Annotated in this window: 35 protein-coding genes and 1 pseudogene (2 of these 36 running past the window's edge); 17 read left to right on the top strand and 19 right to left on the bottom strand. The window is 57.8% G+C overall.

Annotated elements, in window-relative coordinates; all coding sequences use genetic code 11:
- Positions 1-1734, top strand: partial view of an acyltransferase family protein gene (locus LOY70_RS04365; RefSeq protein WP_265033697.1) — the 3' portion only. The gene continues 393 nt to the left of window position 1, outside the view; the window shows 1734 of its 2127 coding nt (coding positions 394-2127); the start codon falls outside the window, past its left edge; it ends in the stop codon at positions 1732-1734.
- A 503-nt stretch (positions 1735-2237) separates the two neighbouring features.
- Here LOY70_RS04365 and LOY70_RS04360 read toward each other — a convergent pair.
- From LOY70_RS04360 to LOY70_RS04340, 5 genes and pseudogenes are all read right to left on the bottom strand, one after another.
- On the bottom strand, positions 2238-2654 hold the full coding sequence (locus tag LOY70_RS04360; RefSeq protein WP_265033696.1) for a transposase: 417 nt from the start codon (positions 2652-2654) through the stop codon (positions 2238-2240).
- A gap of 497 nt (positions 2655-3151) precedes the next feature.
- Positions 3152-3475 carry a hypothetical protein gene (locus LOY70_RS04355; RefSeq protein ID WP_265033694.1) on the bottom strand — a complete coding sequence of 108 codons (324 nt, stop codon included), beginning with the start codon at positions 3473-3475 and terminating at the stop codon, positions 3152-3154.
- Positions 3472-4575 carry a hypothetical protein gene (locus tag LOY70_RS04350; RefSeq protein WP_265033692.1) on the bottom strand — a complete coding sequence of 368 codons (1104 nt, stop codon included), beginning with the start codon at positions 4573-4575 and terminating at the stop codon, positions 3472-3474. Before LOY70_RS04350 ends, LOY70_RS04355 begins: the two co-directional genes overlap by 4 nt.
- 566 nt (positions 4576-5141) lie before the next feature.
- Positions 5142-5585 carry a hypothetical protein gene (locus tag LOY70_RS04345; RefSeq protein ID WP_265033690.1) on the bottom strand — a complete coding sequence of 148 codons (444 nt, stop codon included), beginning with the start codon at positions 5583-5585 and terminating at the stop codon, positions 5142-5144.
- Positions 5585-8927, bottom strand: a pseudogene (locus tag LOY70_RS04340) (hemagglutinin repeat-containing protein); the annotation flags it as partial. The pseudogene LOY70_RS04340 and the gene LOY70_RS04345, both read right to left, overlap by 1 nt.
- 460 nt (positions 8928-9387) lie before the next feature.
- Here LOY70_RS04340 and LOY70_RS04330 point away from each other — a divergent pair.
- Positions 9388-9660, top strand: coding sequence for a hypothetical protein (locus LOY70_RS04330; RefSeq protein WP_265033685.1), 273 nt, complete (start codon positions 9388-9390; stop codon positions 9658-9660).
- Between the two features lie 285 nt (positions 9661-9945).
- Here LOY70_RS04330 and LOY70_RS04325 read toward each other — a convergent pair whose 3' ends face one another.
- Complete coding sequence (locus tag LOY70_RS04325; RefSeq protein ID WP_265033683.1) at positions 9946-10143, bottom strand: hypothetical protein; 198 nt, start codon at positions 10141-10143, stop codon at positions 9946-9948.
- Between the two features lie 52 nt (positions 10144-10195).
- On the bottom strand, positions 10196-21145 hold the full coding sequence (locus LOY70_RS04320) for a filamentous hemagglutinin N-terminal domain-containing protein (protein ID WP_265033681.1): 10950 nt from the start codon (positions 21143-21145) through the stop codon (positions 10196-10198).
- A gap of 292 nt (positions 21146-21437) precedes the next feature.
- On the opposite strand from LOY70_RS04320, the gene LOY70_RS04315 reads away from it, so the two are divergent.
- The 9 genes from LOY70_RS04315 to LOY70_RS04275 all read left to right on the top strand — a co-directional run bounded on the left by LOY70_RS04315 (position 21438) and on the right by LOY70_RS04275 (position 34059).
- Positions 21438-23039 carry an ABC transporter substrate-binding protein gene (locus LOY70_RS04315; RefSeq protein WP_265033679.1) on the top strand — a complete coding sequence of 534 codons (1602 nt, stop codon included), beginning with the start codon at positions 21438-21440 and terminating at the stop codon, positions 23037-23039.
- A 255-nt stretch (positions 23040-23294) separates the two neighbouring features.
- Positions 23295-24920, top strand: coding sequence for an ABC transporter substrate-binding protein (locus LOY70_RS04310; RefSeq protein ID WP_123342794.1), 1626 nt, complete (start codon positions 23295-23297; stop codon positions 24918-24920).
- Between the two features lie 307 nt (positions 24921-25227).
- A complete protein-coding gene (locus tag LOY70_RS04305) occupies positions 25228-26829 on the top strand; it encodes an ABC transporter substrate-binding protein (RefSeq protein WP_123342795.1) in 1602 nt (533 codons plus the stop codon).
- Positions 26830-27000: 171 nt separating this feature from the next.
- A complete protein-coding gene (locus LOY70_RS04300; protein ID WP_265033675.1) occupies positions 27001-28422 on the top strand; it encodes an OprD family porin in 1422 nt (473 codons plus the stop codon).
- 76 nt (positions 28423-28498) lie between these two features.
- Complete coding sequence (locus LOY70_RS04295; protein ID WP_265033673.1) at positions 28499-30094, top strand: ABC transporter substrate-binding protein; 1596 nt, start codon at positions 28499-28501, stop codon at positions 30092-30094.
- A gap of 73 nt (positions 30095-30167) precedes the next feature.
- Positions 30168-31178 carry an ABC transporter permease subunit gene (locus tag LOY70_RS04290; protein ID WP_123342798.1) on the top strand — a complete coding sequence of 337 codons (1011 nt, stop codon included), beginning with the start codon at positions 30168-30170 and terminating at the stop codon, positions 31176-31178.
- Between the two features lie 10 nt (positions 31179-31188).
- Positions 31189-32100 carry an ABC transporter permease subunit gene (locus tag LOY70_RS04285; protein ID WP_123416452.1) on the top strand — a complete coding sequence of 304 codons (912 nt, stop codon included), beginning with the start codon at positions 31189-31191 and terminating at the stop codon, positions 32098-32100.
- A gap of 10 nt (positions 32101-32110) precedes the next feature.
- Entirely contained in the window at positions 32111-33079 is a 969-nt protein-coding gene (locus tag LOY70_RS04280; RefSeq protein ID WP_123342799.1) for an ABC transporter ATP-binding protein, read from the top strand.
- Entirely contained in the window at positions 33079-34059 is a 981-nt protein-coding gene (locus LOY70_RS04275; RefSeq protein ID WP_265033670.1) for a peptide ABC transporter ATP-binding protein, read from the top strand. Before LOY70_RS04280 ends, LOY70_RS04275 begins: the two co-directional genes overlap by 1 nt.
- A gap of 161 nt (positions 34060-34220) precedes the next feature.
- On the opposite strand, the gene LOY70_RS04270 is transcribed toward LOY70_RS04275, so the two are convergent.
- The 6 genes from LOY70_RS04270 to LOY70_RS04245 form a co-directional block, all read right to left on the bottom strand.
- The gene (locus LOY70_RS04270; RefSeq protein ID WP_265033668.1) at positions 34221-34670 is read right to left on the bottom strand and encodes a hypothetical protein; all 450 of its coding nucleotides are present in this window, start codon (positions 34668-34670) and stop codon (positions 34221-34223) included.
- Positions 34671-35057: 387 nt separating this feature from the next.
- On the bottom strand, positions 35058-35519 hold the full coding sequence (locus tag LOY70_RS04265; protein ID WP_265033666.1) for a hypothetical protein: 462 nt from the start codon (positions 35517-35519) through the stop codon (positions 35058-35060).
- A gap of 652 nt (positions 35520-36171) precedes the next feature.
- A complete protein-coding gene (locus tag LOY70_RS04260) occupies positions 36172-37347 on the bottom strand; it encodes an integrase core domain-containing protein (RefSeq protein WP_265028313.1) in 1176 nt (391 codons plus the stop codon).
- Positions 37348-37637: 290 nt separating this feature from the next.
- Positions 37638-37874, bottom strand: a complete 237-nt coding sequence (locus tag LOY70_RS04255) for a hypothetical protein (RefSeq protein ID WP_265033664.1) — start codon at positions 37872-37874, stop codon at positions 37638-37640.
- 251 nt (positions 37875-38125) lie between these two features.
- Positions 38126-39709 (bottom strand): peptide chain release factor 3, encoded by a 1584-nt coding sequence (locus LOY70_RS04250; protein WP_123416447.1) that lies wholly within the window; start codon positions 39707-39709, stop codon positions 38126-38128.
- A gap of 165 nt (positions 39710-39874) precedes the next feature.
- A complete protein-coding gene (locus LOY70_RS04245; RefSeq protein WP_265033661.1) occupies positions 39875-40798 on the bottom strand; it encodes a hypothetical protein in 924 nt (307 codons plus the stop codon).
- A 433-nt stretch (positions 40799-41231) separates the two neighbouring features.
- On the opposite strand from LOY70_RS04245, the gene LOY70_RS04240 reads away from it, so the two are divergent.
- The 5 genes from LOY70_RS04240 to LOY70_RS04220 all read left to right on the top strand — a co-directional run bounded on the left by LOY70_RS04240 (position 41232) and on the right by LOY70_RS04220 (position 46348).
- The gene (locus LOY70_RS04240; protein ID WP_025211812.1) at positions 41232-41948 is read left to right on the top strand and encodes an ABC transporter permease; all 717 of its coding nucleotides are present in this window, start codon (positions 41232-41234) and stop codon (positions 41946-41948) included.
- A 24-nt stretch (positions 41949-41972) separates the two neighbouring features.
- Positions 41973-42875: a glycine betaine ABC transporter substrate-binding protein gene (locus LOY70_RS04235; protein WP_265033658.1), complete on the top strand. Its 903-nt coding sequence runs from the start codon at positions 41973-41975 to the stop codon at positions 42873-42875.
- A gap of 15 nt (positions 42876-42890) precedes the next feature.
- Positions 42891-43544 (top strand): ABC transporter permease, encoded by a 654-nt coding sequence (locus LOY70_RS04230; RefSeq protein WP_025211810.1) that lies wholly within the window; start codon positions 42891-42893, stop codon positions 43542-43544.
- The gene (locus LOY70_RS04225) at positions 43541-44698 is read left to right on the top strand and encodes a betaine/proline/choline family ABC transporter ATP-binding protein (RefSeq protein ID WP_123342809.1); all 1158 of its coding nucleotides are present in this window, start codon (positions 43541-43543) and stop codon (positions 44696-44698) included. The genes LOY70_RS04230 and LOY70_RS04225 overlap by 4 nt, the downstream gene beginning before the upstream one ends.
- Before the next feature lie 486 nt (positions 44699-45184).
- Positions 45185-46348: a type III PLP-dependent enzyme gene (locus LOY70_RS04220; RefSeq protein WP_025211808.1), complete on the top strand. Its 1164-nt coding sequence runs from the start codon at positions 45185-45187 to the stop codon at positions 46346-46348.
- 42 nt (positions 46349-46390) lie between these two features.
- Here the strand turns inward: LOY70_RS04220 and LOY70_RS04215 are convergent, their stop codons facing one another.
- Both LOY70_RS04215 and LOY70_RS04210 read right to left on the bottom strand, forming a co-directional pair.
- A complete protein-coding gene (locus LOY70_RS04215; protein WP_265033655.1) occupies positions 46391-47269 on the bottom strand; it encodes a hypothetical protein in 879 nt (292 codons plus the stop codon).
- A gap of 99 nt (positions 47270-47368) precedes the next feature.
- Positions 47369-49594: an alpha-xenorhabdolysin family binary toxin subunit A gene (locus LOY70_RS04210; protein ID WP_265033653.1), complete on the bottom strand. Its 2226-nt coding sequence runs from the start codon at positions 49592-49594 to the stop codon at positions 47369-47371.
- A 442-nt stretch (positions 49595-50036) separates the two neighbouring features.
- On the opposite strand from LOY70_RS04210, the gene LOY70_RS04205 reads away from it, so the two are divergent.
- Positions 50037-52562, top strand: coding sequence for a sulfite reductase flavoprotein subunit alpha (locus LOY70_RS04205; RefSeq protein WP_265033651.1), 2526 nt, complete (start codon positions 50037-50039; stop codon positions 52560-52562).
- Between the two features lie 142 nt (positions 52563-52704).
- Here LOY70_RS04205 and LOY70_RS04200 read toward each other — a convergent pair whose 3' ends face one another.
- The 4 genes from LOY70_RS04200 to ptsP form a co-directional block, all read right to left on the bottom strand.
- Positions 52705-54246 carry an alkaline phosphatase D family protein gene (locus LOY70_RS04200; protein ID WP_265033649.1) on the bottom strand — a complete coding sequence of 514 codons (1542 nt, stop codon included), beginning with the start codon at positions 54244-54246 and terminating at the stop codon, positions 52705-52707.
- Positions 54247-54449: 203 nt separating this feature from the next.
- Positions 54450-56192 (bottom strand): PTS fructose-like transporter subunit IIB, encoded by a 1743-nt coding sequence (locus LOY70_RS04195; protein ID WP_265033648.1) that lies wholly within the window; start codon positions 56190-56192, stop codon positions 54450-54452.
- Between the two features lie 13 nt (positions 56193-56205).
- The gene (gene pfkB, locus LOY70_RS04190; protein ID WP_265033646.1) at positions 56206-57147 is read right to left on the bottom strand and encodes a 1-phosphofructokinase; all 942 of its coding nucleotides are present in this window, start codon (positions 57145-57147) and stop codon (positions 56206-56208) included.
- Positions 57147-57671, bottom strand: partial view of a phosphoenolpyruvate--protein phosphotransferase gene (gene ptsP / locus LOY70_RS04185; RefSeq protein ID WP_265033644.1) — the end only. The gene runs 2340 nt beyond the window's last position; only the last 525 of its 2865 coding nucleotides appear in the window; its start codon lies beyond the right edge, outside the window — the gene reads right to left on this strand; the stop codon is at positions 57147-57149. The genes pfkB and ptsP overlap by 1 nt, the downstream gene beginning before the upstream one ends.

Genomic DNA, 57671 nt, shown 5'->3' with positions numbered 1-57671 from the left:
GTCACAACTCTACTGTACCTGCCGGAAGACTATGTCGATTTTCTCAAAAGCGAAAAGTACACATCATTAATTATATCTAATCAATATTTTTCAAAAGCTACAACCGGCTATGCCACTCCCGACGCCGCAACTATGCCACTGCTGCACACTTGGTCGTTGGCCATCGAATGGCAGTGGTATCTAGCCTTACCCTTGGGCCTCTGGCTGCTCAACCGCTATGTGGCGAAACGAGCTTTTAAGGCGGTCACCCTCGGCTTGACCATGGCAGCAATAGTTCTCGCGCTCACTTTATCGCAGGCGACCCCTGAAAAGAGTTACTATTTCTTTACCGCTCGAATTTTCGAATTAATGATTGGTTCATGTGCAGTCATTTTCAGTACAGACAAATTCAGGCTTGATCGATGGACCGCTTCCCTAGTCTGCGTGCTATCGCTTGTCACGATTTTCTATTGCGCGACCCGAGAAGACATCCTCTCCGGTTTTCCGAACTATTACACCGTGGCGGTATGTATCGCCACCGCAGTACTTATTTTCAAGGGAGTCGGCGATGTTAGCTTCACGTCAAAGTTGCTATCTTTCAAACCATTAGTTTTTATTGGCACGCTCTCATACTCCTTATACTTGTGGCACTGGCCTATCTTGGCGGTGATGAGCTACATAGGTATCGCACTTGACCCTACGTACAAGGTCGTATACTTCGTCTCCACCTTCGTGGTTGCTTATATATCTTTCCTGCTAATCGAAAATAAATTTCGAAAGACAAGGGTCAATTTTACCAAGACATTGGTATTGTTGATGATTCTTCCCGCCGTCAGTCTTACGCTGCTTCACTCATTCGCCAAGAATAACGAAGGATGGCCAAACCGTTTTGGCAATGCTTCAAGCCAACTGTTCAACAGTTTAAAAGCGGCAGTACCCGATAATCGGGAAGGGTGCCTAGGTGTTAACGGAGGTCCTGATCCACGTTGCATAATGGGTGCCGCTCAGTCGACCCCTAAGGTATTCCTTATGGGCGATTCCTATTCGAATCACTACTGGGGCTTTGTTGAAAGCCTAGCCAAAGACGCCAATCTCTCAGTGCTCGCACAAAGTTATCCAGCGTGCCTGGCATTACCAAAAATCTATCTTTATGACTGGTATAAATATAAGAAGGCGCTTTATAAAAAATGCCACGTCGCGGCTCAGCGGTACTATGAAATCATCGAAAAGGGTCAATTTGAATACGTAGTCATTGGACAAAACTGGGAGGCCTATCTCACCGATGCCATCGTCACGAAACTGGATGATCCTCGAAGCCTAGGGCTGTCGCTGCAACGTCTAGACGTGGCGATCCGCGAAGCCTTGGATATCATCGTAAAATCAGGTGCTACTCCAGTTTTTCTGAAAAGCTCTTTGCCAATGCCGCCCGGCATTAATGAATGCTTGATGAAACGGATTAAACTGAGAGGCTACATGGACAGCGCTGAGCGAAGCGCCCAGTGCGCTTCCGCCCCATGGTCTGGAGTCGAAGACCCTGTACTCGTAAAACTATTCAATGATCTGAAAACCGAATATCCGGGCTTGATCATTGTTGATCCAAAGGATGTGCAGTGCGACGGCGGTGCCTGCCTCACTTCCATTGATGGGGTGCCGGTGTACCGTGATATTGGTCACATGACCGATTATGCCTCCTACAAGTTCGGCGCAATGTACCTCGGGCGTTTCGGCAATCCGCTAAAATCCCTTAGTAAATGATTTGTCAGTAGGAGGGTACTCTCGGAGGAAAACGGGGACAGGAAAACGTGGTCTGTCCCTGAAGACTCTCTGTTTCAGTCAGTAAAAACACATCACAGAAAACGTGGTCTGCCCCTGGTTCTGCTCCTCGGTTCTGCTCTGCAGAAAACGTGGTCTGTCCCCGGTTCTGCTAGAAAATTCGGGAATCCCTCAGAGGAAAAACGGGGACAGACCACGTTTTCTAACTAAGGCAATGAGTGCTTTCCCGGACGCCCGGGGCGTCCTCGCTGAGCTCGCCGTCCGATCACAGATTCAATTTCAGCAGCAAATCGCGGGCCACCAAGTACATAGTTACCGTTGGTGGCGGTCCGAATCTGGTCAACCATCCCTACCTCCAACTCGTTTCTAAAAAGCTCCCTGTAAGCTTCTGCAGTCGATGTATTTGGTCCTCCAAGCGAGAGGTACTGAGCATGCGGGGTAATAAAATACGAAAATTCTGATTGTGCATTAGCACGATAACTCGATCAGCGATATTCCGCCGGATGCGTTACCATCTTTGCCCGAACAGGATTCATCTCTATGTAACGATAGCAGGCCAAAACATAGCCATCACTTTGAACAAGGCATGAGCGGAAGCGCCCCTCCCAGAGGGTCCCACTGCGTCCATATGTGCGATTCACATACTGCACATATCTCCGCCCTATTCCCTTCATAAGCGAACCCGCACTACTTTGCTCTTGAGGGCTAACCAATAAGTGGACATGGTTACTCATCAAGCACCACGCGTGAATCTCACATCCATTTTTGCTGGCTTGCTCAGCAAGTAGTTCCATATAAAAAAGATAATCATCATCCGTAAAAAAACACGCCGATCGATTATTCCCTCGTTGAATTAGATGCAAAGGTACGCCGGGTATCAAGACACGTGCTCTGCGTGGCATATATGGAGAGTCCTTTCATATAAGTCGAGCCAAAAGCTTAGTCAACTCAAGAAAAGACATCACCTCTTTCTATTTCCTACTGTTTCAGTCAGTAAAAACACATCACAGAAAACGTGGTCTGCCCCTGGTTCTGCTCCTCGGTTCTGCTCTGCAGAAAACGTGGTCTGTCCCCGGTTCTGCTTTCCATCTGGCAACACTCGCAGACTCACAGTGCTATTGGTCTTGGAGCTGTAGACGTGAATGAGATCATAACTTCCTCGAACACCGGAGCTAGGAATCAAATTACTGACGGCCGTTACATTTTCTAATGTTTCTTTAACTGTCAACTTAGCCTGCTCGACACCGGTGCGGCTCATCTCGTAAGGCAACCTACCTTCACCAATCTTGGTACCCAATTTCTTATTTAGGTTTGCTGCTTGAGAGCCAAGAAACTTATCAACTCCCCCAAGATCAGGGAGTTTTTGAATTCCTTTTGCACCGACTAGCCTCAGGCTTTTTTAAAGAATTTCATGCCTAAGCAATTCAAAGTCAGCACTTTGCCTCATCGATTTTTCTATATCAGAAGAGCGCTCTGTAGTATTTACATAAAGCAAAATCTTATGATCCGGATATTTTTGCTCTGCTGGATCGCCGTCAAACGGATCAACATTCAACTTTAAAATAAAATGCTCGGAATCTCTTCTGCCCCACATATAGTAAACACCGCCTTGATAAGAACTATCTCTTTCTTCGAAAATTTTCCCTAGTGCTCTTTCGACATCATCTTTCGCCGACAGGAGACTTAATTTTTTCGCACCATATAGATCATACGACATAGTCATTTCGGCAACACCATACTTGGAGCACGACTTGCGGCTGTTGCCGCAGAGTCATAAATCATGAAATTAACTTCACGTCCTGCTTGACCGCTCAGCTTACTCGACAAATCTTTTAGGCCAAGGGCTTGCAAGTCTCTCGCACTCAACGGCCCCGTACGAGTTCCACCACTCCGCAAACCTATCCCTAAGGATTGAGCACGCTGCAAAAGTTCTGGACTGGCCAGCGCTATATCAAAATCACTCACCCTGCCAATGTCAAATTCTTGCCCTGTTTTAAAGCTCTTACCTGTTACGGCACTTCCCTGAAGAATTGGCTCAACATTCCCATAGCCAGCGCGTGCCAAACCATCCCGAGTATCTGTGCCAAAACGTACAAAATCATCTGTGTTTGAAAAACCTTTTGGAATTACAGGCGCTTTTGCACCAGCAATGCTTTTCTCCGCCTCAACCAACCCACTAAGATTACCCCCGGCCTTCAGCGTCAGTCCATTGCCGGTCTCTAAATAGAGTTTGCCATCCGCCGCCAGAACCTCCGTATTACCAGTTTTAGTGTTGATGACTCGACGATAGCCGTCGGGCAAGCCGCCCGTCGTATTGAAAGCAGCCCCTACTGAACTACCTTCACGATAGCCTGCCGGCAGAGTAGCTTGTTCGCCATTCTTGCCTGTAGACGCTCCATGACGTACAGCCTTGGCTTCTTGGAATTTATCCAAAGCCGCCTGTACTCTGGGCGAAACTCCTCCTTCGCCAGCGCCAGCACCACGCGAACCGCCGGAGCCTGGTATAACCAACGCAGCCAAGCTCGTTGCGTTTTCCCACTGGTCAGTGACCTTCGCCAGATTCGTCAGGTCGTTCAACGCACGCTCAGTCAGGGTGTCCTTATATTGCGTGCAAGTCGCCGTCGTGCAGTTGAGATCCTTCAGAGCGGTCAGCCCACCCTGGATCGAAGTCAGCAAGGATTTGGCAAAAGCTCCACTGACGGCCTTCTCCGACCAATCGGTGATTTCTTTACTGATCTGTTCGTACTTCCCCCCTTCCCACGTGTTTTTCTGACAAGTCTCGTTGCTACCACAGGCATTCATATCCCCGACAAAGTCACTCATGTCGTGGTGGTTGAGGTTGTTGTATTGGGTCGTGAAATCCGGGGACAGACCATGATTAAAAGACTAGCCTGTTACCAGTCAACTCCTAATCGTGGTCTGTCCCCGTTATCCCTCTGACTCGACGCGCTGTAACAGTTCGGGAGCGGTGAGAAGATTGAAAAATGAATAGGCATCACAGTTCGAGGCGTGTCGGTGAAAACGTTGCTGTTGATGCTGAAGAATTTGCCGTCTACGATCCATTGGGGCTGTGTCCTTGGTTCACTGGTGTGTGTTCGCAACTATCACCGTAGACCAAGACCAGCCCCTCTTCATTTTTCGCTTTCAGTTCAAGCGCTTAGCCGCTAAGGAAGTGCCATTCAAATACGTCCCCTTTTTTAATTAGAAGGATCTTTAATAAATACCCTACCAACAGGAAAAGAGGACGAATATAATGACACTTACTTAACAACCAACCAGCTGACAGGGCGAGAGCTGGAAGTATGGACATTCGAAGAGGGGAAGTAAAAATGTCATTGAAGTCTAACCATTTTAGTTCTCGAAACCAAAAGAAACATAACAGCACGCATTCAAACACCCAAATCAGAATTTTTAATATTATTCACACACCCAAAAGAAACTATTGGTAGCGAGCAGAGAACACTCCGTATAATTGGCGGCAACTCAGAACAACTCCTAGCTTCTTTAGGCCTAACTACCAATCTATAAAAACCATCACCAGCATCATAGCTATACAATCCTTTTTTTGCCATATGAATAAACGACTGCAAGTATCGATTGCGCTGAGCATCATTGTTAAATAGAGGAAGATTTTCTTCAATCACTTCAAAATCAAATTTTTCATCTAACGAGGAAAAAAAGTCGTAAATCGCTTCATAATCAGCAATCGAACTTCTTACTGCCTGCGGAACAAAGCCCCGTCCTCCAGTCGCGAAATGAGCCAGATGGCCGCCTTCAAAAGATGCGAACCAATCTAAATCATTCACCTCTAAAAATTCATCATCCATTTCCATTATTCAGCCCCAAAAATATTTGTACAATTTTCGCAACGCGGAACCACTTCACCTGTTCGAGGACGAATAGCAGAAGTAAATTTAATATCACTTAACTTAAGGCCAGGATTATTCAGCAGCAGTTCATTAGCAGCCCTAAACTCAGCACAACGACCCAGTGTATTCCCACATGCAGTTTTGACCCCCAAACCACCTAGTTTTTCCGCGTAAGCCTGCAATTCAGGCGCAATCCTACTTGGAACAGCTCCGCTGGAGGTGGTAACTATTTTTCCTGTCACCGGATCCACGGCACCGATAACAGTTGGTGGCTTATATTTACCAAATGTTCCGATGAATTGCTCTAGCTGCTGGTTAGCATCCTCAAGGAGCTTAGCTACCCTTCCTGCCGTTGTACCAACATTATTTTTTTCTGCCTCAACCAGCCCACTAGGATTACCCCCGGCCTTCAGCGTCAGTCCATTGCCGGTCTCTAAATAGAGTTTGCCATCCGCCGCCAGAACCTCCGTATTACCAGTTTTAGTGTTGATGACTCGACGATAGCCGTCGGGCAAGCCGCCCGTCGTATTGAAAGCAGCCCCTACTGAACTACCTTCACGATAGCCTGCCGGCAGAGTAGCTTGTTCGCCATTCTTGCCTGTAGACGCTCCATGACGTACAGCCTTGGCTTCTTGGAATTTATCCAAAGCCGCCTGTACTCTGGGCGAAACTCCTCCTTCGCCAGCGCCAGCACCACGCGAACCGCCGGAGCCTGGTATAACCAACGCAGCCAAGCTCGTTGCGTTTTCCCACTGGTCAGTGACCTTCGCCAGATTCGTCAGGTCGTTCAACGCACGCTCAGTCAGGGTGTCCTTATATTGCGTGCAAGTCGCCGTCGTGCAGTTGAGATCCTTCAGAGCGGTCAGCCCACCCTGGATCGAAGTCAGCAAGGATTTGGCAAAAGCTCCACTGACGGCCTTCTCCGACCAATCGGTGATTTCTTTACTGATCTGTTCGTACTTCCCCCCTTCCCACGTGTTTTTCTGACAAGTCTCGTTGCTACCACAGGCATTCATATCCCCGACAAAGTCACTCATGTCGTGGTGGTTGAGGTTGTTGTATTGGGTCGCACTGCCAGCTACAAACGAGCCTGTCTGCAGGCTATTCGCGTTGCCGCCATCCACGGCAGCGGCAGCCACTATGCCGAGCAACTGAGAAGACATGAGCATCAGGTGGTCGCGATTCTCTGGGCTCATCTGGGCCGACATTCGCCGCAACTGGTTGGCAAACGTCTCGTTCACACCCGCGGCCATCGCACCCACAGCGAAATCGCTACCCGATGCTTCGGCGATCATGCCGCCTACCAACGCATGCAGAGCGATCTTCTCCGGGCTGCCAGTCTTCAGCGAGAGGTTGCCCACCTGGTCGAAAGAGTATGCCGACAAAGTGCTGTAGACCGTCGACTGGAGGATACCCGCCAACGTAACGTCCCTACCGAAAGCCTTGGCAATCGCAGCAGCGGATGCGTTGTTGATCAACTGCTGGCCTGCAAAATGACTAACGGCTTCGACCGATCCCAAGTCGATCACAGTCTTACCATTGACCTGTTTGGTCATGGTCATATCGCCCAGATAGTTCTCGGCTACACCGGCAGTGATGGCTGCGATCGCGGCGTTGGTAAGGCCATCTTTGCTCAGAACGGCTTTATAACCGGCGCCTATGTCTCCTTTGTTGTTGATGGTCGCAACCGTGCCGGTGGTTGCCAGGCTGGACGCACCTGCCAGTGCCCAGCCGCCAAGACCAGCACCCGCAGGGCCGAGCATGACGGTCATGAGAATCGCGATTATCATCTGCGCAGCCGGGCCCAGACCGGAGTTCGCGTACTTGAAGCTGGTGTGAATCTCCTGCACTTGCCGCCAGTCAACACCACCCTGTGCATCCAGCTCCTTGAGCCATGCCAGTTTTGGATCAGCCTGGACCATCGCATCGATGGACGCGCTGACCGTCTGCTTGTTCACCTGCCGCACGTCAGCGTGAATTTTGCCCACCGCGTTGATCACCAGGTCGCCCTGGGCAGTCAGTTCGCTCTGGCGAAGGGTCTCGTCAGTGCGACCTTTACCCTTCATGCTGAACCAAGCTGCGCTGGACTTGCTCTTCTCGTGACTCTCCTGATGCAGATCCTTCACGCCTTCAAAAGTGATGTCGCCACCACTGCTGACGGTCAGGTCGTTGCCGCTGTCGAGCTTAGCCGCCTGGTATCGCTGATCGCCTCCGCTCTCCAGAGTCAGGTCGCCGCCCGTGGTGATCGCGCTGCCGATATGACGCACGTCCGTCACTTCGTCACGCTTGGTCTTCTTTTTCCCCCAACTGCCCTTACTCTTTTTCTGGTAAAGCGAGTAGTCGCTGTCGGTCTCGGCGATCAGTTCGAGCTGGTCGCCGGCGTAGAGATAAGCCTCGTCACCGGCACTGACGCGACTGGAGATCAGGCGAAGATCCTCACCCGCGGTCATAGAGACGTCACCGCCAGCATTCAGGCTCGTGCCGACCTGGCGGACGTGATCTTCCTGGCGGGTGACCTTTTTACTCTTGGAGTAGAAGTGATCCTCGTTGGCTGCCGACGCCAGAGTCATGTCGTTGACCGCGTCAATGGCAATGTTGCGCTTGGCTTCGAGATTGCTACCGATGGCGGCAAAATCCCGCCCTGCCCCCATATCCAGGTCGCGACCGGCAGTGATCTGCGAGCCGGACTGCTTGATGGACTCACTGCGATTGCGAGTACCGTTTTGGTAGCTGTAGGTCTGTTTCGCAGATCCGATCAGCAGGTCACGCCCAGTGCGGATCTCCAGATCGCGACCGGCCTGCATCACGCCCCCTATATTGAGCATGTCGCGACCGACACCGAAGGTCAGGTCGTTGGTCGCTTCGATGCGCGCAGCATTGTCCAGCCTGCCTTCAATGACGTAACCCCCCCTTCTGCACCGTCTGGGTACGTTCGTTGATCACATCGCCCAACAGGCTATTCATCCTGACATCACGCCCATTGATGATGCCTCCGGCACCGTTGAACAGGGTGTTGCCTGCCAGCAAGTCGACGCGACTGCCTGCTTGGATCAAACCACTGTTGACCAGGTCTTGACCGGCACTGGCCGACAGATTGTTCTTGGCACGCAGGGTCCCACTGTTCTCCAGGTTCTGACCGGCGATCAGGTTCACATCCTGGCCTTCGATCAGCGCGCCAGTCGGGGCCAGACGGTCGTTGGCGTGGGCCAGGTAGAGCACCGGCACCAGCACTTTCTCGCCCATGACTTCGTGCTCTTCAAGCCAGACGATATCGTGGGTCAAGGCCGCCACTTGAGAGGCGGTCAACCGATTATTGGCGTTGGCCATGGACAGCACCGCCACCAGGCGTTGTTCGCCATTTACCCCTACGTTTCCACCTAGACATGTCGTGGGTCAGCGCGGCGACTTGTTCGGAGGTGAAGCTCACGCCCAGGACACGTTGAGCTCCTGCTGCTGGCCTCGCTACGAATCCTACGTAAACCTCAGAACCGTTGCCTCGCAGCATTGGAGGGATGAAGCTTATAGTCCGCCCGTCGCCCAACATGGCGATTCAGGTTTGGCGATCTGACAGTAGAGAATGCGCAAGCTGATGGCTTTTTCGTAGTCATTTGCGCACCCGCAAAAGTCGTTTTATGGCGGCTGTGCGCGGGAGACCTTCGGGTCTGCCGGTTCTCTATTGCCGGTTCGCCAACCTGCGTACAGCTGTCACCCATTCGTTTGGCGACGTTTGAGTGATGGCATTCACTTAAATAGAGGAAGCCAAAACATGAAACGATACATGCCCATTACTGGCATTGACTGCACACCCGCTACCTTGCTCATCGACACCGAAGCTCCCCTCGACGTCCTTTTTGAAACCGCCGATTACCGCATTCGCACCGTGACTCAAGTGTTGGAAAACATCGCGTTCCGTTCGGATATCAACTCCGATGCGGGGGTGCTTTCCGACTTTTGCAAAATGCTGACGATAGCGCTGCGTGATGGGTGTGATGTGATGGATGTGATTGGGAGGCGATTGCGGGCGCAGGCTGCTGAGTAATGAAAACGGGCGACCTACGAGTCGCCCGGTTCGAAATGGGAACGAGAGCGTCAAAACCCACGGGGCCCTCAGGTGCGGAAAGTCTCAACTTGACCAGACAGGATTGAGCCGCGCGCCATAAAGCGAAGACCCAAGCCTTACCCCATGCTGATGAAAACACGTCGATCAGCAAGGGCCGAGGTCAGGAAGAATGGACATCCAAAGAAGGTTAAGTAAGTGCCATTCAAATCAGTCCCCTTTTCCGCTTTTCCAATAATTAAGGCAAATCTCAGTCAACCCTATTGTTTACACCATGTAACCTACAGATCTCATCTGAGCAAGTACCGCCTCATCAAATTTCTGATCAGATATACCTCTAATAGATTTCGCACTCTTCCATTTCCATATCACAGGAAGAATCTTGCTATCCAAACGATCAAACTCTTCCAAAAAAATATCTGCCAAAACATATTTATCTAAATCGGGAATATTCTCAAGCATCATGTTCAACACGACGCTTGGCGACTTCCCATTCAGTATTTCCGCTAACAAATATCTACTTTCCGAAAGTGACATAGATAATTTCGCCAATGTTTTCAATTTTTTCGACCTTCGTGTATCCGTATTTTTGGGATATCTGGCCTGTCCAAGTATTCAAAGCAGCATTTTCTTTTGACATTCCATTGGCAATATTCTGCAGATATTTAGCCGTATTAACGCTGTCAGTACCCGCCTCCCAGGCCCCACGGATTTGGTTGACCTGGATACCTTCATTGCCGAGGCGTTGCATTGCGCTGGCGAACATATCGGTGCCTGATGCATCGTAGAAAGGATGATTTTGTGCTGCACGAATCTCAAATCCCAGCACTCCTGCTTTATCCACATTCACGACCAATCCCGCTACGCCCTCAGGGTTGCCATACCTGAGAGTAGTGCCCCCGTTGGACACGCTCATAATGAAGTCATTTGTGACATTTACTTTGGGAATGGGTGGTTCAAGTCTCCCCAGTTCTTTTGCACCGCCTACGGCACCACCTGCCGCAGCAAGCCGCCTAGCCAGCAAAGCCCTTAATACCGCAGGCGCGCCCGTAGCCGCAAGCGCAGCATCCAAATCCCAGGTGACCCTTTCGATCCCACCGCCGACTATGGTTGAAACCCTTTGCACCAAATCGTTGAACTCGTCCCTGCTACTGGAAACTCCAGCGATTTCCCTCAGATAAGTGACGGCGTCTCCACCGAACTGCTCCCTCCAGGCCGTGGGAACGATCTCCGGGTCGTTGGCCCAGTTGGTGTTGCTAGACCATTGAGACGCGGTGTTGAACAAGCCAGAATCAACGAACTGAGTCTTCGTCGCCTGAAACGCATGTACCTCGGCACCATTGGCGACAATTGTGCGCCCGTCGCCCCAGGTGAGCGCAATGTTCTGAGCAGCCAATCCTTGAATGCTTTCGGTCGCCTTTAGCAAGTCTTGCGCAAGGTGCTGACCTTCAGGGTTGCCCGGGGGGAAGCTCTTCACAAGTGCCTGCAACCGCGCGTTTTCGGTAGCGTCAACTTGAGCATTGGCAGCAAGAAGCAGTACTTCTTCCCAAGACATATCCGACTGAGGCTTGCCCTTCTTTTCAAGAGCCTTGGCCTCATCAGCAAGCGCTTTCTTCTCCGACGAATGCAACAGCCGATTATAGGAAGTCGCACTGCCCGCCACCCATGACCCGGTCTGAAGGCTCTTTGCATCCCCTCCCTGCGCAGCGGCCGCAAGCACGCCTACTATTTGGGAGTTCATTACCAGAAGCCTGTCCTTTTGCTCCTTGGTCATTTTGGTGTACTGCTCGGCCAAGCTATCAATCAACAACTCGTTGGCACCCGCAGCCAGCGCGCCGGTTTTGAAATCACCGCCAGCCGCCTCAGCCGCCAGTCCGCCCATGACCGCGTGCAAGCCAACCTTGGCCAGCCCCCCTTCTTTCAAATCGAATTTCTTGCCAAGATCCCCAACGAGATTGAATCCCGCCGCAGCAAAGGTATTCGCCAAACTGCTACGCAGGGCGTTATCGAACTGGCTGTCACCACCAAGCGCCCGGTCCAACAAGGTTGAGGTACCGTTCTGCAGCAATTGGTTAGCGCCGAACCGACCGATTCCTTCCAGACTCCCTAAGCCGCCTTGCGCAATGACTTTACCTGCGTTAGGCAAGGCGCCCTCCACAGTGGTGGTGGTACTGGTCATCTTGTCGAAGATGCTGGCCGTCAGTCCCGCCGTAACCCCCGAAACCACGTAACCGCGCAAGGCATCCGAAGAAGTTACATCCTTGAATACGGCGCCCAGATTCCCGCCGTTATTGATAAAGCTGATGGAGGCGTTGCTTGCGGCGCCCGTTGCGACAGCCGTAAGCGCCACGTTCGCCCAACCTGCGGCCACAGTTGAAGTGGCCACTGTGCCACCGACTACCGTCGATCCGGCCACTGTTCCGGCCGCCATGGCGGTCCCTGAGCCTGCGGTGGCCCCGGCCATGCTGCCAATCAGGCCACTGGCCGCACCTGCTGTGAAATAGACCACAAGGATCGCAATGATCATCTGCACAGCCGGCCCCATACCTGAGTGGCTGTACTTGTAGGAGTCGTGGACTTCCTTGACCTTGCGCCAATCCACATCACCGCGCTTCTCGGCCTCGGCCAACCAAGCCAGTTGCGGATCAGCATCGACCATGGCTTTGATCGATTGGTGAACGGTCTCCTGATTGACTTGCTTGATGTCGATGTTTAGTCCATCGACGGCTTTGATCGCGATGGCACCGGCAGCAACCATCTGTGTCTGGCGCAGGGTTTCGTCGGTTCTGCCCTTGCCCGACATCGAACTCCAGGCCATGCTGCTTTTGCTTTTTGAATGATCCTCTTTATGCAGATCTTTTACGGCTTCGAAAGTAATCGAACCGCCACTGTCCAGTGTGATGTTCTTCCCGCTTTCGAGCTTAGCCGCCTGGTATCGCTGATCGCCTCCGCTCTCCAGAGTCAGGTCGCCGCCCGTGGTGATCGCGCTGCCGACATGACGCACGTCCGTCACTTCGTCACGCTTGGTCTTCTTTTTCCCCCAACTGCCCTTACTCTTTTTCTGGTAAAGCGAGTAGTCGCTGTCGGTCTCGGCGATCAGTTCGAGCTGGTCGCCGGCGTAGAGATAAGCCTCGTCACCGGCACTGACGCGACTGGAGATCAGGCGAAGATCCTCACCCGCGGTCATAGAGACGTCACCGCCAGCATTCAGGCTCGTGCCGACCTGGCGGACGTGATCTTCCTGGCGGGTGACCTTTTTACTCTTGGAGTAGAAGTGATCCTCGTTGGCTGCCGACGCCAGAGTCATGTCGTTGACCGCGTCAATGGCAATGTTGCGCTTGGCTTCGAGATTGCTACCGATGGCGGCAAAATCCCGCCCTGCCCCCATATCCAGGTCGCGACCGGCAGTGATCTGCGAGCCGGACTGCTTGATGGACTCACTGCGATTGCGAGTACCGTTTTGGTAGCTGTAGGTCTGTTCGGCAGATCCGATCAGCAGGTCACGCCCAGTGCGGATCTCCAGATCGCGACCGGCCTGCATCACGCCCCCTATATTGAGCATGTCGCGACCGACACCGAAGGTCAGGTCGTTGGTCGCTTCGATGCGCGCGGCATTGTCCAGCCTGCCTTCAATGACGTAACCACCCTTCTGCACCGTCTGGGTACGTTCGTTGATCACATCGCCCAACAGGCTATTCATCCTGACATCACGCCCATTGATGATGCCTCCGGCGCCGTTGATCAGGGTGTTGCCTGCCAGCAAGTCGACGCGACCGCCTGCTTGGATCAAACCACTGTTGACCAGGTCTTGACCGGCACTGGCCGACAGATTGTTCTTGGCACGCAGGGTCCCACTGTTCTCCAGGTTCTGACCGGCGATCAGGTTCACATCCTGGCCTTCGATCAGCGCGCCAGTCGGCGCCAGGCGGTCGTTGGCGTGGGCCAGGTAGAGCACCGGCACCAGCACCTTCTCGCCCATGACTTCGTGCTCTTCAAGCCAGACGATATCGTGGGTCAAGGCCGCCACTTGAGAGCCGGTCAGGGTAACGCCTACCGATAGACCCAGTTGCTGCTTGCTGGCGATGGCGTTGTCCATCAGATACCGGTACAGCGCCTCGTCAGATGTCTGCCCATCAATGAAGCGCTTGCCAGTGCGAGCCGCCACCGCCTGCTGGATCATCTGCTGCTCGAAGTAGCCATCGCCCAAGCGCTTCCAGCTGGCGTCCGAGTCATACCCCAACTTGTCCAGGAGATAATCCGAGCTCATGAATTGCTTGAGGTCAGCCAGTGCAGGATCGGTCTCGACCAGATATTTATGCGGCTGCGGTCCGCGGCTGTTGACGGGTAGGCCCTGGACTCGAGCGATGCTCTGCGGATTGACCACGGTGGCGGTGTTGGAGACGCCCTGCGCTGCTGCGGGAAGCACCTGCGGCAGCACCGCTGAAGCGCCAGGCTGGAAGATCGGTCCATTGCCGCCGCTCAGCTGGGTTGGGCCGGTCAGATCCAAAGGTTGCTGGCGTTGGGCGAGGCCGATGCTGGCACCTCCCAGGGTCCAATTGGCCGGCGACGGTGCGACGCCAGAGGCGTTGGCCTGGCTTGCGGCTAGAGCGCTCAGACGGAACAAACCGCTGCCGCCCGTGGGCAGGGCGAAGCCTGGTAGGTCCAGCGGGTTGACCTGACGCTGGGCCAGGTCCGGCGGCAACTGCGCATTGATGCGTGCAGTGTTGGGATTGACCCGGCTGCCGGCCTGAGTGTTTGCCGCGCTCAGGGCTTGGCTGGAATAGCCGGTGTTCTGGCGCGTAACGCCGTTGCCCAGCGTCTGGCTGGCGGTGATGTTAACCGCGCCGCCGGCCTGAATGACGGCATTGGCGGCCACGCCTGTGTTGGTTTGCGTCTCGCGTGTATCGATCAGCGTATAACCCAGGATTTTGCTGGGTACTGCATATCCCGAGTTAGGCCGGTAGTTGGGGTTGGCTATGCCGGTGTCCTGTTTCCCTCGGTCAACCGGTGACATGTAACTGCCGCCGTCGCCGTCATACCATTCTTCCTGGTAGACGTACTGGGTTTTTGAGTTGTATTTGGCGTATTCGGCGATTGCCCCGCCCTCACGCGTCAGGCTGTCCCAGACGGAGCTTCGCTCGCTGTCGTTGGGATTGCGGAACTGCCGGGTGCGCAGCACGCTCTCTGTGGATGCCCCCTCGTTGTTGAAGTTATCTGCGCTGATGTCGATTGAGGACGCGGCGCTGACAGTACTGTGCTTGTTCTCAAAAAGTGACGACTGCACTTTCAGCGCGGCGCCAGCATTGATTGATGCCGCTGCGGAGTCCGCCTGCACGGAACGCACAATCTCTTCGGTCAGGTAATAGAAGAAGTCGTAGTGCCGTCCTTTACAGTTAAGACACTGGTAAGTGATGGTGCCGGAAACCAACTGTTCGCTGACGGAGAACGCATCCTTGCGGTTGCTGACCGTACTGGCGTATAGCCCCATCGCCCCACCGCTCTGCAAAGTGGCCGATACGTTGTCGATGCGGTTGGCGCGGTTGAGCGCTGCATCGCCAGCCACCAGCAGGCCTCCCAGGCTATAAACCGTAGCGAAACGGTTGGTGAAGTCGCCGACCAGCAGGCGCATGTCACCACCGCTGGAAATCAAACTTTGATTACCCGCATCGGCACCCTCGTTGCGCAGCACCTGGCTGACTAGGTCAAGCTTGCCGCCACTGCCGATCGTGCCGCTGTTGCTCAGGTTGGCGGTATTGAGGGTCAGGTTTCCGGCCGAGGTGATGCGCCCCTGATTGACCAACGTACCACCGGCCCTGACCTGCACATCGCTCGCACCGGCGATGCGTCCAGCGCCCAACACCTGTACAGCGGCGGCGCTCAGGCCGAGATTGTCGAGGCTGGTGACCTGGCCGCTACCTGCGTATAGCCCGGTCAGGGCAACGTCCAGTGTGCCGTTACTGGCGATCAGACCATTGTTGGTCCAGTTACCTCCACGCCCCACCAAACTGTCGGTCGCCAGCAACTGGCCGCTGCCAGTCAGCGTCAGTTGACCGACGTCGATGTTCAGCCGCGCGGCTTGGACCACGCTGCTGTTGGTCCAGTTGGCGGCGCTCACGGTCAGGCCCCCGAGGGTCACAATGTCACCACCGGCACTGCCCAGGTTGGCCAAGTCGATCTGGAATTCACCCGTACCGCCATGCAGCAGGCGACCGCCGGTGTTGAGGAAGCTGCCGGCCCGTAAGGTCAAGTCCTGGTTGGCGACCTCCATCACTCCATTGCGGTTGTCCAGCACGCCTGTCACTTGCAGGCGAGTGCTGCCGCCGCTGGCGAGGGTACGCAACTGGCCGCCCTGGTTGTTTAGGCTGGCCGCGCTCAAGCCGATGGAGCTGTCGCTTTCGAGGACGCCACCGACGTTGCTCAGAGCTCCCCCGAGGGTGAAATTCAAGGTCTCGCCCGCCAACTGTCCACCCGCGCCGTTATCCAGGTCGGCAGCGCTGATGCTGACCTGGCCCTGGGCGAAAAGGCCACCCCCACGGTTGTTAAGGTCGGCGGTGTTGATGACGACATCGCCAGCTTGAGCCGCAATCCGCCCACCGTTGTTGTTCAGGCCGGCCAAGGCGCGGATATCCAAGCGCTGGCCCTGGATCACGCCGCCCTTGTTGTTCACATCGAAGCCGTTGCGCAGTACGCCCACAGTGCGCGCTTCAAGGGCGCCCTTGAGCGCGGCAAGGGTGCCGCCGCGGTTGTCGATATTGGCTGCGGTAAGGCTGATGTTGCCGGTTTGGGCGATCAGCTTGCCACCCTGGTTGTCGAGATCACCACTCAGTACGAGATCCAGGCCGGTCTGCCCTTGCATCTCGCCCCTGCCGTTAGCCAAGCTCGCAGCATCGACTTCAACATCCGCCGTCTGGCTGTAGATCAGGCCGTTGGTATGGTTCTGCACGGTGCCGGTGGCGGTGATCGCCAGGGCATTTTTTGCTGCGACGGTGCCGGTGTTGCTGTTGTCCAGGGAGCCGGTGACCAGGGTCATTTGATCCTGGCTGGCGATTTGACCGCCCTGGTTGTTGATCGCCGTCGCACCTTTAACGGTCAGCGGGCCGGCGCTGGCCAGCTTGGCGCCGCTGTTGTTCAGCGCGCCATTGAGGTTCAGGTTGACCTCGGCGTTACCGATCAGGTTGCCCTGGCGGTTGTCCAGCTCATTGATGTTGAGGGTGAGCGTTTGCTGGGCGTTGACCGCACCACTGGCGTTCGCCACGGAAGTGGCTTTGATGGTCAGGCCTGCGCCGCTGTCGATCAGGCCGCCCTGACTGTTATCCAACGCACCGCTGAGGATGAGGTTTTGCGCACCGCCGCTGCTGAGAATGCCTTGAGTGTTGTCCACCGAAACGGCTGTCACACCGAGACTGTCCTGACTGACCAGCGCACCGCCGTTGCCGTTGAGCAGGTTGCCCAACAGGTTGAGGGTCACGTTGCCGTTGCGGCTGGACAGCGTGCCGTTGTTGCGGTTGTCCAGATCCGCGCCCTTGACTAGCAGCCCTTGCCAGCCGGAGATCAAACCGTTCTGGTTGATCAGTGCCTGGCCATCGAGGCCCAGGTTCTGGCTACTGATCAGCTTGCCGCCGCTGTTGTCCAGTGTCCGGCCGCCCAGGTTGAAACTTTGGCTGCTGGAGATTTCGCCACCCTGGTTATTCAGGTCGCGCAAGGCATTGAACGTCAGCGGACCTTTGGCGGTAATCAGGCCGTTGCGATTGTTCAAGTCGCCGTTTCCCAGGCTCAGGGTGACAGCTTTTTCACCCAGTAGGCGGCCGCCGTTTTGAGTCAGCGATGCCAGGGTCAAGCTCATGTCGCCCTTGGCCGACACTTCACCACCGTCGGCGGAATCCAGGGAATCGGCGCCGAGGGTGAGGTCGCCTTGGGCATTGATCAGGCCGTTGGCGTTGTTGTTCAGGGCCATGGCGTTGAGGACCAACGCGCCACCGGCCAATACGCTGCCGCCCTGGTTATTCAGGTCTCTGCTACTAAGGGTAAGCTGCTGCGCGGCGCTGATCAGGCCTTGGGCCTGGTTATCCAGTTGTTGATCGACGGTCAGGACGAGGTTGCCACGACTGGTGAGTGTGCCGCCGTTGTTGTTCAGGCTTTGCGCCTGGGTATCGACGGTCGCCGCGCCGATCAGGCCTTTGACGTTGTTCAGCGCCTGGGCGATGCGCAGGGTCAGGCTTTGGCTGCTCAGCACTTTGCCGTTGTCGTTGGTGAGGTTTTGCGCCGCCAGGGTAAAGGCTTCGGCACTGGAGATTTCGCCACCCTGGTTGTTCACGCCGTTGAGGTTTTTCAACAGCAGCGTGCCCGGGGCGTTGATCAGACCGCCCTGGTTGTTGAGCTGGCCGTTGTTCATGTCCAGGCTCAGCGTGGCGTTGCTGAACAGCTTGCCGCCCTGTTGATCGAGACCGGTAACCGACGCCGTCAACGCACCTTGGCTGCCGATGCTTGCGCCATCCTGGTTGGTGACTTGGCGAGCCACGAGGTTCAACGTGCTGCCACCGTTGAGACGCCCATTCTGGCTGTTATCGAAAGCACCGGTCGTGACGCCCACCGCGCCCTTGGCGCTGATGTGGCCCTGTTGACGATTGTCCAGTGCGGCGCTGGTAAGTAACAACGCGCCGTCGGTGACCAGTTCGCCGTCCTGGTTGTCGAGCCGCCCCAGGCTGTACACGGAAAGGTCGGCGGCGCTGGAAAGGCTGCCACCGGTGTTGGTGAGGTTGGCGGTGGTGATATGCAGCGTGCCTTCGCTGCTGAGTTGGCCTTGGTTGTTGAGCAGGTCGCGGCTCAGGTCGATGCGCTGATTCTGCTGGCTGATCAAGTATCCGCTGCTGTTGTCGAGGGAGCCGCCGTTCAGCGCTAATTCGGTCTTGGCACTGAGCAAGCCCTTGGTGCGGTTGAGCAATTTATCGACCGTCAGCTTCAGCGCTTGCCCGGCGAATATCTGGCCACCATCGCTGTTGTCGAGGTTCTGGCTGACCAGCGTGACGTCTTCGTTGCCCGTCAGTTCGCCGCCACGGTTATCGAGCTCGTCAACGTTCAGATCCAGGGTTTTCGTCGCGCCGATCAAGCCCGCCTGACGGTTGTCGAGACTGGTCGCCTTGAGCGCCAGAGCATCGGTGCTGATCAGAGTGCCTTGGCGGTTGTCCAGGGTGTTGACGGTGGCGTTGAGTCCGGTCTTGCCGGCAATGTCCCCGCCACGGTTGTCCAGGCGGTCCGCAACCAACAGCAGCGCACCGTCGGCGATCAATGATCCGCGCTGGTTGTCGAGTAGGGTGTCGACCGCCAGATCGAGTCGATCACGGCTACTGATCAGGCCATCGTTGTTGTCCAGGCGGTTGCTGCGGCTGTCCACCGATGCCGCCGAGATGACGCCTCGAACGTTGTTCAGCACTTGGACAATTCTGAGCATCAAGCCCTGGTTGCTCAGCAGTTTGCCGTCGTTGTTATCGAAGTTTTCCGCCGCCAGCGTGAACGCCTGCTTGCTGGAAATTTCCCCGTTCTGGTTGTTCACGTCCTTGAGGTTGTTCAACAGCAACGCACCCGAGGCGTTGATCAGACCGCCCTGGTTGTTCAACTGGCCGTGGTTCATGTCCAGGCTGAGGCGGGTGTTGCTGAACAGTTCGCCGTCCTGTTGATCGAGGCCGGTGACACTGGCATCCAGCGCCTTGGCACTGGCGATGCGGCCAGCGGCGTTGTTCACCTGACCGGCCTTCAGTTGCAGCGTGTCACTGCTGATCACGCTGCCCTGAGCGTTGAGCAATTGCCCGGCCAGGTCCAGGTTCAGCCCTTGTTGGGCAGAAAGCGATCCCTGGCGGTTATCCAGCGACCCGGCGCTTAATTGAGCGTTCTTGCTCGCCGTGAGGCGCCCGCTCTGGTTGTTTATCCGGCCGCTGACGGTGATGTCGAGCATCTGCCCCGCCGCCACCAGACCCGCAACGTTATCCAGCGAGGCAACGCGCAACGTGACGTTGTCCAGGCTGCTGACTTCGCCAGCGTTGTTGATCAACTGCCCGACATTGGTCGTCAGGTTGCCGTTGCTGTTGACGATGCCCTGGGAGTTAAGGAGTTTATCGGCGGTAACGTTGAGGGTATTGCTACTCAGCACCCGTCCCTTGTTCTGATTGTCCAGGGATGCAGCTTTTACCGTACCGGCCTGCCCGGCACTCAAGGTCCCGCCCTGGTTACTCAACGTCTGCGCAACGTTCGCCGTCAGGTTACGACTGGCAATGACACTCTTGCCGTTGTTGTTCAGGCTCTGCGCCGTGACACTCACATCCCCCGTGGCATTACGGGTGTTATCAGCATTAACCCCAGCCTCGATGATGCCGTTGTTACTCAACTGCCCACCCGCGTTCAGAACGATGCCGTCCCGCGCCGCGAGGGTTTTCTGGTTGGTCAGGTCGCCCTGGGTTTGCGCATTCAACGTCGTGCCCGCGTAGACCGGTCCCTTCGCATCGAGGCTGGCCGCCTTAACGTTCACAGCGCCACTGGCCGAGGTATCAACCATGCTCAAATGCCCATTGGCATCAAGCTGGATATCCCCCCCACTGGCAATCAACTTGCCGTCCAGCTTCACCCCGACCCCGGCCTCGGTGCCCACCAGCTTGATCGCCCCGGCGTACATCCCACCCAGCGCCGAAGAGTCGATGGCCAATTGCGGCTTGGCGCTGCCGTCATCGGCGCGGGCGGTGGCGCTCAAAGTGTCGGCGTTGACGTCATTGCGTCCGGCAACAATCGTCAGGTTTTTCGCCTGGATCTCGGCGTTGATCTTGGCGCTACGGGTGATGATTTCGAAGTGGTCGACGTTGTTGGCGTTAAGGCCTGCACCCTCGATGGCAACGCTGCCCTGATCCACTTGGTAACGATCCAGCCGACCGTTCTCCACCACTGGCTTGCCGGTGCTCAAGGTCACTTTCGGACTGTTGATAAAGCCGCAACCGTTGCAGCTGATGCCATAGGGGTTGGCGACGATGACGTGGGCCGACTGCCCGGCCACTTCGGTGTAGCCACGCAGCTGGCTGGGGTTGCCACCGTTGACTTCGTTGAGGATGGTTGTGGCGGCCGTGCCGTTGAGGTTCGGGTTGCCGAGGATGATCCCGCCCAGTTGCGTGGCCTGGGTGCGGTTTGTGGCGTTGTTGAGGATGACGCCGTTGCTGCCGACGTTGTAATCCGTGAACTGGTTGTGGGACAGACCGCTGCCGTTGGGACGGGCGATGTTGACGATGGGCACGCCGTTGCCTGCCTGGTCCAGGCCGGTGCCCGGCGCGCTGACGACAATGCCTTCGGCCTGGGCCCACATCGGTTGCCAGAACATGACGTTGGCCAGCAGGAACGCCAGGCCGCGCTTGGGCATGCCGAGAAACCGCTCGCGGTTTTTCAGGGCAGCAGAAGGTTGGCGGGCCAGGAAGGCGTATTGGCGGTCGTCCATGATCGGGTCTCGTTGCAGCGCAATTAAAGGTCATCCATGCCGAAGTCGGTCGGCAGCAGAGCCAAACATGACTTCGTCCCAAGGCGGGTAAGAGCGTGCTCGTCCCCGTCCTGAAAAGCAGTAGCAAAATAGTGGCGCGATACTAATTAGCCATTATTCCGGCGTCAATTAAATACTGCTGAAAAACGCGGTATACCCAAACCCGCGGTCATCCTCACTTTTAGATATTTCCTACGCGCCCGCCCGACCCGCTACCCTTCAGAAAAATCGTTATCAAGACCTAAGGGATTTCATGGACAGAACCACCTTCAAGCCCCTCTTACTCACGCTCGCCCTGTTCAGCAGCGCCCCAATGGCCCAAGCCGCCACCACCCTGGTCTACTGCTCCGAAGCCAGCCCCGCCGGGTTCGACCCCAGCCAATACACCAGCGGCACTGACTTCGATGCCTCGGCCGAAACCGTCTTCAACCGCCTCACCCAATTCAAGCGCGGCGGCACCGAGGTCGAACCCGGATTAGCCACGAGCTGGGACGTGTCGCCCGACGGCCTGGCCTACACCTTCCACCTGCGTGAAGGGGTGAAATTCCACACCACCGACTACTTCACCCCTACCCGCGACTTCAACGCCGACGACGTGCTGTTCACCTTCCAGCGCCTGCTCGACCCGCAACACCCGTTCCGCCAGGCCTACCCCACCGAGTCGCCGTACTTCACCGACATGGGCCTGAACACCACGATCAAAAGCGTGGAAAAAGTCGACGAGCACACCGTGCGCTTCAACCTCAATAACGTCGACGCCGCCTTCGTGCAGAACCTGGCGATGAGTTTTGCCTCCGTGCAGTCCGCCGAATACGCGGCGCAATTGTTGAAGGAAGGCAAAGCCGGCGACCTCAACCAGAAACCCATTGGCACCGGTCCGTTCGTGTTCAAGCGCTACCAGAAGGACTCGCAGATCCGCTACGCCGGCAACACGGCGTACTGGAAACCCGAGGACGTGAAACTCGACAACCTGATTTTCTCCATCACCCCGGACGCCGCCGTACGCCTGCAAAAGCTCAAGCGCGGGGAATGCCAGGTCAGCGGCTATCCGCGTCCGGCCGACATCGAATTGATCGAGCAGGACCCGAACCTGCAGGTGCTCAAGCAGCCCGGCTTCAACCTGGGTTTCCTGGCCTACAATGTCACGCACCCGCCCCTGGACCAGCTCAAGGTCCGCCAGGCGCTGGACATGGCCATCGATAAACCGGCGATCATCAAGGCTGTTTACCAAAGTGCCGGGCAACTGGCGCAAAACGCCTTGCCACCGGCCCAGTGGTCGTTCGACCCGAGCATCCAGGACGCGCCCCATGACGTGACCAAGGCCAAGGCGCTACTGAAGGAGGCCGGAGTGGCGCCCGGTACAACCATCGATTTATGGGCAATGACAGTGCAGCGCGCTTCCAACCCCAATGCGCGAATGTCTGCGCAGATGATCCAGCAGGACTGGGCCAAGATCGGGATCAAGGCCAACATCGTCAGCTATGAATGGGGCGAGTACATCAAGCGCGCAAAAAATGGCGAGCACGACGCAATGATTTACGGCTGGACCGGCGACAACGGCGATCCGGACAACTGGCTGGGGGTGTTGTACAGCTGCGCGGCGGTCAAGGGCAGCAACTACGCCAAGTGGTGCGACCCGGCGTATGACCAGTTGATCCAGCAGGCCAAGGTCTCGACCGACCGCCAGCAACGAATCGATTTGTATCGACAAGCGCAGAAAATCCTCAAGCAACAGGTGCCCATCACCCCCATCGCCAACTCCACGGTCTTCCAACCGATAAACAGGCAAGTGTTGGATTTCAAACTCAGCCCGTTTGGCCTTACACCCTTCTACGGCGTGGGTTTGACGAAGTAACACCCGCGCCAAACCGGTGCGCCACCATTTTATGGCGCACCGGCAGGGGGCGCTTTTGACGCCAAAAAAACACCCGCAAACGGTCAACTGCGTCAAAAGTTACACGAATGCGACATTAAGGTACGTTCGTGCCACTGTTTCAGGCTTGCAACCGCTCTGGATCTTGCATTGGGTATGGGGCCTGCATAAGTATCCGCAGGACGACTCACGAGGTCGCCCTCAAATCCAAAAATGACAACAAATCATGAGGCCAACATGCTTAAACAAGCGGTCATTCCGTTTTTAGTCGGCGCAAGCTTATTAGCCAGCGCACCTTTCGCCCAAGCCGCGACTAACCTGGTGTTCTGCTCCGAAGGGAGCCCGGCCGGTTTTGACCCTGGTCAGTACACCACCGGAACCGACTTCGACGCCTCTGCAGAGACCATGTTCAACCGTCTGACCCAGTTCGAACGCGGCGGCACCGCTGTGATTCCTGGCCTGGCGACCAAGTGGGATATTTCCGACGACGGCCTGACCTACACCTTCCACCTGCGTGAAGGCGTCAAGTTCCACACCACCCCGTACTTCAAGCCGACCCGCGAATTCAACGCCGACGACGTGCTGTTCACTTTCAACCGCATGATCAACAAGGACGACCCGTTCCGTAAGGCGTACCCGACCGAATTCCCGTACTTCACCGACATGGGGATGGACACCAACATCACCAAGATCGATAAAGTCGACGACCACACCGTCAAGTTCACCCTCAAGGATGTCGACGCCGCGTTCATCCAGAACATGGCCATGAGCTTCGCCTCGATCCAGTCCGCCGAGTACGCCGCCCAGCTGCTCAAGGAAGGCAAGGCCCCCGACATCAACCAGAAGCCGGTGGGCACTGGCCCGTTCGTGTTCAAGAGTTACCAGAAAGACTCCAACATTCGCTATAGCGGCAACAAGGACTACTGGAAGCCTGAGGACGTGAAGATCGACAACCTGATCTTCGCCATCACCACCGACCCGTCGGTGCGCATGCAGAAGCTGAAGAAGAATGAGTGCCAGATCACCCTCTTCCCACGTCCGGCCGACCTCAAGGCCCTGAAAGAAGACAAAACCCTGAAGATGCCTGACCAGGCTGGCTTCAACCTGGGCTACATCGCCTACAACGTGATGGACAAAATCAAGGGCAGCAACGAGCCGAACGTACTGGCCAACCTGAAGGTCCGCCAGGCGCTGGACATGGCAGTCAACAAGCCGCAGATCATCGACTCCGTCTACCAGGGCGCCGGCCAGCTGGCGGTCAACGCCATGCCGCCGACCCAATGGTCCTACGACACCACCATCAAGGACGCCAAGTACGACCCTGAGAAAGCCAAGGAGCTGCTCAAGGAAGCTGGCGTCAAGGAAGGCACCAACATCACCCTGTGGGCGATGCCGGTCCAGCGTCCGTACAACCCGAATGCCAAGTTGATGGCCGAGATGCTGCAGTCCGACTGGAAGAAAATCGGCCTGAACGTCAACATCGTCAGCTACGAATGGGGCGAGTACATCAAGCGTTCCAAGGGCGGCGAGAACCAGGCGATGATCATCGGCTGGAGCGGTGACAACGGTGACCCGGACAACTGGCTCAACGTGCTGTTCGGTTGCGACTCGCTGGCCGGCAACAACTTCTCCAAATGGTGTGACAAGAAATTCGACGGTCTGGTCAAGGAAGCCAAGCGCACCACCGACCAGGCCAAGCGCACCGAACTGTACAAACAGGCACAACACGTCCTCAAGGATGCCGTGCCTATGACACCTATCGCTCACTCGACGGTGTATCAACCCATGCGCGCCAACGTGCAGGACTTCAAGATCAGCCCCTTTGGCTTGAACTCCTTCTACGGCGTCAGCGTCAGCAAGTAAAGATAGGCAACGGCGGCGTGTTTAACGGCGCCGTTGCTTTATCTGCCGAGACCAAGACCTAGGAAATCGCCTACATCCAAAAGCACTGCGTACCACAGCAGTTGGTTTGGGACGTATCGTCTTTTCCCACAAGTCTTTCAGGCATTACGCATTTACTGTCTGGCCCCCCGGCTCATACCGTCGGGGCCTGGTCGACTTGCTGGCCCTGCGGCATCGCTGCGCAATGGATTGAACTCAGTGCCCCGGACAAGTCCCCGGAAAGATACCGGGTCACTGTTAAAACACCCCGAACGAGAGAGGGAGCGTCATGCGCCATACCTTGGTTTTATCCGCATTGCTGGGCACCGGCCTGCTGGCCGCTACATCCGCGGCCCAGGCCGCCGGCGGCAGCCTGGTGTTCTGCTCCGAAGGCAGCCCGGCCGGTTTCGACACGGCGCAATACACCACGGCCACCGACAACGATGCCGCCGAACCGCTGTACAACCGCCTGGCCGAGTTCGAAAAAGGCGCGACCAACGTCGTCCCGGGCTTGGCCACCAGTTGGGACATTTCCGAAGACGGCTTGAAGTACACCTTCCACCTGCGCGAAGGGGTGAAATTTCACACCACCGACTACTTCACGCCAACCCGGGACTTCAACGCCGACGACGTACTGTTCACCTTCAACCGCATGCTTGACCCGCAGCATCCGTTCCGCAAGGCCTACCCCACCGAGTTTCCCTACTTCAACGGCATGAGCCTGAACAAGAACATCGCCAAGGTGGAAGCGACGGGGCCGTTGACCGTGGTCATGACCCTCAACAGCGTGGACGCCGCATTCATCCAGAACATCGCCATGAGTTTTGCCGCGATCCTGTCGGCCGAATACGCCGACCAACTGCTCAAGAACGGCAAGCCGAGCGACATCAACCAGAAGCCGATCGGCACCGGGCCGTTCGAGTTCAAGAGCTACCAGAAAGACTCCAACATCCGCTATGTCGCCAACCAGCAGTACTGGGCGCCGGAGCGGGTCAAGCTGAACAACCTGATCTTCTCCATCAACACCGATGCCTCGGTGCGGGTGCAGAAGCTCAAGGCCAACGAATGCCAGATCACCCTGCATCCGCGTCCCGCCGACGTGCCGGCCTTGAAGAACGACCCCAAGCTGCAGTTGATCGAGAAGCCCGGCTTCAACCTCGGCTACATCGCCTATAACACCCGCCACAAGCCGTTCGATCAGGTCGAAGTGCGCCGGGCGCTGGACATGGCGGTGAACAAGCAAGGCATTCTCAATGCCGTGTACCAGGGCGCGGGACAACTGGCGGTCAACGCCATGCCGCCGACGCAGTGGTCCTACGACGACACCATCAAGGACGCCGCCTACAACCCGGAAAAAGCCAAGGAGCTGCTCAAGGCCGCCGGGGTCAAGGAGGGCACCGAAATCACCCTCTGGGCCATGCCCGTGCAACGTCCCTACAACCCCAACGCCAAGTTGATGGCCGAGATGCTCCAGGCCGACTGGGCGAAGATCGGCTTGAAAGTGAAGATCGTCAGCTACGAATGGGGCGAGTACATCAAGCGCACCAAGAACGGCGAGCACGACGTCAGCCTGATCGGCTGGACCGGCGACAACGGTGACCCGGACAACTGGCTGGGCACGCTGTACAGCTGCGATGCCATTGGCGGCAACAACTACTCCATGTGGTGTGACCAGGATTACGACAAACTGATCAAGCAGGCCAAGGTCGTCACCGACCGCGACCAGCGCACCGTGCTCTACAAACAGGCCCAGCAGTTGCTCAAGCAGCAAGTGCCGATCACCCCTGTTGCCCACTCGACGGTCAACCAGCCGCTGAGTGCCAAAGTCGAAGGGTTCAAAGTCAGCCCCTTCGGTCGCAACGTTTTTTCGGGCGTCAGCCTGAACCCATAACCGTCTAGCCACACAGCGCGGGCTTCCTTTGGAAGCCCCACGCAGACGCCTTGCCGTAATTCGCCGATCAGGCACCCAGCAAACGTTTGCAAGCTGTGAATGAGTTGTAAAACCGATAGCCGGATCACCCAAAAAGATCGGCATAAAAAAGAAAGAAAAGGAGCGTTACGGATGAAACTGAGCAGCACCGCAATACTGGCCTTGGCCATCAGCAGCGTCACGGCCACGGCTTACGCTGAATCTGTCAGTCAGGAATTCGTTCCTACCGCGCTGGCCGACAGCAGCGCTCAGAGCGAAGCAAAAGGCTTCATCGACGGCCAGAGTCTGGGAGGCACGACTCGCAACTGGTACTCCAACGAGTTGAAACGTCGTGACGACCGATTCAGCTACAAGCCAAACAGCGTAAAGAATGACCCGTCCGTGCCGGCTACTCCCGTTGCCCGTCGCATCAACTGGGTCCAGGGCACCATCGTCAACTACACCTCGGGCTTTACCCAAGGCACCGTCGGCGTCAGTACGGAAGTAGCCGCCTACAACGCCATCGTGTTGGATCAAGACCGCAAGCACATTGCCGGCGGCTCCAACCGCACCCTGGCCGACTCCAACGGCGATGCCGTTGACCAGTGGAGCAAACTGGGTTTGGCTAACGTCAAGTTCCGCGTATCGAACACGACGCTGACGGCGGGTCGCCAGAACTTCAGTACGCCAATCGTTGATGTGATCGGTAACCGTGCGCTGCCTTCGAGCTTCGAAGGTGTCAGCCTGCACAGTGAAGAATTCAACAACCTCTCGTTCGATCTGGCCGGTTTCGACCGCGTTTCGCCACGGACCGAGCAGAGTCTGTCGAAATTCCGCACCGAGTATTCCGCCACCGGCGTGGAAACCGACAAGGTCTACACCGCCGGCGTCAACTACCAGCCGTTCAAGAGTCTGAAAACCAGCCTGTATGGTGCCAAGGTCGAAGACTTCTGGAACCAATACTACTTCGGCGCTACTCACGAGTTGGGTGACAGCCAGGTGCTCAGCCTGACCACCAGCCTGAACTACTACAAAACCGTCGATGAAGGCAAAAAGTTGATGGGGGATATCGACAACGATACCTACTCCCTGTCGCTCGGCCTTGCTCACCAGGCCCACAGCCTGACGTTCTCCTATCAGGAAGTGAATGGCGACGAGTACTTCGACTACCTGCACGAAACCAACGGCATCTACTTGGCCAACTCCTTGCTGTCGGACTTCAACAGCCCGAACGAGAAATCCTTCCAGATCGCCTACGGCCTCAACATGGCCGAATACGGCGTACCAGGCCTGAAATTCAATATCTATCAGGCACGTGGCTGGGGCATCGACGGCACGCATTACCGTGGTACCGCTTATACCGACCCGGGCAAGCAGCGCGGCGACCTCAGCCTGATGGACGGCGAAACTCACTACGAATACGGTATCGGCGCCTCCTACGCCGTGCAGAGCGGCCCACTCAAGGCCACCGCGATTCGTGCGACCTACACCACTCACCGCGCCAGCGAAAACCAGGCTGATGGCAACATCAACGAGTTCCGTCTGGTGACCACCGTCCCGTTCAGCATTCTCTAAACGCTCCACCGAACGGTCGACTCACGAGGTCGGCCGTTCGGCTTTTTGCCATTTAACCGATTGCAGAGGATTGACGATGAACATGATCCCCCTTCGCGCCGCCATCGCCGCTGCGCTGCTGAGTGTCGCCGTTGGCGCCACGGCCAAACCCCTGGTGGTTTGTACAGAAGCCAGCCCGGAAGGCTTCGACATGGTCCAGTACACGACTGCAGTCACCGCCGACGCCGTGGCGGAAACCATTTTCAACCGCCTGGCCGACTTCAAGCCCGGCACCACCGAAGTGATTCCAGCCCTGGCCGAATCCTGGGACATCAGTGACGATGGCCTGACGTACACCTTTCACCTGCGCAAGGGCGTCAAGTTCCACACTACCGAATACTTCAAGCCGACCCGCGACATGAACGCCGACGATGTGGTCTGGAGCTTCCAGCGCCAGCTGGACCCGAATCACCCCTGGCACAAACTGTCGAGCGTGGGCTTCCCCTACTTTGAAAGCATGGGCTTCAAAGAGCTGCTCAAAAGCGTCGAGAAAGTCGACGAACACACGGTCAAGTTCAGCCTGACCCGCCGCGAAGCGCCCTTCCTGGCCGACGTCGCCATGGCCTTCGCGTCGATCTACCCGGCCGAATACGCTGACCAGTTGCTCAAGGCTGGCAAGGCCGGCGACCTCAACAGCAAGCCGGTCGGCACCGGCCCGTTCGTCTTCCAGCGCTACAACAAGGACGCCCAGGTGCGCTTCAAGGCCAACCCGGATTATTTCCGTGGCAAGCCGCCCGCCGATGCCCTGGTGCTGGCCATCGCCACCGACAACAACGTGCGCATGCAAAAGCTCAAGACCAATGAGTGCCAGATCGCGCTGTACCCCAAGCCCGATGACATTCCGAGCATCAAGAAAGACCCGAACTTGAAGGTCACCGAACTGGACGCGATGACGGTCTCCTACACCGCCCTGAACACCAGCCACAAATACATGAGCGACGTGCGGGTGCGCAAAGCCATCGACCTGGCCTTCGACAAGGAAGCCTATGTCAACGCGCTGTTCGGCAAGGGCAACGCTACCGTGGCGGTCAACCCGTACCCGCCGACCCTGCTGGGCTTCAACCACGACCTGAAGAACCCGCCCCGCAACCTCGACAAGGCCCGCGAGCTGCTCAAGGAAGCCGGCGTACCGGAAGGCACCGTGTTCACCCTGTTCACCCGCAACGGCGGCGGCCCGACCAACCCCAACCCGATGCTCGGCGCGCAGATGATGCAGGCGGACCTGGCGAAGGTCGGGATCAAGGTCGACATCCGCGTGATGGAATGGGGCGAAATGCTCAAGCGCGCGAAAAACGGCGAGCACGACATGGTCTCCGCCGGATGGGCGGGCGATAACGGCGACCCGGATAACTTCCTGACGCCTATGCTCAGTTGCGAAGCGGCCAAGAACGGCGAAAACTACGCGCGCTGGTGCAACGAGAAATTCCAGGCGCTGATCGACCAGGCCCGCGCCACAGTGAACCCCGAGGAGCGCGCCAAGCTCTATGAACAGGCCCAGGTGGTTTTCAACCAGGACCAACCGTGGATCAGCATGGCCCACACCCGCATGTTCACGGCAATGCGCAGCAACGTAGAGGGCTATGTGATTAGCCCGCTCTCCACCAACAACTTCGCCACCACCCAGGTGAAGTAGATAAGAAAACGCCCGGCATCCTTTATCAAGGGCTGCCGGGCACGCCTAACCGGCTGATGAGGTACACCTTAAGATGTTTAGTTTTATTGCCCGCCGACTGGGATTATTGATCCCCACGTTCTTCGGCATCACCTTGCTGACCTTCGCGTTGATTCGCATGATCCCCGGCGACCCCGTGGAAGTGATGATGGGCGAACGTCGGGTCGATCCCGAAATGCATGCTCAGGCAATGGAACGCCTTGGCCTCAACAAACCGCTGTATGCCCAATACCTGGACTACATCGGCAAACTGGCCCACGGCGATCTCGGCGAATCGCTGCGTACCCGTGAAAGCGTATGGAGCGAGTTCAGCTCCCTGTTTCCCGCGACCCTGGAACTGTCCATGGCCGCCCTGTTGTTCGCCGGTATCCTGGGCCTGCTGGCCGGGGTGATCGCGGCACTCAAGCGAGGATCCCTGTTCGACCATGGGGTGATGGGCATCTCCCTCGCGGGTTATTCGATGCCGATCTTCTGGTGGGGCCTGATCCTGATCATGTTCTTCTCGGTGTCCCTGGGCTGGACCCCGGTGTCCGGACGGATCGACCTGCTCTACGACATCGAGCCGCGGACCGGCTTCATGCTGATCGACACGCTGCTGGCCGATGAGCCGGGGGCGTTCCTCGATGCCTTGCACCACCTGATCCTGCCGGCCATCGTGCTGGGCACCATCCCGCTGGCGGTGATCGCCCGCATGACCCGCTCCTCGATGCTCGAAGTGCTGCGCGAAGACTACATCCGCACCGCCAAGGCCAAAGGCCTGTCGCCGTCGCGCGTGGTGTTCGTGCACGGCCTGCGCAACGCCCTGATCCCGGTGCTGACCGTGGTCGGCCTGCAAGTCGGCACGCTGCTGGCCGGTGCGGTCCTGACCGAAACGATCTTCTCCTGGCCGGGCATCGGCAAGTGGCTGATCGAAGCCATCGGCGCCCGGGATTATCCCGTGGTGCAGAACGGCATCCTGTTAATCGCCTGCCTGGTGATTCTGGTCAACTTCGTCGTGGACATCCTCTACGGCTTTGCCAACCCACGCATCCGTCACCAGCGCTGAGATCAAAACCATGAGTACTCCAACTACCTCGGTAGCAGTCGATCAAAGCCTGCTGTACCCGTCCCCGTACAAAGAATTCTGGCACGCGTTTTCCCGCAACAAAGGCGCCGTGGCCGGCTTGCTGTTCATGATCCTGATCGTGTTCTGCGCGCTCTTCGCCCCGTGGGTCGCACCCCATGACCCGAGCGAGCAGTACCGCGACTTCCTGCTGACGCCGCCGGCCTGGCTTGAAGGCGGGCAGATCCAGTTCCTGCTGGGCACTGATGAACTGGGCCGCGATTTGCTCTCGCGCCTGATCCAGGGTTCGCGCCTGTCGCTGCTGATCGGCTTGTCGTCGGTGGTGATGTCGCTGATCCCGGGCATCCTGCTGGGCCTGTTCGCCGGATTCTTCCCACGTATCCTCGGCCCGACCATCATGCGCCTGATGGACATCATGCTGGCCCTGCCTTCGCTGCTGCTGGCCGTGGCGATTGTCGCCATCCTCGGCCCTGGCCTGATCAACACCGTGATCGCCATCGCCATCGTCTCGCTGCCGTCCTACGTGCGCCTGACCCGCGCCGCCGTGATGGGCGAGCTGAACCGTGACTACGTGACTGCCGCGCGCCTGGCCGGTGCCGGCCTGCCGCGCCTGATGTTCATCACCGTGCTGCCCAACTGCATGGCACCGCTGATCGTGCAGGCGACCTTGAGCTTTTCCTCGGCGATCCTCGATGCCGCCGCCCTGGGCTTCCTCGGCCTCGGCGTACAGCCACCGACCCCGGAGTGGGGCACCATGCTGGCCTCGGCCCGCGACTACATCGAACGCGCCTGGTGGGTGGTGAGCCTGCCCGGTTTGACCATTTTGCTCAGCGTGCTGGCAATCAACCTGATGGGCGACGGTTTGCGCGATGCGCTGGACCCGAAACTCAAGAACGCCGCCTGAGGAGATTCCCATGTCACTGCTAGAAATCAAGAATCTCAACGTTCGCTTCGGCGACGCCACCGCCGTTCCGGTGGTCGACGGCCTCGACCTGACCGTGGAAAAAGGCGAAGTGCTGGCCATCGTTGGCGAATCGGGCTCGGGTAAATCCGTGACCATGATGGCGCTGATGGGCCTGATCGAGCACCCTGGTATCGTCACCGCCGACGCGCTGAACTTCGACGGCAAGAACATGCTCAAGCTGAGCAACCGCCAGCGCCGGCAGATCGTCGGCAAGGACCTGGCGATGGTCTTCCAGGACCCGATGACCGCGCTCAACCCCAGCTACACCGTGGGTTTCCAGATCGAAGAAGTGCTGCGCCTGCACCTGAAGATGTCCGGCAAGGCCGCCCGCAAGCGCGCCATCGAACTGCTGGAAAAAGTCGAGATACCTGGCGCCGCCAGCCGCATGGACGCCTACCCTCACCAGTTGTCCGGGGGTATGAGCCAGCGCGTGGCAATTGCCATGGCCATTGCCGGCGAGCCGAAACTGTTGATCGCCGACGAACCGACCACCGCCCTGGACGTGACCATCCAGGCCCAGATCATGGACCTGCTGCTGGCCCTGCAAAAAGAGCAGAACATGGGCCTGGTGCTGATCACCCACGACCTGGCCGTGGTGGCCGAAACCGCTCAACGCGTGTGCGTGATGTACGCCGGCCAAGCGGTGGAAGTGGGCAAGGTGCCGGAGCTGTTCGACATCCCGGCCCACCCGTACAGCGAAGCGCTGCTGGCGGCGATTCCGGAGCACAGCATGGGCGCCGAGCGCCTGGCCACGCTGCCGGGCATCGTGCCCGGTCGCTACGACCGTCCGCAAGGCTGCCTGCTGTCGCCGCGCTGTCCTTACGTGCAGGACAACTGCCGCGTACAACGCCCCGCCCTTGACCCGAAAACCGCCAGCCTCGCCCGCTGCTTCTATCCGTTGAACCAGGAGGTGGCGTGATGGCCGTCGTACTTACCGCCCGTGACCTGACCCGTCATTACGAAGTGTCCCGTGGCATGTTCAAGGGCCATGCGAACGTGCGCGCACTCAATGGCGTGTCGTTCGAACTGGAAGCCGGCAAGACCCTCGCCGTGGTGGGTGAATCCGGTTGCGGCAAATCCACCCTCGCCCGGGCCCTGACGCTGATCGAAGAGCCGTCCTCCGGCTCCTTGAAAATCGCCGGCCAGGAAGTGACCGGCGCCAACAAGGCCGAACGCAAGCAATTGCGCAAAGACGTGCAGATGGTGTTCCAGAGCCCTTATGCGTCCCTCAACCCACGGCAAAAAATCGGCGATCAGCTGGCCGAGCCGTTGTTGATCAATACCAACCTGTCGGCCACCGAGCGGCGCGAGAAAGTCCAAGCGATGATGAAGCAGGTGGGCCTGCGCCCCGAGCATTACCAGCGCTACCCGCACATGTTCTCCGGCGGCCAGCGCCAGCGCATCGCCCTGGCCCGCGCCATGATGCTGCAACCCAAGGTACTGGTGGCAGACGAACCGACGTCGGCGCTGGACGTGTCGATCCAGGCCCAGGTGCTGAACCTGTTCATGGATTTGCAGCAGGAATTCAACACCGCCTACGTGTTCATTTCCCACAACCTGGCGGTGGTGCAACACGTGGCCGACGACGTGATGGTGATGTACCTCGGTCGTCCGGTTGAAATGGGCCCCAACAAGTCCATCTACAGCCGCCCGCTGCACCCGTATACCCAGGCGCTGCTGTCGGCCACGCCGACCATCCACCCGGACCCGAACAAGCCGAAGATCAAGATCGTCGGCGAACTGCCCAACCCGCTCAACCCACCGTCCGGCTGCGCCTTCCACAAGCGCTGCCCGTACGCCACCGAGCGTTGCACAACGGAAGAACCGGCCCTGCGATTGCTGGATAACCGGCAGGTGGCGTGTCACTACGCCGAGCGGTTCCTCGACGGCGCGGCGTAAGGCAAAGCGTCAGTAAAGGTTCTCTGTGGCGAGGGGATTTATCCCCGCTGGGCCGCGAAGCGGCCCTGTTTTTGGCCTGCTACGCAGTCCAGCGGGAGCAAGCTCCCTCGCCAACAGATAAAACTCTCACCGCAGGCAAGGCACCCCGCGAAAATGAGTAACTATTTCAGACTAAAATTTCCTTTTTCATCCAGCACCTTTTTATTAGTCTCCTGAATCCCTACAAAATGACCACGAGCCTCAACCTTCTTTACTTCCGAGTCCTTGGACATCTCTAAGCCAAAGGTGCGTATTTCAACGTTCTCGTTTTCCGCATCGAATATTTCAAAATTAACAACTCCAGACGTTCCGTTATATATTTTCTTGTCGGGGTCCCTGTAATACGCCGCAGCTGTCCCTATACCCCCATACTGCTCAATAGCAAAACTTTGCCCTTGTTTAATATCCAGTGTGCGAACAAAAAAATGTAGCCACTCTCCTTTGGCATTACTACCTTCAAACGTATATCCCTTATCGGCCAAATTTCGTTGGGCCGAAACATCGGTAGTAGAAAATCCAGACGGTGAAGTCCCCGTCGCCCGCAGCTCTCCTGTAGTCACTTTGGTACTCATCATGCGTCTCCTTGTCCGTTATTAAAAACTGCCATTAACGAATACATTTATAGGGGGACACAGGAAGGCTCGTCCACTGTCAGCTCTGACAGGTGAAGAGACTTTATTGTGATAAGCGAATCGCTCCATTTCAAAAAAAAGCATAACTAAATGCGGGAGGACGACATCCGATATTCTTTATTATTCTGGTAGTTCTCAGCGCTGCCCCCCCCCCTAAAAATCAGGTTGTTTGGTTCGGGGGACAGGGTAATCTCATCTAGAAATGTTGTGTGCCACAAGGGAGATGCCTAGACGGATCTTGCGTCATGGTTGATGCGTCAAGGTATTGAAGTGTCCCATTCGTTAATTGTCCACAATGTCTACGAACAGGTGTTAACCCTAGATCCTCTAACCTTTGCGCGTCTGAAATCGCTCACGCATATCCCTGTTCCAGGGAGACGCGCCAATGAGCTCACCCTCGCCCTTTATCCAGACAGCCTGGTCATCGATACTGACTTCAAAATTGAAACCAATCATCGCCCGCCATTGGTTGGGATCGGGCGCAGAGAACTCGGTTTTTTCCCGAGTAACGGTGCCGCCCTCCCATTCCATGCTCCGTTCCCCGGTTATCTCATAGTAAGCGCCAGCGCCTTGCGCAGCAGCAAACGTGTATACCTTGCGTTCCGAGCCTCGTTCGGGAATGTAGAACGTCAGTTCTCTTTCTCTACCATCGGTCCAGCGGGCTTGAATCACGAAGTCATCACTGTAGGCATCAGCCAGTAATGTCAGCCTGGCTGAATCAAACGCAACGCCTCCCACCCATCCCGCCAAGTGCCCTTTCGCCCTTTTAGACTGGTCGCTGGTTCTCATGGTGATCTCCCGGCTCATCAGCAACTGAACGACTGCTGCCCGAAGTTATAAGAGCCGGCTGCAATTCCGTCTACTGTCAGACCTGACAGGTCGCCATCCGCCTGGCGTACGCAAAAACCGTTTTTTTGAGTTTTATTTTGGACAGGAACGCCCCAGATCAGAAGCCAAAGCAAAAGCAGGGGCAGGAGACGTCCAGCATCTATGTGGCTGAACCACCGCTATCGCGAGCAAGCTCGCTCCCACATGGAGTTGTGGGTGCTCACAGTATTTGTACACGACACAAAAGAACTGTGGGAGCGAGCTTGCTCGCGATGGCGTCAGCATAGCCAACATCACCACAAACTGACCCTCCGCTTTCGCGAGCAAGCCCGCTCCCACAGGAGAAACGCGGTCCCACCCAAACCAGGTCGGCTATAAGGCCGCCTCGCGTACGCTTTTGATCGTGGGCGCCCCGTTAACCACGATGGCCGAACGCAGGCATTGCGCAGTGGGCATCCCGGCATGGATGCCGGGATAGCTGCGCTGGGCCATGGATGGCCCTTCGCAGCGGGCCCACGGAGCAATGCCGGAGAGAGGGCATGCCGAGCCTAGGCGAGGCACCGAGTGGTGGGGCATTGTACGGAACAACCACATGGGTTACAAAAAAGTGCATTCACATAGGTGACACTTTGATTGAAACGTAGCCGTTCTTGGCATTTCTCGCATTAACATGACCCAGGATCACCGGCCCGAAGATCACATTCCATATCCCATCACCAATCATCTCCATGCCGATGGTCTGATAACAGAGCAAATTACCTACATAAACCCTCATACCGCCTCGATTGATGATCCCATTACTATCGGCCAGGTAACTTTCGATATGGCTCGCATAAGTCATTTCAGGCAGCGTTTCGGGATACATTCGAGTTGAAGGCGTATAACAGGCAGCAGGCGTTTTCTGTCCCAGCGACTCGTGCCCACGCTCGTAATTGTAGTGCTGTCTGAAACGATCAAAATGACGTTGCTGGGCCTCCCAAGCAATAGCCGCAGGTTGAGGCAACGTACTTTTCAGCGTCCGATGCATGCGCTCGTGACGCCCATTTTGATCCGGGCGGCCCGGCTCGATCCGCTCAGGGATGATCCCGAGTCTCATCCACCAGATCGACAGCTGTGACAGCCCCGCACGACTCGTACTGGCAAACGGTACGCCATTGTCGGTACGAATCCGTTCCGGCAGCCCATACTCACGAAAAACCCGCTCGAAGGTTTCCTGGGTTTCCTTGAAGTTGGTGCTGCCCATGCTCTGGCAAGCCAGTAGAAAGCGACTGGCATGATCCATGATTGTCAGTGGATAGCACCAAACACCTGCCCCGGTCAGATACTGACCTTTGTAATCAGCGCTGAAGAGCTGGTTGGGATTCTCTGCCTTGTGCAAAGGCTTGGGATAAACAGCCACACGCCTGCGCAAAGGCCGAGGCGTGATCAAATCAGCTGCCTTGAGTACATTATAAATGGTCGTTTTCGACGGCGGATCCTGATCAGGAAAACGCTGCACGAGGCAGTTTTGAATTTTCTTCGGGCCGGGAATCGTCTCGCCAATGGAGCGAAGCTCAATGATCGCCTGTTTCACGACCAGGGGCACAACATAGGTTTGGTTGTGCCGGCGGCGGCTACGCTCATCAAGCCCACCGGGGCCCTCTGTTTCGTATCGTTTAACCCATTTGTACGCAGTCTTTCGGCTGATCTCATAGTCCCGGCACAGCTGACTTAAGCTGTGCTCTTTGGACAGATAATCCGCGATGAACATCACTTTCAGGTCCATAGGTTTCAGCTCTCTCCAGGGCATGGTCAGATCCTCGCGAAATCGACCCTGCCAGTTAAAAACTGTTACCTATGTGCGTGAACTGATTTGTAACCCATGTGGGTGAGTCATACCGCATAAAGCGTTTTGCTTACTTTTGCGCTTCTCAAAAGTGAGCCGCCGTAAGGGCGGAACCCTAAGTGGCCGTTACCGCAGCAACGGATATACACACGAACACAAAGCCCCTCCCATCTCGGAAGAAGCGCCGATTCTTTCTTAAATGAACAGCATTACCTGATACAAGGCATTTTTAATCCGCGAGCCCAGCGCCTGAATCAAGTCTGGCTATCACCATCGTCGGCATCAGGATCATCATCGATGCTCGAATCATCATGATCCTGATCGCCGGGCACCTGTTCTTCGTTCTCGGCAAACATCATCTCGCCTTGCGTTACCTGCCCACTCGAGGCGTGCTTCTCATGCTCATCGCATTCGGCCCATGCGGCGGTAGAGCCCAGGGACAACATCACCAAAACTTTCAGCAAAAACATCATGCGTAGAAGCGTGCTCATAGCCAATTCCTTCTTTTCCGGATGAAGCCGGGGGCCTGACGGCGCTCAAGAAAATCTCGTTCTGAACAGGCCGGTTCACCAGATAGGACGCTTCAGAACCGCCAGAAATGCCGCTGCTCGACAGATTGGTTTCGAATAAGGGTTATATCCAATCCAACTAACTTCCACAGGGCGATGTGCCGGGGGAATGGGACTGACAATAAAAAACCCCGCAGATTTCGCAACGGGGTTTTGATCTTGCCACTCAGCGTTTAGTGATGCTCACGCGTCGCCCGGAATTTCACATCCGGCCAGCGCTCTTCCATCAGCGCCAGGTTGACCCGGGTCGGGGCCAGGTAGGTCAGGTGACCACCGCCATCCAACGCGAGGTTTTCCACGGCCTTGTTGGAAAACTCCTCGAGTTTCTTCTTGTCGCCGCATTCCACCCAACGGGCTGAGTACACGGTGATCGGCTCGTAGGAGCATTCGACCTTGTATTCCTCTTTCAAGCGGCTGGCGACCACGTCGAACTGCAGCACACCGACGGCGCCGAGGATGATGTCGTTGCTGCGGGTCGGGAAGAACACCTGGGTGGCGCCCTCTTCGGCCAGTTGCTGGAGGCCCTGGCGCAGTTGCTTGGACTTGAGCGGGTCCTTCAGGCGTACGCGACGGAACAGTTCCGGGGCGAAGTGCGGGATGCCAGTGAAACCCAGGGTTTCGCCTTCGGTGAAGGTGTCGCCGATCTGGATCGTGCCGTGGTTGTGCAGGCCGATGATGTCACCGGCGAAGGCTTCTTCCAGTTGCTCGCGTTCCGAGGAGAAAAAGGTCAGGGCGTCGCCGATGCGCACGTCCTTGCCGGTGCGCACGTGGCGCATCTTCATGCCTTTTTCGTATTTGCCGGAACAGATGCGCATGAAGGCGATGCGGTCGCGGTGCTTGGGGTCCATGTTCGCCTGGATCTTGAACACGAAGCCGGCGAATTTCTCTTCGACCGGTTCCACGGTTCGCTCGTTGGCGACGCGTGGCAGCGGGCGCGGGGCCCAATCGACCACGGCATCGAGCACATGGTCCACGCCGAAGTTGCCCAGGGCCGTACCGAAGAACACCGGGGTCAGTTGGCCGTCGAGGAATTCCTGCTGGTTGAACTCATGGCAGGCGCCCTGCACCAGCTCCAACTGCTCGACGAAACGGTCGTACTCGTCGCCCAGGTGCGCGCGGGCCTCATCGGAGTCGAGCTTCTCGATGATCTTCACCTCGGTGCGCTCATGCCCGTGACCGGCGGTGTAGACGATGATGTAGTCGTCGGCCAGGTGGTACACGCCCTTGAAGTCGCGGTAGCAGCCGATCGGCCAGGTGATCGGCGCGGCCTTGATCTTCAACACCGCTTCGATCTCGTCGAGCAGTTCGATGGGGTCGCGGATGTCACGGTCGAGTTTGTTGATGAAGCTGACAATCGGCGTGTCCCGCAGACGGCAGACGTCCATCAGCGCGATGGTCCGTGGCTCGACGCCTTTACCGCCGTCGAGGACCATCAAGGCCGAGTCCACCGCCGTCAGGGTGCGGTAGGTGTCTTCGGAGAAGTCTTCGTGGCCCGGGGTGTCGAGCAGGTTGATCATGTGATCGCGATACGGGAACTGCATGACCGAAGTGGTAATGGAAATACCCCGTTGTTTTTCCATTTCCATCCAGTCGGAGGTGGCATGGCGGTCGGACTTGCGAGATTTCACCGTGCCGGCAATCGCGATCGCCTTGCCCATCAGCAAGAGCTTCTCGGTGATGGTGGTCTTACCGGCATCGGGGTGGGAAATAATGGCGAAAGTGCGGCGTTTCGCGACTTCGGCGGCCTGTTTGGTCATGGGAAATCGCCTGGCAGGTGATTCAAAAAAGGGCGGCGATTATAGCCCAGAACCCTCCTTTTGGACCACCTGCACAAGCGCAGCCTGACGACGCGCGCCCATCAAAAGCGCGTACCCAGCACAAGCGTCATGCCTATTCGCCACCGCCGACCAACACCTGAGGTCTCATTGCGAGATAGCTTGGTCAGCGGGAATAAACTCAAATCTCGCATCATTGGCGGCCGTTTGAGGAAGCGTAATCCTGATCATGGGAATCCAGATGCCGGTGTTCGTTTTAAAGTCCCGTTGATCATATTGAGCGCCAGCCTTACCCGTGTCGTTGATGTAAAAGACTGCCTCAATCGGGAGCGTCCTACCAAGATTTTGTGCCCATTTCCTTATGCGGAATTCATTCTGCGTACCAAATGCGGACGCTGGAAGTTGCCCTTGAGCCTTGACGGCTTCGGTAAACCCACGAGCGCCTAGTTCATTCAGTTCGTCACGAACATCGAAGCCACACAATGCGCCGTACATACCTGCGTTAGCGTTGAAATGGGCAGTATACTGCGCTGCCGTGGTAATACCTTGGGATTGGCAAGGTCGGCTATTGGGGCGACCTGGATATTGACCACAACCTTCGTCAGGTCGATGGTCAGTGGCGCCGTCGACTGGAAAGAAACACAGCATCGCCAATGCGATTTTTCCCACTGGTTTAAAGAATTCTGGATAAACAATAAAGCCGTTATTGTAGCCAAATACTAATTTTCCGAATTTCGCATCTTTGCGCAACCAGGAAAATGAAACGCCCGTCGATGCCGGGTTGGGATTCCAAAAATTAAACTGAGTGGAATGTTGTGTTGCCCGCAACATTACTCCAGTGCATAAAAATGACGGCGCCGAAGGGTTGTTGCGACACATTGGCAAGACGTTGTTGTAGGCTTCTGTTAGATAGGCCGCTATTTCTGGACCGGTGCCAGCGCCTTGGACGCCAGCTTCATTCACGTCGACAGCCTGTCCTGATGGCTCATGAACAGCGCTCGTTTCCAATTCATGTGTTGCACAGCCGGCTGTCAGCAATAAAAACAGCACAACGCAAAATTTTCTTTTCATTGCAGTATCCCCGTGCATGAACAGATAAGGCTCCGAGTCAGCCAAGTCTTTTCAGGCTTTTCGACTTAACAGTTTTATCTACGCTACAAGAGCGTCCCCCTTCGAACACCTGTCAACTTTCACAGTGGCTGATACTTATTTGAAGTAAAAAACGGGTTATCCATCTCAATGGAACGCAGGAGAAGGGGTCATCGTGAGCAATCCTCCGGGGAACCTTTTGAACAGTGCATGCGTCCACTCCCCTTGCTACAGCCGTCCGTCAGGGTCTGAAAAATCAGCAAGTTAGCCTGACGAGGCTGCGCTCATGGCTCCCATGACAGGCCGTTTATCGGCATGAAAGAGCTGCTTCTCGCGCACGTTTTCCCGGCAATCCGTGATGGTTTGCCGCCCGGAAAGGCGTGCGCCGACTAAAGAAAGACAAAGGAGTCCGCCTGTGGCTATCCGCTATGGCAAAGGGCTTATCGGGGGGGCGGTCGTCGTCGCCCTCCTGGCCCTGTTGGTCCACTGGATCGGCATCGATACCATCCAGCACTACCGCGACGATCTACTGTTTTACCTGCAAGCGCACCTGATGCTTGTATTGGCCTCCATGCTGGCGGCCCTGCTCGTGGGTATCCCGGCAGGCATCGCCCTCAGCCGCCCCGGCATGGTCGGGCGCGCCGAACGCTTCATGCAGGTGTTCAACATCGGCAATACCGTGCCGCCCCTGGCCGTACTGGCCATCGCCCTGGGCATCCTGGGCATTGGCAGCGGGCCTGCCATCTTCGCCTTGTTCCTCGCCTCACTGCTGCCCATCGTGCGCAACACCTATGAAGGGCTGAAAAACGTCCAGGGTTCTCTCAAGGAAGCCGCTGTCGGCATCGGCATGACGCCGCGCCAAGTGCTGTGGAAAGTCGAGTTGCCCAACGCTGTGCCCATCATCATCGGTGGGGTGCGGGTGGCGCTGGCGATCAACGTCGGCACCGCGCCGCTGGCCTTTTTGATCGGTGCCAACAGCCTCGGCAGCCTGATCTTCCCCGGCATTGCCTTGAACAACCAGCCGCAGCTGCTGCTCGGCGCGGCCTGCACCGCCCTGTTGGCGTTGCTGCTCGACGGCCTGGTGACACTGGCCAGCCGCCTCTGGCTGGAACGCGGTCTGCAACCGTCATAAGCCAGGCCGGATAAAGGAATCGTTATGAAGAAGTTGAGCTTGATACTGGGCTGTGTCCTGCTGTTCGCAGGATTCGCCCAAGCCGCTGAAAAACCCCTGATCCGCCTTGGCGCCCGGGTGTTCACCGAACAGACCTTGCTGGCGGAAATCACCGCGCAATACCTGCGCAGCAAGGGCTACGACGCGCAGATCACTGGCGGCCTGGGCAGCAACCTGGCCCGCAGTGCCCATGAAACCGGGCAATTGGACCTGCTGTGGGAATACACCGGCGTGTCGCTGGTGGCCTACAACCATGTCACGGAGAAACTCGACAGCGCCCAGTCCTACGCCCGAGTGAAAGAACTCGACGCGAAAAAAGGCCTGGTCTGGCTCGCGCCGTCGAAATTCAGCAACACCTACGCCTTGGCGCTACCGGAAAAAGTCGCGAAGAAATATCCGCAGATCAACAGCATCAGCCAGTTGAACACGGTGCTGCAGGCCGAAGCCGATGACAACCACCTGGTGGCCCTGGACACCGAGTTCGCCAATCGCTCCGACGGCCTGGCGGGCATGGTCGAGCAGTACGGCATGAACCTGACCCGGCAGAACATCCGGCAGATGGATGCCGGCCTGGTCTACACCGCCCTGCGCAACGGCCAAGTGTTCGCCGGGCTGGTGTACACCACCGACGGCCGGCTGAACGCGTTCAAGCTGAAGTTGCTGGAAGACGACAAGCACTACTTCCCCGACTACACCGCCGCGCCCGTGGTGCGCCAGGCTTTCCTCGACGCGCATCCGCAGCTGGCCGCGCAGCTCAAGCCCCTGGCCGAGCTGTTCGATGACGAAACCATGCGCCAGCTCAACGCCCGCGTGGACGTCAACCATGAAAGCCCTTCCACCGTTGCCGCCGATTTCCTGCGCCAGCATTCCCTGCTCTCACCCCAATGACCTGGAGGAAAAGCCATGGATTTTCTTGACGCCTTTTCCCATCTGGACTGGCCGCTGGTGCTGCACCTGACCTGGCAGCACATCACTCTGGTGGGCATCGCCGTGACCCTGGCGATCGTGGTCGGCGTGCCGCTGGGCATCGTCATGACCCGCTTCCCGACGCTCGCCGGCCCGTTGCAGGCCAGCGCCACCGTATTGCTGACCATCCCGTCGATTGCGCTGTTCGGCCTGTTGCTGCCGTTCTATTCCACGTTCGGCCAGGGCCTGGGGCCGATGCCGGCGATCACAGCGGTGTTTCTCTATTCCCTGCTGCCGATCATGCGCAACACCTACCTGGCCCTGACCGGTGTCGAACCCGGCATCCGTGAAGCCGCCCGCGGCATCGGCATGACCTTCGGCCAGCGCCTGCGCATGGTCGAACTGCCCATCGCCGTGCCGGTGATCCTGGCCGGCGTACGCACCGCCGTGGTCATGAACATCGGCGTCATGACCATCGCCGCCACCATCGGTGCCGGTGGCCTGGGCGTGCTCATCCTCGCTTCCATCAGCCGCAGCGACATGTCGATGCTGATCGTCGGCGCCGTGCTGGTCAGTCTCCTGGCCATCTTCGCCGACCTGCTTCTGCAATGGCTGCAACGCTCGCTGACCCCAAAAGGACTACTGAAATGATCGAACTTCAAAACCTCAGCAAAACCTTCAAGAGCAACGGCAAGGACGTCAAGGCCGTGGACTCGGTGAACCTGATCGTCAACGAAGGCGAGATCTGCGTGTTCCTAGGGCCGTCGGGTTGCGGCAAAAGCACCACGCTGAAGATGATCAACCGGCTGATCCCGCCCACCTCGGGCAAGGTGTTGATCAACGGCGAAGACACCACCGGCCTGGACGAAGTGACCCTGCGCCGCAACATCGGCTACGTGATCCAGCAGATCGGCCTGTTCCCGAACATGACCATCGAGGAAAACATCACCGTGGTCCCGCGCCTGCTGGGCTGGGACAAGCAGAAATGCCACGACCGTGCCCGCGAACTGATGAGCATGATCAAGCTCGAGCCCAAGCAGTACCTGCACCGCTACCCCCGCGAACTGTCGGGCGGCCAGCAGCAACGGATCGGCGTGATCCGTGCCTTGGCGGCCGATGCACCGCTGTTGCTGATGGACGAACCATTCGGCGCGGTGGACCCGATCAACCGCGAGATGATCCAGAACGAGTTCTTCGAGATGCAACGGGCGTTGAACAAGACCGTGATCATGGTCAGCCATGACATCGACGAGGCGATCAAGCTGGGAGACAAGATTGCGATCTTCCGCGCCGGCAAGCTGGTCCAGTTCGATCATCCGGATACCCTGCTGGCGCATCCGGCCGACGAGTTCGTCAGCAGTTTCGTCGGCCAGGACAGCACGCTCAAGCGCCTGCTGCTGGTCAAGGCCGAGGACGCGGCGGACAACGCCCCGTCGGTCAGCCCGGAGACGCCGGTGAATGAGGCGCTGGAGCTGATGGACGAACATGACCGTCGCTACGTGGTGGTCACCTGCGCCGAGAACAAGGCCCTGGGTTATGTGCGCCGTCGCGACCTGTACCGCCAGACCGGCACCTGCGCGCAATTCCTGCGTGAGTTCAACGCCACCGCGGCCTACGACGAACACCTGCGGATCCTGCTGTCGCGCATGTACGAATTCAACCGCTCGTGGCTGCCGGTGATGGACGCCGAGCGGGTGTTCCTCGGGGAAGTGACCCAAGAGTCGATTGCCGAGTACCTGAGCTCGGGGCGCTCGCGCGGCGGCAAGACCAGCATTGTCTCGCCGGCCGAGACTGCCTCTGCCTGATTGGGGGCACCACAGCTTTTGATCGTTCCCACGCTCTGCGTGGGAATGCCTCCACGGACGCTCCGCGTTCGGCTTGGGGACGCAGAGCGTCCCGGGCTGCATGCCCACGCAGAGCGTGAGAACGATCATCTGGCGGCCTGAAAAACCAATCCAAGGGAACATCAATCTGTCACGCAGGTCGGTTACATCATGAGCTGTCGCGGGCCGCACGACGGATGTGTGCAAAAACGCGACATTTTTAGTTGATCTCAGGCCCCTCACGCCCTAAAGTTCGCGCCGAACGTCCATGCTGGAAACGATCCATCCGGCTCAAGTACTGACGACGAGACAGCAAGGCCAAGGGCATTACGCATCCCGTGGCCTTTTTGCTTTCGGCGACATGCCTTGGGAAGTAGGCGAACCAAAGTGGGGATACGGAGGACGTTCACGAGGGCTGCTTGCCCTCACACCCATTGATCCTGATGTTTGCCAGTAGGAGTCCCAAGTATGTCGATCCAGGTCGAAGATTATTTCGCGCGCGAAACCTTCCAGAAAATGAAAGCGTTCGCCGACAAGCAGGAAACCCCGTTCGTGGTGATCGACACCGCGATGATCTCCAAGGCCTATGACGACCTGCGCGCCGGTTTCGACTTCGCCAAGGTGTATTACGCCGTCAAGGCCAACCCGGCGGTCGAAATCATCGACCTGCTCAAGGACAAAGGCTCGAACTTCGACATCGCCTCGATCTACGAGCTGGATAAAGTCATGAGCCGTGGCGTGGGTCCGGACCAGATCAGCTACGGCAACACCATCAAGAAATCCCGGGACATCCGCTACTTCTACGAGAAGGGCGTGCGCCTGTATGCCACCGACTCCGAAGCCGACCTGCGCAACATCGCCAAGGCCGCGCCGGGCTCGAAAGTCTACGTACGGATCCTCACCGAAGGCTCGACCACCGCTGACTGGCCGTTGTCGCGCAAATTCGGCTGCCAGACCGACATGGCCATGGACCTGCTGATCCTGGCCCGCGACCTGGGCCTGGTGCCGTATGGCATTTCCTTCCACGTCGGCTCGCAACAGCGCGACATCAGCGTCTGGGACGCGGCGATCGCCAAGGTCAAGGTCATCTTCGAGCGCCTGAAAGAAGAAGACGGCATCGTCTTGAAGCTGATCAACATGGGTGGCGGCTTCCCGGCCAACTACATCACCCGCACCAACAGCCTGGAAACCTACGCCGAGGAAATCATCCGTTTCCTCAAGGAAGACTTCGGCGACGACCTGCCGGAAATCATCCTGGAGCCAGGCCGTTCGTTGATCGCCAACGCCGGCATCCTGGTCAGCGAAGTGGTGCTGGTGGCGCGTAAGTCCCGGACCGCCGTCGAGCGTTGGGTGTACACGGACGTGGGCAAGTTCTCCGGCCTGATCGAAACCATGGACGAAGCCATCAAGTTTCCGATCTGGACCGAGAAGAAAGGCGAGATGGAAGAAGTGGTCATCGCCGGCCCTACCTGCGACAGCGCCGACATCATGTACGAGAACTACAAGTACGGCTTGCCGCTGAACCTGGCCATCGGTGACCGCCTGTACTGGCTGTCGACCGGTGCCTACACCACCAGCTACAGCGCCGTGGAATTCAACGGCTTCCCGCCCTTGAAGTCGTTCTACGTGTAACGCAATCCGTTAGTAAAAAGGTCCATGCAATCATGGACCTCTTTATTTGCGCAACCAGTGCTCAAAATCATCCAGCATCGTCATGCATTGATTCAGCTGCTGCATGATTGCGCTCAATTTTGCATTCAATTCTCCCAACCTGAATACGTAGGTTGCGCGCCTGAGCTCCAGAACCACGTCTTCCATACGCTGATGTAAATCCCGGACCAGCAAGCCCATCCGAGCGCTCAGGTCGCCGAATGCTTTAAGCAACAATGTGATATCCGCCTTGTATTCCGTTGCTCTGATCGAGGCCTCCCGGGAGGAGTAGACAATGTCCCAAGCGGGCGTGGTAACTGCCTCCAGGAATAACACCTGTGCCACGCTCGGTTGGGTGTGGCAATGACAGGAGCGATGATCCATGGCCGCCGTGAACACGGACTTTAGCCCGAACGACTCTTGAGACAGCTCGGTAAACTTGAACACCAGCTGCCTTATCGCACTTCTGAGACCGATGAAGCGAAGGTAGAACTCATGGATCAAGTCTTCGACCTTTGCAGGTGGAGATAACGTCCAGCGCTGTGAGGTGGACAGACTGAATAGCCTGAAATTCACTTGCTCAATCGGTTCTTTCCTACCGGTCCGTGCGGTGACGTCGAGTGCCTCTTGGGTGAACATTGCCAGTTCTTTCAGCTCACTCTTGAAGAGCACATTGATTTCATTGACCCGTTCATAAAGTGTCGATAGATATTGTCCGTTGAAGAAAGCGTTATTCCACCGTGAATCCGCCGCGAGCACGACAGGCTGATGCCCCCTTCGTTGACGCTGCTCAAACGCGACCGCTACGTTATTAAAGATCGAGCGCAGGGAACCAAGGAAGCGAGTGTAACGCTCCAGGGTTTTGCGCTGCGCCTCATTGAACTCATAGCTAAGTTGACTCATGGTTTGCCTTGGCGATGGCAGACACGGGGTCCGCCATCGTTTATTTAATGGTCAGCCTCATTCGAGACAGGACGGCTCCGATCCGGCCCGATGCGTTGGTTATCCACGGATGGGAAGCAAATAACTGATAATGCCAGGGATGAGGGGACGGACGGCGCGGGCTCGTTCCTCGACAGGTTGCGACTTCTCTTGTTCAAAGGCCCGGCTGAACTGTTCAAAGGCGCTAACAATGTTCACGAACTCTTTGACGTAGTCCCAACGCCCACTATCCAATGCATCAAGGCTCTGCACCAATTCAACCTTACCTTGGATCAGGGCGATCTCCTTGGCATAGGCTTCTGCTTCCGAGCGCAGTTTCCTGGCCCTCTCCTGAAGCCGGTTGTACCCGGCGACCATATTAATGTAGGAGATGGTTTCGGCCATGCCAGAGAGCATTTTCTTCAGCATGTCCATGGCCAACAATGTCACTTGAACCTGAGGCGGCGCCATACCCATTGCTGTCAAATTGTCCACAGTCAACTGAGCCTCTTTGCCGATTTTTTCCACGCCGCTTCTTTCAATCAATGCAATCGCATCGGAAATCGATTTCATCTGCGAATCCAATTCAACTCGCTTGGCCTCGGCATTATTTTTTTGCGTCTCTGCAAATGTCCGATCTTGCTCCAGCGTGGCCATCCATTGCTGCGACGCATCCTTGTCATAGCGGGTCTTGAGGTCGATCTGAATTTTTTTCAGATCCTTGGTTTCCTCGATGATCTTTGCGAATGCGCCTTTAAGTTCCTCTTCCATCTCCTTGGAAATGTCATGCTTTTCATTTTCGTCATGGGCGCTTTCAAAATCCTCCTGAATTTCCTCGAGGTTGTCCCGCGCTCGACTCAATACATAAATAGTTGTCTGGGCGCGGCTGCGCAAAGCATACGTCGTGCGGTCGATCACCAGCGCCAAACCGGTCATCCTCTCTACCACGCCGGGCAGATAATCATGCCGTTGGAACAGCATTTGCGTACGAATACTGGAACTCTGAACATCTGAATTATATGTGCGCAACGCTGCGACATCGAATGCCGGGTAATCCGAGACCTTGAACGCTGAAATCATTCTAGCCATCCTCCTTGAAATTAAATTACCCATTTCGTATTCCCGCTGTGCCTCTGCGAACACCGCAAGCAATGCGTCGGAACTGGTCCTTATTTCGACCCAAGGATTGAATACTTTGCGTACATTGCGGATAAAAGTTTTCAATCGCACAGCGTCATTTATCTTATCCACCTCGGTAGCCGAGGAAGAAATATATAAACCGAGCGCCTCCCACACCAGCATGAGATTCTGAGTTGCCACCTCGGCTTCAATCGTAATGGCACTCAGGTTTTGAAGATCACCGCGCACGCGATTCAACGAACTCAGCGTCTGGCTTTTGCTGGCCATTTTTTGAATGGCTATATCTTGCATTTCTTTCAGTTGTTTACGCTTGCTGCGTACTTGTTCGGCCTTGACCCCTTGGTAGATGCCGAGGACCAGCCCACCGATATTGAGGGTCGCGGCTGCCATGATCGCGTCCTTCACCATCTGATCGTATTGCTTGTTGAGTTCATCGATCTCTGCGGCACGCAGGTCGATCTCATCTTGAAGCACCTGAATATCCTGTTTATAGGTATTCTCGCTAACAGCTTTCAAACGCAGCTTGACTTCCGGCAACACCTTTTCCCGCAAATCAATGCCAAAGCGATCCAGCTCCAGCCTGACCCTTTCTGCCTTTGTTTGACAGTCCTTCACGTCCGTCAGCATGGCATTGAGATAATACTTGATCTCTGGAATGTCCCCCGATGGCAGTGTTATGTCGGGGAGACGGGGGTGCTTAAGTTTGAGCTGCAAATACTCCTCAACAGTGTTGATGTCATGCTCGTCGAGATATTTTGCAACCTCGCGATCCTCATAGACCTCAACAATTCCTTCGCCATTTTCAATAATTTTCCCGGCAAACAACTTCAGATGGGTGCCCGTCAGCATGATCTCCTGGCGCAATGGCGACCAACGCTTGGCATGGTCATACGTCATTGTGAATGTCCGCAGGAAATCCCTGGCCGTCAGGCCGAGACCGCCCTCATCGCCCGCACCATAATTCAAATAGGCGACCACATCGTTATATCGGTAAGGCAGCGACAGGCCTAGAACCTCATACTTCCTCAAACTGATGATCTGCTCTTTGGTCAACTGGATGCCGGGCTCCCGATTATATTCTTCACCCTCACCCAAGGACGCGGCTATAAATACCTCAGGCGCCTTCGCCGCGGCATCGACGATTCTATCGTCCAACTTGAATTCCATCATAGACTTCCTGTCTTTTAAAAATTAATCACAATTTAATTCGCCGACAATTACTAATCGCGCAAAAAAACTCTAAAGCACTTTCGCCCCCACTCACCACTCTTCAAGTATTAGAAAACAAGACAGTAAAATGAATTCGCAAACAACTTCTGAGTTGACGGCGAAAAGAAAAATGATGGACCTGTGGCGAGGGAGCTTGCTCCCGCTGGGCTGCGAAGCAGTCGTAGACCGGCTGGTTCGGTGTGTCTGATGCTTCGCATCGGGCAGGTTTTGGGGGCGCTTCGCGGCCCAGCGCGAGCAAGCTCCCTCGCCACGGGTTTGCCGATTGCCTTGAACGTTCATGCAATTGATTGGGGGCTTTTGCGCGTGTTTATGAATGCTTCTCGATAACACACGGCATAATGCACGCCGTGATGAACAGTAATGAGTGAAGGCGGGTGACGTGTTGAAGAAAACCCTGTTCCAGTTGCACTGGTTTTTCGGCATCAGTGCCGGGCTGGTCCTGGCGTTTATGGGCATTACCGGTGCTGCGGTGTCGTTCCAGGACGAGATCCTGCGCGCCTTGAATCCGCAGGTGCTGATGGTCGAAAAGCAACCGGCCGGTGTCCTGCCGCCCGCCGAGCTGGTGGAGCAGATCGAAGCCGCCTCGGGCAAGACCGTCGCCATGCTCTGGGTCGAGACCGATAGCGGCAACGCCGCGCGGGTCATCTTCGCCGCCCCGCCTGGGGAAAAACGCGGGGCCATGCGCTATTTCAATCCCTACACCGCTCAGTTCATGGGCGATGTGGTGGGCCAGGACTTCTTCGGCCTGACGCTCAAGTTGCACCGCGTCCTGGCCCTGGACGAGGTGGGCCGGCAGATCACCGGTGCCTGCACGCTGATCCTGGTATTTTTCTGCTTGTCCGGGCTGTACCTGCGCTGGCCGCGCCAATGGAAAAGCTGGCGCGCCTGGCTGACCCTCGACTGGGCGAAAAAAGGCCGCAGCTTCAATTGGGACCTGCATTCGGTCGCCGGCACCTGGTGCCTGGTGTTCTATCTGCTGGCGGCACTGACCGGACTGACCTGGTCCTACGAGTGGTACAACAAAGGCGTCACCCGCCTGCTCTCCGACTCGCCCAAGGATGAACGTGTGCGCAATCGCGGCCCGGCGCCGAGCGGCCCGCCGCCCGTGGCTGATTACCGAGCGATGTGGAGCAGCATCTACAGCGCCGCCGGCCCGGGGCTGATCGCCTATAACGTGCGCATGCCGCCGGTGGCCGGGCAACCCGCCACAGTGTTCTACACGCTCAAGGACTCGCCTCACGACCGGGCGCTGAACCAGCTCATCCTCGACCCGGTCACCGGCGTCGTCAGCCAGCACAGCCGCTACAGCGACAAGAGCCTCAAGGCGCAACTGCTGACCAGTATCTATGCCCTGCATGTCGGCAGTTACTTCGGTCTGGTCGGGCGGATCCTGGTCACGGTCGCCGCGCTGACCATGCCGCTGTTCTTCATCACCGGCTGGTTGCTGTACCTGGACCGGCGCCGCAAAAAGCGCCACGTCAAACAGGCCCGCCAGGAGCTCGCCCCCCTACCCACCGACGCGCCAGCCTGGCTGATCGGCTTCGCCAGCCAGAGCGGTTTCGCCGAACAACTGGCCTGGCAGACCGCCGGCCAGCTCCAGGCCGCCGGCCTGCCGGTGAAGGTCCAGCCCCTGGCCGGCGTCAGCGAGCACGACCTGAGCAACTCCACCCACGCCTTGTTTGTCGTCAGCACCTTTGGCGACGGCGAAGGCCCCGACAGCGCCCGGGGCTTCGAGCGCAAGGTGCTGGGCCGCGCCCTGAGCCTGGAGCGCTTGCAGTATGCGGTGCTGGGCCTGGGCGACCGGCAGTATGAAAACTTCTGCGGCTTCGCCCGGCGCCTGCATGCCTGGCTGGCGGAGCACGGCGGCAAGACCCTGTTCGCTCCGGTGGAAGTTGACAGTGGCGACCCTTACGCCTTGCGTCACTGGCAACAACAACTGGCCGAGCTGACCGGACAGGCGCCAGTGGACATCTGGCAAGCGCCGAGCTTCGAGCACTGGACACTCAGCCAGCGCACCCTGCTCAACCCCGAAAGCAGCGGATCGGGCGTGTATTTGCTGGGCCTCACGGCGCCAGGCCCGAGCAGTTGGCTGGCCGGTGACCTGGTGCAGGTCCTGCCACGCAATGACCTGTCGGCCATCGAACATTTTCTCGATGGCCTCGGCCTCTCCGGCAACGCTCGCGTGCACGTCGACGGCTTGCCCCAGAGCCTCAACCAGGCCCTGGCCACCCGGCACCTGCCGGAAAACCGTGCCCATCTGGTCGGCCTGCACGCCCAGGCATTGGTGGAGGCGCTGGCGCCGCTGGCAATGCGCGAATATTCCATTGCCTCGATCCCGGCCGACGGCGTGCTGGAACTGATCGTGCGCCAGGAACGTCATGCCGACGGCAGCCTGGGCGTCGGTTCCGGCTGGCTCACCGAACACGCCCCGCTGGGCAGCGCCATCAGCCTGCGGGTACGCCGCAACAGCGGTTTTCATCTGCCGCCCCAAGGCGTGCCGATGATCCTGCTGGGCAACGGCACCGGCCTGGCCGGCCTGCGCAGCCTGCTCAAGGCACGCGTGGCCGAGGGCATGCAGCGCAACTGGCTGCTGTTTGGCGAACGCAACCGCGAACACGATTTCCACTGTCGCGACGAGTTGCAGGAATGGGTGACCTCCGGCGACCTGGAGCGCTTGGACCTGGCTTTTTCCCGGGATCAGGAAAAGAAAATCTACGTCCAGGACCGCCTGCTGGAATCGGCCGCGCTGCTCAAGCAATGGATGGCCGATGGCGCGGTGATCTATGTCTGCGGCAGCTTGCAGGGCATGGCGTCAGGGGTGGATCACGTGCTCAACCTGGTGCTGGGGCGTGAGGAAGTGGAACGGCTGATCGAGCTGGGGCGGTATCGACGGGATGTCTACTGACCATCCCTACTCAAGTAACACGCCATTTCCTGTGGGAGCGAGCTTGCTCGCGATGACGGTTTTCCAGTCAGCCATGTGTTGACTGATACACCGCCATCGCGAGCAAGCTCGCTCCCACATGGGTTCCTGGTTTGCTTGAAATTCACACGGGCTGCAACTTCTTCTCAAACACCGCCACGCCTTCCAGATCCCGCAACACCACGCTCATCTCCCCGCTCTGCCCATCGATGTTCACCTCGCCAAAGAACTGATACCCGGCAAACGGTGAGGTGTTCTGGGCCGGTGGCGCTTTCTGGAACACCACCTCAGGGCCGAAGGTCTTGTCCAGGGCGTTGGGTCCGAAGCTGCCGGCGTTCAGCGGCCCGGCGACAAACTCCCAGAACGGTTCGAAATCCTGGAACGCGGCCTGCTCCGGGTGGTAGTGATGGGCGGCGCAGTAGTGGACATCGGCGGTGAGCCAGACGTAGTTGCGCACCTGATGCGTGCGCAGGTAACCCAACAGTTCGGCGATCTCCAGTTCACGTCCCTGGGCCGGGCCGGGCTCGCCGTTGGCAACCGCTTCCCAACGCGGCACGCCGGGGCTGACCTCGCCGTCGGGCACGCCCAGGCCGATGGGCATGTCGGCGGCAATGACTTTCCACTGGGCGCGGGATTGCTTCAACTCGCGCTTGAGCCAATTCAATTGCTCACGCCCCAGGAACGGTTTGGCCGCGCCGAGGTTGGCGTCGTTGGCTTCGCGGTAACTGCGCATGTCCAGCACGAACACATCCAGCATCGGCCCGTAACTGAGCTTGCGATAGATCCGCCCGCCGCCGTCGGCCTTCTGCAAACGCATCGGCGCGTACTCCAGCCAGGCCTGCCGCGCACGCCCCACCAGGCTGTGGATGTCCTTGGTCTGGTAACGCTCGTCCAGTTGCTTGCCCGGTGACCAGTTATTGACCACCTCATGGTCGTCCCATTGCCAGATCTGCGGCACTTCAGCGTTGAAACGACGCACGTTTTCATCCATCAGGTTGTAGCGGTAGTTGCCACGATACTCGTCAAGGGTTTCGGCGACCTTGCTCTTGGCTTCGGTGGTGAGGTTGCGCCAGACGCGTCCGCCCTCGGTGGTGATTTGCGCCGGCACCGGACCGTCAGCGTAGATGGTGTCGCCGCTGTGGATAAAGAAATCCGGCAGGCGCAGGCGCATGGCTTCGTAAATGCGCATGCCGCCGATGTCCGGGTTGATCCCGAAACCCTGGCCGACAGTATCGCCACTCCAGACAAAACGGATGTTGCGCTTGAACTGCGGCACGCTGCGCAGGTGGCCAAGCCAGGGTTCGCTGGCAACCCCGCTTTGGACATCTTCGAAATGTACACGGTAGAAAATCGCCTGGTCGCGGGGCAACCCGGTCAGTTCGACCCGGGCGGTGAAATCACTGCGGGCGTCGGCCACGGGCGAGACGAAGTGACGGGGATTGCTGAACTTGCTGCGGGTGTCCCACTCCACCACCATCCGCGCCGGACGGTCGCTGCGGCTCCAGATCATCGCCCGGTCGCCCTGCAAGTCGCCCGATTGCACGCCGTCGGTGAGCACCGGGCGATCCTTGACCGAAGCCATCACCGCCGGCGCCAACCCTGGCAACAACAACCCCGCGCCCACGGCTTGCATCACACGACGACGGCCCAGGTCGAATTCGCTCATGGTGTTCTCCCTTGAAATGGGAAAACTTAAGCATGGCTGTATGAAGTGGGTGTGACAGGGATTTTATGTTCGCCCCTGAACCCCCTGTGGGAGCGAGCTTGCTCGCGATGGCGGAGTGTCAGGCAACCAAGTTGTCGACTGATACACCGCTATCGCGAGCAAGCTCGCTCCCACAGGGGGATTTCATTGCTTCAAAGAAGCGATCAGGCCTTGGCCGGCTCCAACGCCATCTCCACCACTTCCGGCCGCTTGAGCAGCGCGTACGCCACTGCCGTCAGCAGGCTCCCCGCCACGATCGCCAGCAAGTACAACAACGCATGGTTGATGGCGTTGGGGATCAGCATCACGAACAGGCCGCCGTGGGGGGCCATGAGCTTGCAGCCGAAGTACATCGACAGCGCACCGGTCAGTGCGCCGCCGGCGATGCTCGCCGGGATCACCCGCAGCGGATCCTTGGCCGCGAACGGGATCGCGCCTTCGGAGATGAAGCACAGTCCCAGCACCAGTGCCGCTTTACCGGCCTCGCGCTCGGTCTGGGCAAATTTGCGCCGGGCGATAAACGTGGCGATGCCCAGGCCAATGGGCGGCACCATGCCGGCAGCCATGGCCGCGGCCATAGGTGCATAACTCTGCGAAGCCAGCAGCCCCACCGAAAACGCATAGGCGGCCTTGTTGATCGGTCCGCCGAGGTCGACGCACATCATCGCCCCCAGCAGCACGCCCAGCAGAATCGCGTTGGTGGTGCCCATGCTGTCGAGGAAGTGGGTCAAGGCTTCGAGCATGCCCGCCACCGGTTTGCCGACGATGTAGATCATCACCAGGCCGGTGAACAGGCTCGCCAGCAACGGGATGATCAGGATCGGCTTGAGCGCTTCCAGGCTCTGGGGCAAGCGCGCGTAGCGGCTGATCGCCTTGGCCGCGTAACCGGCCAGGAAACCGGCGATGATCCCGCCAATGAAGCCGGCGCCCAGGGTGCTCGCCAGCATCCCGCCGATCATGCCTGGCGCCAGGCCCGGCCGGTCGGCGATGGAATAGGCGATGTAGCCGGCCAGCAACGGCACCATCAATTTGAACGCAGTCTCGCCGCCGATCTGCATCAGCGCGGCCGCCAGGGTTCCAGGCTCCTTGAAGGCCTCGATGCCGAACACGAACGACAAGGCGATCATCAAACCACCGGCCACCACCATCGGCAGCATGAACGACACCCCCGTCAGCAGATGCTTGTAGGCGCCGGTCTTCTCCGACTTGGCCGGGGCACTGGCGCCGCTCGACGCACTTTCCTGGCGAGCTTCGACCAGCGCTTTGTTCAGCGTCGCTTCGGCCTGTTTCAAGGCAATGCCCGTGCCGCAACGGAAGATCTTCTTGCCGGCAAACCGCTCGGTGGCGACTTCAATGTCGGTCGCCAGTAGCACCACGTCTGCTTCGGCGATGGCCTCGGCGCTCAGCGGATTGCGTGCGCCCACCGAACCCTGGGTTTCCACTTGCAGGTCGTAGCCCAGTTTCGTCGCCGCCTGCTGCAAGGCCTCGGCGGCCATGAAGGTATGGGCAACACCTGTTGGGCATGCGGTGATGGCGACCAGGCGCGGGGCACGCTCGGCCGATACCGTCGGCGCCTCTTCCAGCACATCCGATTCGACAAGGACCTCGGCCTCTTCGGCACCGCGACGCAGCACCGAATCGACGTCTTGCAGGGCTTGGGCCGGGGTGCTGCGAAACAGACGCTTGCCGACGAACCGCGACATATCCACCGGGCCGCTGGCAACCAGCAACACCCACTCGGCCGCTTCAAGGGTCGCCGCCGACAACTGGCGTTCCGGATGGGCCGCGTCATGGACTTCGACACTGGTGCTCCAACCCTGGCGCTGCGCCGCCGCATCCAGCAGGCGGGCGCACAACACACTGGTGACCATGCCGTTCGGGCAGGCCGTCACAATGGCTAATTTCATCTTGCGAACCCTCTTATTGTTCTGTCAGGGGGCGCACGCGCACGCCCTGTTCGAGCGACGCCAGCAACGCGGTGTCGTGGATGCCAAAACCGATCTGCGTGACCGCCATGGCCGCAATGGCCGTGGCGGTGCGCAAGGTCTGCTCCGGGGCATGAGCGCCGAGCAGGCCGTGAAGCATGCCGGCCAGCAACGAATCACCGGCACCCACGGTGCTGGCGACGCTGACCTTGGGCGGCGAGGCATGCAGCGCCGTACCGACGCTGAACCAGTTCACACCGTCGGCACCATGGGAAATCACCACATGTTCGATACCCTGGGCATGCAGGCGCTGGGCGGCTTGCGCCTCGGCCACCTCACCCACCACCTCACAGCCCAGCGCATCGGCCAGCTCTTCGGTGTTCGGCTTGATCAGCCACGGCCCCGCCGCCAACGCGACGCGCAAGGCTTCACCGCTGGTGTCGAGGGCGACATTCAGGCCGAGCTTTTTCAAGCGCGTGATCAACGCCTGCAACCACTGTGGGCTGACACCTCGGGGCAAGCTGCCTGCCACCACCACGACGTCGTGACCGGGGGCGATTTGCGCCAGTCGCTCCAGCAACGCCTGCTGCGCGGCTTCGTCGACCACCGGCCCCGGGCCGTTGAGGTCGGTGATGCGTCCGTCCTGCTCGGCCAGCTTGATGTTGCTGCGGGTTTCCCCAGGCACGCGGATAAAGGCATCGACAAAGCCGCGCTGGGTGAACAGGGTCTCGAACACTTGGGCGTTGTCTTCGCCCAGAAAGCCACTGACCGTCAGCGTATGACCGAGGTCAGCCAGCACCTGGGCCACGTTCACGCCTTTGCCGGCGGCATGGGTGTGCATGTCGTCACTGCGGTTGACCTGCCCCGGTTCCAGGCGCGCCAGTTCCACCGTAAGGTCGAGCGCCGGGTTGAGGGTCAGGGTAAGAATCTTCGCCATTACAGCGCCTCCACTAATGCGCGCACGTCATCGGCGCTGCCCACGGCCAACGCCTCTTGGGCCAGGGTTTGTACTTGCACCAGACTCAGTTCGCGGACCCGCGCCTTGACCTCGGCAATGCTGCGGGCCGAGACACTCAGCTCGTCCACGCCCAGGCCCACCAGCACTGGCACCGCCAGTGGATCAGCGGCCAGCTCACCGCAGACACCGACCCACTTGCCATGGGCATGGGCGGCACGCACAGTGATGTCGATCAGTTGCAACACGGCCGGGTGCAAGCCATCGGCCTGGGCCGAAAGGGTCGGGTGACCACGGTCGATGGCCAGGGTGTATTGCGTCAGGTCGTTGGTGCCGACGCTGAAGAAGTCGACTTCCTTGGCCAGCACGGGCGCGAGCAACGCGGCGGACGGCACTTCGATCATGATCCCCAGTTGCAGGTCCGCCACCGGGATTTCCAGGCGCAGGCGTTCGGTCATGGCCCGGGCCTGGCGCCACTCATCGACGCTGCCCACCATCGGGAACAT

The organism is Pseudomonas sp. B21-054 (assembly GCF_026016345.1).
Taxonomy (GTDB): domain Bacteria; phylum Pseudomonadota; class Gammaproteobacteria; order Pseudomonadales; family Pseudomonadaceae; genus Aquipseudomonas.
Note: the sequence above shows the minus strand (reverse complement) of the source record. Positions and strands in the feature narration are given on the sequence as shown.

Coding starts and splice junctions, on each gene's coding strand:
- LOY70_RS04360 (WP_265033696.1), bottom strand. CDS start 2,654: ATGCCACGCAGAGCACGTGTCTTGATACCCGGCGTACCTTTGCATCTA.
- LOY70_RS04355 (WP_265033694.1), bottom strand. CDS start 3,475: ATGACTATGTCGTATGATCTATATGGTGCGAAAAAATTAAGTCTCCTG.
- LOY70_RS04350 (WP_265033692.1), bottom strand. CDS start 4,575: ATGAGTGACTTTGTCGGGGATATGAATGCCTGTGGTAGCAACGAGACT.
- LOY70_RS04345 (WP_265033690.1), bottom strand. CDS start 5,585: ATGGAAATGGATGATGAATTTTTAGAGGTGAATGATTTAGATTGGTTC.
- LOY70_RS04330 (WP_265033685.1), top strand. CDS start 9,388: ATGAAACGATACATGCCCATTACTGGCATTGACTGCACACCCGCTACC.
- LOY70_RS04325 (WP_265033683.1), bottom strand. CDS start 10,143: ATGATGCTTGAGAATATTCCCGATTTAGATAAATATGTTTTGGCAGAT.
- LOY70_RS04320 (WP_265033681.1), bottom strand. CDS start 21,145: ATGGACGACCGCCAATACGCCTTCCTGGCCCGCCAACCTTCTGCTGCC.
- LOY70_RS04315 (WP_265033679.1), top strand. CDS start 21,438: ATGGACAGAACCACCTTCAAGCCCCTCTTACTCACGCTCGCCCTGTTC.
- LOY70_RS04310 (WP_123342794.1), top strand. CDS start 23,295: ATGCTTAAACAAGCGGTCATTCCGTTTTTAGTCGGCGCAAGCTTATTA.
- LOY70_RS04305 (WP_123342795.1), top strand. CDS start 25,228: ATGCGCCATACCTTGGTTTTATCCGCATTGCTGGGCACCGGCCTGCTG.
- LOY70_RS04300 (WP_265033675.1), top strand. CDS start 27,001: ATGAAACTGAGCAGCACCGCAATACTGGCCTTGGCCATCAGCAGCGTC.
- LOY70_RS04295 (WP_265033673.1), top strand. CDS start 28,499: ATGAACATGATCCCCCTTCGCGCCGCCATCGCCGCTGCGCTGCTGAGT.
- LOY70_RS04290 (WP_123342798.1), top strand. CDS start 30,168: ATGTTTAGTTTTATTGCCCGCCGACTGGGATTATTGATCCCCACGTTC.
- LOY70_RS04285 (WP_123416452.1), top strand. CDS start 31,189: ATGAGTACTCCAACTACCTCGGTAGCAGTCGATCAAAGCCTGCTGTAC.
- LOY70_RS04280 (WP_123342799.1), top strand. CDS start 32,111: ATGTCACTGCTAGAAATCAAGAATCTCAACGTTCGCTTCGGCGACGCC.
- LOY70_RS04275 (WP_265033670.1), top strand. CDS start 33,079: ATGGCCGTCGTACTTACCGCCCGTGACCTGACCCGTCATTACGAAGTG.
- LOY70_RS04270 (WP_265033668.1), bottom strand. CDS start 34,670: ATGAGTACCAAAGTGACTACAGGAGAGCTGCGGGCGACGGGGACTTCA.
- LOY70_RS04265 (WP_265033666.1), bottom strand. CDS start 35,519: ATGAGAACCAGCGACCAGTCTAAAAGGGCGAAAGGGCACTTGGCGGGA.
- LOY70_RS04260 (WP_265028313.1), bottom strand. CDS start 37,347: ATGCCCTGGAGAGAGCTGAAACCTATGGACCTGAAAGTGATGTTCATC.
- LOY70_RS04255 (WP_265033664.1), bottom strand. CDS start 37,874: ATGAGCACGCTTCTACGCATGATGTTTTTGCTGAAAGTTTTGGTGATG.
- LOY70_RS04250 (WP_123416447.1), bottom strand. CDS start 39,709: ATGACCAAACAGGCCGCCGAAGTCGCGAAACGCCGCACTTTCGCCATT.
- LOY70_RS04245 (WP_265033661.1), bottom strand. CDS start 40,798: ATGAAAAGAAAATTTTGCGTTGTGCTGTTTTTATTGCTGACAGCCGGC.
- LOY70_RS04235 (WP_265033658.1), top strand. CDS start 41,973: ATGAAGAAGTTGAGCTTGATACTGGGCTGTGTCCTGCTGTTCGCAGGA.
- LOY70_RS04230 (WP_025211810.1), top strand. CDS start 42,891: ATGGATTTTCTTGACGCCTTTTCCCATCTGGACTGGCCGCTGGTGCTG.
- LOY70_RS04225 (WP_123342809.1), top strand. CDS start 43,541: ATGATCGAACTTCAAAACCTCAGCAAAACCTTCAAGAGCAACGGCAAG.
- LOY70_RS04220 (WP_025211808.1), top strand. CDS start 45,185: ATGTCGATCCAGGTCGAAGATTATTTCGCGCGCGAAACCTTCCAGAAA.
- LOY70_RS04215 (WP_265033655.1), bottom strand. CDS start 47,269: ATGAGTCAACTTAGCTATGAGTTCAATGAGGCGCAGCGCAAAACCCTG.
- LOY70_RS04210 (WP_265033653.1), bottom strand. CDS start 49,594: ATGGAATTCAAGTTGGACGATAGAATCGTCGATGCCGCGGCGAAGGCG.
- LOY70_RS04200 (WP_265033649.1), bottom strand. CDS start 54,246: ATGAGCGAATTCGACCTGGGCCGTCGTCGTGTGATGCAAGCCGTGGGC.
- LOY70_RS04195 (WP_265033648.1), bottom strand. CDS start 56,192: ATGAAATTAGCCATTGTGACGGCCTGCCCGAACGGCATGGTCACCAGT.
- pfkB (WP_265033646.1), bottom strand. CDS start 57,147: ATGGCGAAGATTCTTACCCTGACCCTCAACCCGGCGCTCGACCTTACG.